Raw genomic sequence first — 57,671 nt, forward strand, 5'->3', positions numbered from 1 at the left:
GGAATTTCTTTCATGTTAACAGTAATTTTGGCCGGAGCTGGAGTTATAACTAACCCAATGGTAGTACATGAAAAGGGCGGAATTGGCGAAGTTATCCGATGGGGAATGGGATATAGTACAGGGAATGTATTCCACATATCTTACTTTATATTAACTGCATTCCTATGCTATTGTTGGGGAAGAAATTATAGGTGGAAGAAGATGCTGGCACTTATGACTGGTAATATACTTGTTTTCCTGTTTTCCCTCAGTTATACAGGTGTAGTAGTAACTACTTTCTATCTCCTGCTTAATTTATATGCAGTAAAGCGTCAACGCTTGAATAAAGTCGAAAAGATAATCTGCCAGCTTGTCCTACCTTTTAGCGTGTTATTTTCTCTTTTAGCTCCTTTGATATTACAATATCCACTGATGCAGAAATTAGATCATATGTTACAAGCGCGATTATCCTTTTCCGGTTATTATCTGTTGAATCAGCCGATTACGATGTTTGGGGCAAGAATGCGAGATATCCCGGGGTTCTGGGTTATTATGGATAATGGATACGTTTATTTCTTAATGACTTTTGGTATAGTAGCTTTTATTTTATTTTATGTGGGATATGCTATTATAGTAGCACGGATGACAAGGAAGCAGAAAGAAAGGCTTCCGGCATTGGCTATGATATTTTCCTTTTTATTGTATGGGATTATGGAGCAGTTTATCTCCAATGCGTTTATGAATATTTCCCTTATTTTCTTAGGGGAAGTTCTATTCGGTGAGGAGGCAGGGGAAGAGGTGTCTTCACCTATTGCAGAAAAATGGAGATATGCACTTAACGAAGTTATAAAGAATAGAAAATATATTTTGGCAGGAAGCATTAGTTTCGGTGCTATAGGGGTAGTTGCTTATCTTTCGCTTGGTGTTTCTCCGCTATATGTAGATGTTCCGATAGGGGCATTGAACTATGTGGATGCACAAAGTGTTATTGTGAATGTGAGAAATGAAGAGGGAACGAAAGATGCCCTGAACGAGGAAATGAATCGTTATCGGGAGTTGATAGAAGAAGATATCATTCTCAAGAATGCATTAGATGAGGCTGGATTATCCGATAAACTGACAGAAAATGAGATAAGATTTGCGTTGGAGTTCTCTCTTCCGCAGTCCATTCATAGAAGCGGTGATTACCATTCCTTCCGCATTCGATTGTTGGAGCTGTATTATGATGTGACGGAAGAAGAATATCGGGAAGTACTCCAATATCTCATGGCAGAGGCTAGCGAGCGCCTTGATGTTATCGATATTGACAATGAAGTATCCGGCAGTGTTTATTCGGAAAGAATAGGGAAAAGTTTCGGTGAAGACCGAATTGAGCATATTGATATTGAGAAAAACTATCTCGTGGAAAAAAGCGGTAGCATTGTACGGATTGAATATTTCAGGAATAGTATCTTGAGTGCGCTGGGGGGAGCTCTTGCCGGTGGTATATTGATTGTAATAGTAGATCTGATTCGCTATAATATAGGAAAACAAAGGAAGATAGAACGGTGAGGAAAGTAAATATATGAGAATAGCAATTGATTTGACTTCTCTGGCGGACAATTTTTCGGGGATAGAGCGTTATGCGATGAGTATCACACAGGAATTAATTGATCTGGACAGCGAGCAAAAACATACTTATATCTTGTTATTTAAAAATAAAGTCCATGAAGATTTCAGGAGATATGCAGACAAAAAAAATGTTGTCTGTAAGGTGTATAAAGGGCAGAATAAACTGGTATTCCAACAGATTATTTTGCCATTCCATCTCTATGGAATCAAGGCAGACCGCTATCTCTTTCTGGCCTTTCAAAGCCCGGTTCTCTTCTGGAAAAGAGGAATATACAATACGATACACGATCTTACCAGTTGGGACTGCCCTGAGACGATGAAGAAGAAGATGGAATTATATTTTAAGCTGACCATTCGCAGTGCACTGCTTGTCAGTGAAGGAATTATTGTGAATTCGAAGTTCACGCGGGACAGAATTATGGACAAGTTCCGTTATAATAAAAATAAAATTACACTTGCCTATTGTGGAATCTCGGATGTGTTTATGGATTATGTGGCAGACCAGCCACAAGCTGCGGCACAGGGAGAAGAAAAGAAAGAAGAAACGATAGACCGGTTGGAGAAAATAAGAAACCGTTCTCTAGATATCCGCCGTAAATATCATCTTCCTGAGCAGTATCTTCTCTGCCTTGCGACTTTGGAGCCTCGCAAGAATCTTCCCTTTCTTGTGGAAGCTTATGTGGAGTTGCTAGAGGAAGGAAGTGTAGATATTCCTCTTGTCCTAGCAGGAAGAAAAGGATGGAAGATGGACGAATTCCTCGATAGAATTGAGGAAGACTATAGAAGGAATATAGTGGTGACAGGATTTATCGACGATGAAGACCTGCCATATGTATACCATATGGCGGACTGTTTTATATTTCCATCTATCTACGAAGGCTTCGGTATGCCTCCCTTAGAGGCCATGACAGTAGGAACTATGGTGATTTCCTCCGATGCGGCATCCTTGCCGGAGGTTCTTGGAATGGCAGCATCTTATTTTCGTTCCGGTGATAAAGAAGAACTGAAAGAAAAAATGCGCCAGGGAATTCATCAGGAATGTGATGCAGTGACGATAAAGGAGATTAAGAAAAGGGTGGAAATGTTCCAATGGAGAAGATCTGCTGAGAAGGTTTATAGAAGAATGAGATTGTAAGGCCTCTTCTTTTTTAAGAAACTTTTGATGACTTAGCCAACGAAGTGCACATTGACGCCGAAAGATTGTAATTAACGGGAAAGTCCGTTATAATGTAAAAATAGTAAGCCTGTATAGCAGAGGATTGTTGTAAATGAAAATGAAACAAGCAGTTAGAAGAATACTTCCGGATGCCGCCGCTTTAAAGCTGAAAAAGGCGATAGGTATGAGGAATAGTCAGAAAATGTTAGAAAGAAAGAAGCAGGTACAGCCTTACCGGCAGGGATATTATCAACAAGGCATCAACCTGATTGGAGATGTTCAGGCAGAGACAGGACTTGGACAGAGTATGAGAATTTTGGCTGGAATGATAGAAAAGAGTGAGATCCCTTTTGAGATCAAACAGACTAACCTGCACGGGAATCTGGAGCATAATGATAATGCATGGGCACACAAACTTGTGGAAAACGTGAAGTATGATGTGAATATAATCCATTGGATTCCCGAGACATGGGCAGCAGACTATAACGAAGCAGATAATAGCCTCTTTGATTATCGTTATAATATTGCTTATTGGCTGTGGGAATTGGAGGATTTTCCGGACAGGTGGCTTCCTGGTATCCAAACAGTGGACGAGATATGGACACCTTCCGAATTCATAAGTAATAGCATAAGAAAAAAGACGGATAAACCGGTAATCACAATTCCCTATGCGATTGAAGTGAAAAAAGAAGGCTATCTGGACAGAAAATATTTTTCTTTACCGGAGGATAAGCTACTCTTTTTGACTATGTATGATTTTATTAGCATCAGTGAAAGGAAGAATCCTGAAGCAGTAATTGATGCGTATATGAAAGCATTTCCAGTGGGGGATTTCCACGTGGAAAATGACACGGTAGGAATTGTAATCAAGGTGAATCATGCGGAAGAGAAAAAATTAGTAGAGTTAAAAGATAAACTGAAGAATTATAAAAATGTTTATTTTATTACTAAGAATCTTACAAGGCTTGAGGTGGATTCCTTGCTTAATATGTGTGATATTCTCGTTTCCTTGCATCGATCAGAAGGATTCGGTCTTCCCTTGGCAGAGGCTATGGCACTTGGAAAACCCGTTATTGCAACCAATTGGTCAGCTTCCATAGAGTTCATGAATGAGGAAAATGCTTGCCTTGTGGACTACAAACTAATAAAGTTGAAGAAAACCATTGGTCCGTACGAAAAGGGAAATTATTGGGCGGATGCGGATACATCACACGCAGCCTACTATATGAAAAAATTATGGGAAGACAAAGAATATCGGGAGTTAATAGGGAAGGATGCTGAAAACCATGTGAAGGAACATCTGACCTATACATGTTCAGCGGATAGGATGAAAAATAGATTGAAGGAAATATATGAAGCGAATAGCATTTGTTAATCAAAGATATGGTAAAGAGGTAAATGGCGGTTCCGAATATTATACGATGCTTATGGCTCAGAAGCTGAAAGAATATTATGAAGTAGAGGTACTGACATCGAAAGCCCTCACTTATGAAAAGTGGGAAGACTATTACAAAGAGGATGTAGAAGACATTGATGGAGTAAGGGTAAGGAGGTTTTCTGTAAAAAGGAAGCGCAGCCGCGGCAGCCAAAGACTTCTTAAGATTCTTATTACTCGGTTTGGCGTAAATACCCGCAGAATGACGGAGACATGGAATAAAGTATTGGGGCCATATGTTCCCGATCTGGTGAAATATATACGGGAAAATAAGGACGAATATGATGCCTTTATATTTGTTACCTATATGTATTATCCCACAGTGTTCGGTATGCGTGAAGCGGCGGAGAAAGCTATATTTGTGCCTACAGCTCATGATGAGTACTGCATTTATTTCAAATTATATGAGAAAGTATTCCGACTTCCCAGAAAAATAGTATTTCTGACACCGGAAGAAAGAGATTTTGTGCATCGCTTATTTCATAATGAGGAAATTGACAGTGAAGTGATCAGTGTTGGTATAGATTTGCCGGCCAATGTTGATGCAGAGAGTTTTCGGAAAAAATATGGAATTGAAGGGGAATATATGCTCTACGCAGGAAGGGTGGATGCAGAGAAAGGCTGCGATGAGATGTTTGCCTATTTTCAAAGATTCAGTGAGAATAGCAAAGATTTACAACTTGTGGTGATAGGGAAAGCTTATATGGATATTCCTGAGCAAGATAATATTCAGTACCTTGGATTTGTTCCTGAGGAAGATAAATATAACGCGATAAAGGGGGCCAAGATTCTTTGGCTACCGTCTCAGTTTGAGAGCTTGTCCATTGCGGTTCTTGAGGCCATGGCCTTGGGAGTGCCGGTAGTAGTAAATGGGAAATGTGAGGTGCTGCGGGGGCATTGCGAGAGAAGCGATGCGGGAATGTGGTATAATAATTATAATGAAATGGAACAAATTGTTTCTCACATAAAAAACAGCGAAAATGTTGAAATGAGAATTAAGGCAAGAAAATATATTGGTAATTGTTTTCAGTGGAATAAAATTATCAAAAAGTGGAAAATGATTATTGAGGATTAAAAAGTATGAGAAGTGTGACTATCGTAGTACCAATATATAATGATTGGAATTCTTTATCGGTCTGTATTGAATCACTTAAGTTGTATGTAAACACATGTCATACAATTCTATTAATAAATGATATTGGCCCAGAGGCAGACGGTATTGAAAGAAGAATACTAAATATTATACGAGATGATAAAAGGTTTAAATATGTAAGAAATCCTCAAAACATTGGGTTCGTGAAAACTTGTAATAGAGCTGTTTTTGAATTGGATAAAAGTGATAATGACATTATGTTGCTTAACTCAGATACACGAGTGACATCAGATTTTTTGGAAGAAATGCAAAATGTATTATATGATGATGCATGGAACGGAGTAGTTTGTCCAAGGAGTAATAATGCTACTTTTTTATCAGTTCCGGTAAATAAGATGAAAAATGAATATTCGGCAGATGAAAGTTATGCTATCTACCAAAAAATTAAAGAGTATTTACCTCTAATGTACGACCTTGTAACTGGAGTGGGATTTGCTTTTTTAATTAAACGGGAATTGATTAAAAAGTATGGGCTATTTGATGAAGTTTTTAGTCCTGGTTATAATGAAGAAAATGATTTTTGCATGAGAGTAAGAAAATATGGATATAAAATAATTGCTGCAAATAAAGCATATATTTTTCACGATGAATCAAAATCATTTGGAAGTAAAAAAAAAGAATTAGAGTTAAAAAATAGTGCCGTTTTACTTAAAAGATACCCGGAGTATTGGGAGTTGACGGAGCGATTTCTTAAATATAGTTATTGTGCGGTTGACTATTTTGCAAATGCCATAGTCAAAGACGCTGATGATATGATAAGAATTATTATAGACCTGAGGAATATAAGTGTAAATACAAATAAGGAATTCAAGAATTGCTTTCTTTTTTTGAAAAAGGTATTTGAGATAAAAGGAATGAAGAAGAATCAGGAAATATATATTTTAGCCTCTGCTGGCAATTTGAGAAAAATTAAAAGATATTTTAATGAGAAGATCGAAAGTTTTAGGATATTTAAAGAAAATCAACTTCCGACAGGATTGTACGATGCGGCTATTGTATATGGAAAACTTGAAACAGAGAGGCAAAAAGTATTTCTTAATAATAGAGCATTAAGAATCTTTGAGATTTGCTATGATAATAACAATGAGTTCTTGGAAGAAATAAGTCTAAAAATAAATGAGAAAATAAATATTAGTCAACTGGAAAGACGATTCGTGGAAATTAAAACTATTGAAAAATTAATTGATATGAAAAGTTCAGAGAAGTTTTCTTATTATAATTTATTATTTAATATAAAAAAAACTATATTCATATACTGTAATTTTATTTTTGTATTAAAATTGAGGGTTAAATCGCTGGCTGATAAAGTTATTCGTAATAAATGATGGATTAATAGAGGAAAAAATGATGAAGGCTGTGACAATAATAATACCAGTTTATAAGGACTGGGAAACTTTGGAGATATGTTTAAATTCTCTTATAAAATATATTCCTGATGGAAATAAAATATTAATTATTAATGACATGGGTCCGCAATGGAGACAAATGGAAAATAATATTAAAGATTTGATTGAAGGACACCCAATGTTTATTTATGAAAGAAATCCTAATAATGTTGGCTTTATAAAGACCTGCAACAGAGGAGTTTTTGAATCTGATAATTCTGATAATGATATTTTGCTGCTGAACTCGGATACTTGTGTTACCGAAGGATTTCTTGAAGAGATGTTGTATGTGTTGTATTCTAATGAACGCCATGGGGCGGTATGTCCGCGAAGCAATAATGCAACGCTATTGACTGTTCCTATCAACAACAATTTAAAGCGAAAAGTAACATTTGAGGAGAGCTATAAAATATATCAAGCAATAAAGGATAAACTACCGCGGCAAGCTGTTATACCTACTGGTGTAGGTTTTGCGATTTTAATAAAAAGAGAAATAATTAGGAAATTCGGGTTATTTGATGAAATATATGGGGCGGGATATCAGGAAGAAAACGATTTTTGTCAAAGGATTAATAGATATGGATATAATACATTGATGTCAAATTACTCTTTTGTATATCATTTTGAAGGAAGGAGCTTTGGCGAAAAAAACAAACAATTACTTGAAGAAAAAAATTCTAATATTTTATTGGACAGATATCCTTATTATGAAAAAATAATAAAAGATTATTTCAATAATCAAGTAGATGTTATCGATTATTTTTCAGACATGATTAGTGAATGTATTTATAGAAAAAAAAGAATATTAATAAGTCTATATGAGCTGCCTTCTATTTATAATGGTTCAACTGAATATAATTTAGCTTTTATAGAAGAATTCTACAAAAAATATAAAGAAAAGTATGAAATTTTTATTTTAGTTAATCGACGTGCAGATAATTTTTTTAAAATTTCCGATATATATCCTAACGTTTTATTTCCGGATACAATAAAAGAAACTTTTCATCTGGCATTTGTTCCGTCACAGATATATCACATAGAACACCTTCTCATACTAAATAAGACTAGTTTGAAGTTTATTTTTTGTATGCAAGATATTATTAGTATAAGAACTAATCATTTATTAATTTTAGATTACGAAAGACAAGAAGTTTTTCGCAAAGCTATCAGATATTGTGATGGTATGACTTCAATTAGTGAGTTTTCGTTAAAAGATACTACTGATTATTATTTCAAAGAATTTGAACAACGAAATATTGAAACAAAAATAATTTATCATGGAGTAAATAATAAAAAGCCAGTAAATAAAGAAGATTTTTCTATACCATTTGAAGAATATTTTATCGTCTTCGGTAACTTTTATGAACATAAATGGTTAAAAGAGACGTTACCTTTTTTAATAGAATCTGTTTATAACTATGTTATAATAGGAATGAACGAGACGGGATTCGAAGCTAAAAATATATATGGACTGAAAAGTGGAGAAATAGAAGATGAACACATGAATTATTTGACAGAACGATCAATTGGGATATTGTTTCCGAGTATATATGAAGGTTTTGGACTTCCAATTGTTAATGCTATACAATTTAGAAAAAAGATAATTTTACAAAGAAATGAGTTAAATATAGAGTTGAAAAATTATTTTAAGTATTATGAAAGTAACTTTTTTTTGTATGATTATGGTGAAGAACTAGAAAATATATTTAAATTGATTTTATCAAATCAAAAATGCCATATTGATGTAGACTTATATTTTGATAGAACCTGGCAGGATGTTACAGAAGAGACAGAAAATTTTATAAATAAGGTATTGGAAGAGCCGTTAGATTATAACAAACTGTATAGTAGGTGGGATGATTTAAAAGGAAATGAAAAAATAAATGATTATCAAAATACTCCTATTTATAAAGTGAGTTCCGAATGGTTAATTAAATGTATAAAATATAAGACTAAAATGAAAATAAAAGAGAAGTTTCCCAAACTGTTAAAATATATAAAAAGAAGGAGTTCTCAATGAAGTATGATTTTAAGTTAGACATGATATACAATAATTCGTTGTCAATAATAGCAAAACAAATTCGCAAAGGGTCTTGCGTATTGGAATTTGGTCCTGCAAATGGAAGACTGACGAAATACATGAAAGAAGAATTGGAATGTGAAATTTATTTAGTAGAAATAGATGAGACAGCCGGAAGACAAGCTTTAATGTATGCAGAAGACTTGCTTACAGGCGATATCGAAGACTACGAATGGGTAGAGCGTTATAGAGAAATAAAGTTTGATTACATTATATTAGCAGATGTGTTGGAACATTTGCATGATCCTGGACTTTTGCTGCATAAAGCTAAATTATTGCTGAGCGAGACCGGGTCCATTTTGATTTCTGTACCTAACATAGCACATAATTCTGTTGCGATAAATTTGATTAATAATAAATTTATGTATACCGATACTGGGCTTTTAGATAATACGCATATTCATTTCTTTACAAAGGATAGTTTAGAGAGTATCCTATTGGAAGCAGGATTATTTCCTATTAAAAAATTTGGTACATATAATGAAGTAGGAGATAATGAGATTGAAAATACCTATCATTCTGTTTTGGGAGTTCCGGCATCATTTTGGAAAATGCGTCCGTACGGGTCTGTTTATCAATATGTTTACGAGGTTAAAACTGGAAAAGAGTATTTAGATATACAGACTGATAGAATAGTAAAATATTATCCATCCTTTTTTGTGACATTTAAATACGATTTAGGGGATAATTATCAAAATGAATTGCAGGATAAATTTCCCATATGGGGGTTGGGAACAGATTTTATTTGGGAAATAAACGTTCCGCCAATGGCAAAGAGCATATGTGTAGATATTGGGGACGGTAAATGTGTCATAGAAAATGTAAAGGCTGAGATAAAGAATGAATCAGGAAAAATGGACATTCTATATGAACATTCTAATTTAGATGCTTTAGAGGCAGGGCAATACTTTTTCTTTTGCGATAATCCTCAATTATATTATAAAGTAAACCAGCTTGATAGGTGTCAGACTTTCACTTTTGGAATGAGTATGGTTTCTGTTGATACCAGGGAGATAAACTTAATGTATAATACCCTGATTAAAGTAAAGGCGGAGTATCAAAATAGATAAAGGAGAAATGATATTTCATGATAGAGGAAGTTTTGGGTATAGATTGTGTTAGCAAAGTATATAGGCTATATGAAAAGCCTACTGACAGAATAAAAGAAACCTTTCTAAAAAATAAAAAATACCACAATGAGTTTTACGCCTTAAAGGATATAAACATAAATATAAATAAAGGAGAAACGGTTGGAATAATTGGGAGAAATGGTTCCGGAAAGTCTACTTTATTAAAGATAATTACTGGTGTACTTAATCCAACAGAAGGAGAAGTGCGTCATGAGGGAAGAATATCGGCTTTATTAGAGTTGGGTACTGGATTTAACATGGAGTATACAGGTATTCAAAATATTTATTTTAATGGAACACTTATGGGACTGACCAAAAAAGATGTTGATAGGAAGATAAATGATATTATTGAATTTGCGGACATAGGGGATTATATTAATCAACCGGTAAAGACATATTCAAGCGGTATGTTTGTGAGGTTGGCATTTGCAGTTGCCATTAGCGTAGAACCAGAAATATTAATTGTAGATGAAGCATTAGCTGTGGGAGATACAAGGTTCCAGGTAAAATGCATGAATAAGTTTACGGAGTTTATGGAACAAGGCAGGACAATACTGTTTGTCAGTCATGATTTGAATTCAGTAAAAAGGTTTTGTAAAAGAACGATTTGGATAAATAACGGAACAGTAATCATGGATGGAGACACAGATGAAGTAACAGATAGCTATAATGATTTTTTGGGCAGTGATTTGTCATATGAAATGTATTCAAAAGAAAAGAAAAAGTTTATTACCCCTCAGCAAGAAGATTCTGAATATGATTTACAAGGAGTTGATATTGCTAAGATTACAGATGTAAAGCTTTATAACGAAAAGAGGAAGGAAACAGAATGCGTTAATTTTGGGGAAGACGTGTTTTTACGCATAAAGTATTTAGTTAAAGATACAACGATAAACGATCCAGTCTTAGGTGTTGCAATAAGGACTATAAATAACGAATATATTTGCGGTTTAAATACTTTGCTTGATGGTATTCATATACCATGGAAAAAAGGCATTAATGAAGTTGTCTTAAAATATAATACTTTGAACATAACTGGTGGACATTATTATTTTGATGTAGCTTTATTTGATAGTACAGCAATAGTTCAATTTGATTATCAAACACAATACCTTAATTTTTTTGTTAATATGAATTATATTGCAGAAGGTAAAGTGGTTTTAAAACATGTATGGGAAATTTGAGGAATGACTTATGAAGGTTAAAAGATTGATATTATCTTTTGTAATAGGAATACTTTTTGCATTTATTTTAATATATTCTTTTGAATTGAATATCAATAAATATTGCATAGAATATACAATAGAGTATCTTCAGCATGGAAATAATCAGATATTTTATAGTGATAAACCTGAACACTTTAATGAAGAAAACGCATTTTTATATGATATCAGTGCAAAAAAGCCTATAACTATTACAGAGGAAATTAATAACAATAATACTTTTTTGAGAATTGATCTTGGGTATAATGACAATACTGTTCAAATCTCGGACTTGAACATTAGCAGATATAATATTAAAGAAAATATTACGAATAAAAGTATTATACAAGAAAATGGTATACAAGGGATTAAATATGACGAAGGAATATACAGTATTGCCGTTGAAGGAACTGATCCATATATTATTTTAGATTTGAGTCATTTGATAGATAAGACAGATGATAATATACGGCAGCTCCAAATCATTAAAAATGCAGCATCTTGGATTGCTGCTTTATTCTTAATGATAATTGTTTATATCAAATATAAATTTTTTTGGCGAACTTTTTGTTGGATATTGGATATAATAAGGGAATGGAGATTAATATTAAATCTGGCAGGTAATGACTTTAAAATGAAATATGCTGCCTCATATTTTGGGGCTGTATGGGCATTTATACAGCCGATGATCACAGTTATAATATATGTTATTATATTTGGTGTGGGCTTTAGGTCTTTGCCGGTTGAAGGGGTATCATATGCCTTATGGCTTACGGTGGGAATAATACCATGGTTTTTTTTCTCGGAAGCGTTATCAAGTGCGACAAATTCATTGGTAGAATATAATTATTTAGTAAAGAAAGTTGTATTTAAAATAGAAGTATTACCAATAGTTAAGATTGTTTCTTCTATAATTGTTCATATGTTTTTCTTGATAATTGCAATTATTATGCAGTTGATTTATGGGATACCGTTGACCATATATTTATGCCAGTTTATATATTATACATTTTGCGTTATAATACTTGCATGGGGGATTGCAAATATAACTTCTGCAATAACAGTTTTTTTCAAGGATATGAATTATATAATTAATATAATATTACAGCTTGGCATGTGGGCAACGCCTATAATGTATAATATTACAATATTTGGTAAGACCGGAGAGAAAATCTTAAAGCTAAATCCAATGTGTTATATAGTAGAAGGATATAGAGATGCCTTCTTTCAGCACATATGGTTTTGGGAAAAACCACAGATGATGTTATATTTTTGGTCTGTAACTGGTATTATTTTATTGCTTGGAATAATTGTTTTTAGTAGTTTAAAGAAACATTTTGCCGATGTTTTATAATTATTTTATATAAATACAGAAAAAGATTATTATGCATGTTATATGTTATGTAGGAATATACTTGCAATTTTAAGGAAAGGAAAAGCATAATGTATTTGGCTTATTATACATTATGTAAGAATGGAAAATGAGAGTATTAGTTACAGGAGCAGGGGGATACATAGGGCGCCATGTCGTTAAAAAGTTATTAGATGAAGGGCATATAGTAATTGCTTCTGACTTCGATAAAAAGGGAATTGATAGCAGAGCAGAATTGTCCGATGTTCCTATATTTAGTGGCGATAAAGATATTTATAAACAGTTGGGTGAGCCAGATGCTTGTATACATATGGCATGGAAGGATGGATTTATTCATAATTCGGATGCACATATGCAAGAAGTATCCAATCACTATTTGTTTTTGCTCAATATGATTAAAGGTGGTTTGAAAAGAGTCAGCGTTATGGGGACAATGCATGAAATCGGCTATTGGGAGGGCTCTGTCGATGAGAATACACCTTGTAATCCATTATCAAAATATGGAATTGCTAAAAATGCATTGCGGCAAGCGTTACTAATACTTGCTCAAGAATATCATGTTAATTTATATTGGCTGAGGGCATATTATATTCTTGGAGATGAATCTAAAAGTAGTTCCATTTTTTCTAAAATATTGCAGGCAGAGGAAGATGGGAAGGAATTATTCCCTTTTACGTCAGGAAAAAATCAATATGATTTCATCCAGGTTAAAAAATTGGCGGAGCAAATAGTAATGGCCAGTGTCCAAGATGAAGTGAAAGGAATTATTAATGTGTGTACAGGTCAACCTAAATCATTGGGACAACAGGTAGAAGAATTCATAGCAGAGCATAATTTGAATATTAGGCTTGATTATGGTGCTTTTCCCGATAGAAAATATGATTCTCCCGGTGTATGGGGAGATCCTACGAAAATTAATCTAATTATGGAGAAAGTAAGTAAATAAGGAATACTTTAATGGAAAAAAAGAAAGTTAGTGTCATACTTACCAGTTATAATAAAGAAAAATATATAAATCAGGCAATTGAAAGTGTATTGACACAATCATATCAGGATTTTGAATTAATTATTGTAGATGATGGGTCAACAGATAATTCGCGCCAAATTATAGAGGCGCTGTCAGCGGATGATCAAAGAATAAAAACATTTTATTTTGAAAAAAATAAAGGAATACCATCAGCACATAATTTTGCTATTTCTCAGGCACAAGGCGAGTACTGTGCCGTGATAGATTGTGATGATTTTTGGGAAAAAGACAAATTACAAAAGCAAGTGGAATTTTTGGAAAAAAATAAAGAATACGGGGCTTGTTTTACTTGGATTAGTGTTGTAGATGAAAATGAGCTGCCAGTTCCATCTGAATTATGTGAGAATAGAGATATAATGTGGAATTCCCAAAATCATACACAAGGAGAGTGGTTGAAGCTTTTTTTTACAGAAGGATGTAAACTTGGAAACCCTTCTATGATGATAAAGACTTCAGTTTTTGAAAATATAGGCTATTATTCTTATGGTTTAAAACAGCTTCAGGATTATGAGCTGTTTATTAGAATTCTTAAATATTGTAATGTTTATGTTATTAATGAACGTTTAGTAAATTATCGTTGGTTTTGTGGAGCGGAAAAAAATACAAGTAACGCAAATTTAGAAAATACTAATCGGACTAATTTTGAATACTATTTAGTATGTAAAAAATTCTTTGATAACATGTCGAATGAAATTTTTATGGATGGATTTTCAAAGTTTATTAATAACGAAGACTATAATCGGGAAGAAGTAATTGAGTATAAAAAAATCATTTTATACTTAAATTATTTTTTGTTATCAGAAGCTGGAAAAGTTGTGGCGTATGAAAAGATTTATGATTATATGAATAATAAGATTTGTCAAGTGTCAATTGATGAGTATTTAGGTATGACTTCTTCGCAATTTGCACAAGGGTTATCAGCACCTTTGATAATGGATGCTAATAGATATATGCCGATAGAACAGGATAAATACATTAAAGAAATGAAAGAAAAGCTTAAAAAAGAGCAAGGGGAATTAAATAGAACATTAATTTATTTGCAGGAGCTGACCAAGAGCAATAAAGATATCGAGGTGGTTAAGGAAGAACAGGAAAGGTATATAAAGGAATTAGAGAATAATTTGAAAAAAGCAAGTCAAGAAATAGAAAAAAAGAAAAACTATATAGAAATATTGGAAAACAATTCGAAAAAAACAAGTGAACAAATAGAGAAATATAAAAACTATATAGAAAAGTTAGAAAGTAGTATAAAAGAAATAAATCAAGAAATTAAGAACCAAAAAAGTTATATAGAAGAATTGGAAGAAAGTTTAAAGCGAGTTAGTAAGGAAGTTGAAAATCAAAGAAATTATATAGAGGAATTAGAAAATAAAAATATAGAAATAAATAAATTATATGAAATGAGCCGTGATTATTCAAAACAACTTGAGGCTCGCATACAAGAAAAGGAAAAAGGACAAAATCATGAACGGTAAAAGATGGTTGATATATTATGTGACTACTACAAATCAGCAACTTGAAAAATACTCTTCTTATTTTATAAAGTGTATGAAGGAGTATATAGATGATGTACTAATAATATCCAAGTATAATAAGGATATTGAGGCGGCTATAGTTGACAGTTCTATTAGTAATGCATGGGATGCGTATAAAAGGGGATTTGAAGTTCTAGGATGGGATAATTTGAACAATGTAGATTTCGTCTTATGCGCTACCGATAATATAATGGGGCCTGTTTGTAACATAAATAATATGATGGATGCTATGAGCAAAAAAAAGCTGGGATGTTGGAGTTTATCAAAGCAAAATCCGACACCAATGAACTATCTGGACTATTCAGGAGAAAACCTTCAAGAAGAGTATTTATGTGCAGATTTCATCGTATTTGAAAAGAAAATATTACAAAACAAATGCCTTTCAACCATTTTTGATAAACTGGAGTTAGTTAAGGATGAAAATCATTCATGGATTGATAATAAGGCGTTGGTATTTTCTAAAGAATTAAGAAAAAAACATATAGAATTAGGCGCTTTTATTGATTCTGACGATTTGACAAATCTATATTATAATCCATTATTATACAATCCAAAAGATATGATAAAATATAAATACTCTCCCTTTTTTCTTCAGGAAAGTTTTATTGGTTCTTATGAAGGAGCTGTTTCTAATTCGCTTGGAGATGGGGCAGGGGAGCTTTTGGATTACTTATCTCAATTCACGGATTATGATATAGATTTAATATGGGATTCTATTTTGAAATGTGGGAATCAGCAAGATATTCATCATAACTTACATCTAAATTATATTTTAAAGAAAAATGAGAGCAACATTAAAAAGACTGAAAGCATATTGGAAGAAAAAAAGGTTGCATTGATTATGCACCTTTATTTTATGGATCTGTTAGAGACATCATATCAATATGCACAGTCAATGCCTGATAAAACGGACTTATACATAACTACAAGTAGTGAATTAAAAAAAGAACAGATTTTATTGCAGTTTTCAAATAGTAAGTGGAACTATATAGAAGTAAGAGTAATTGAAAATAGAGGAAGAGATGTAAGTTCTTTATTAGTTGGGGTAAAGGATATAATAGACAAATATGATTATGCTTGTTTTGTTCATGATAAGAAAAGTGCGCAGCTTACCCCGGGATCTATTGGAAATGACTTTGGCATTCAATGCTTTGAAAATACGATAGGATCAAAGGATTTTGTAAATAATATTATATGTACTTTATATGATAATCCAAGGCTTGGAATGTTGTCTCCAGTTTATCCTTTACATGGAAATTACTTTGCAGTGTATGGACATGCTGATTGGGGAAATAATTACGATATAACAAGGAATTTGGCGGATAAATTAAAGCTGGCAATACCGATTAGTGCTGATAAAACACCCATTTGTCCATTAGGGACGATGTTTTGGTTTAAGGTGCCGGCACTTAAACGGCTATATGATGCAGATTGGGAATATAACGATTTTCCGGCGGAGCCTAATGGTGTTGATGGAACTTTGCTTCATGCGGTAGAGCGGATATATTCGTTGGTTGCTCAAGAAGAAGGATACTATCCGGCGATTGTTTTAAATGAAAAGTATTCTAATATTATGCTAACTAATTTGTTTACCTTTCTGCATGGGCTGAACTTAAGCATAGAGGATTATTTAGGATATTGCAGTTATAATCAGGCAATATATGTGATAGAAAAAATGAAGTATGATAACAGACAGTTACAAAATAGGATAACTGAATTGGAATCTTCAAATAGGCTGTTAATACTTGTCAGAGAATTAAAACAATTAGCCAAATCGCTTATGAAACACAAAAAATAGGGAGAATTTTATGGTATTTAATAATGAAAAAGCTAAAAGAGTAGCAATTTATGTTTTCCATGATAAAGACGGAATTGTAGATGAATATGCAATCGTTTTTTTGAAGGAATTGAAAAGATTTACTGAGCATTTATTAGTGGTAATAAATGGGGATGTTAATGATCAGGGAAAGCATAAATTTAAACAGGTTGCAGATGATCTTTTAATTCGTAAAAATGAAGGTTATGATATTACGGGATATTCAGCAGGTATAAAACATATTTCATGGGAAGTGCTAGACACATATGATGAATGTTTGTTAGTAAATTCAACTCTTTATGGTCCTATTTATCCATTTGATGAAATGTTTGCATCTATGAATAAACGAGATGTAGATTTTTGGGGAATAACCAAACATCATGAAGTTCCATATGATTGTTTTGGTACATGTAAATATGGATATATACCGGAACATATTCAGTCCAGTTTCCTTGTTATACGAAAGAGTATGGGGAATACTGGCTTATATAAGAAAGTGTGGGATGAGTTACCTGTAATAAATACATATGGAGAAGCAATCGGGCTTTTTGAAGTTATATTTACAAAGGAATTTAATGAAAAAGGTTTTAAATCAGATGTATATGTGGACACTTCAGATTTGGAAGGGTTCACAAGATACCCTTTAATGATGATGTCGAATGAATTGGTAATAAACAGGAAATGTCCAGTAATAAAGCAAAAGTCTTTCTCGCAAAATTATTATGATATGTTGACGGACACGGTAGGACAGGCTACGAGGGATACATATGATTATCTAAGAGAGCATACTGATTATGATGTAAACTTGATTTGGGACAATATTTTGCGGCTGAATAATATGGATGAAATTAAAACAATCATGCATTTAAACTATATTTTGCCTCAAAAGTATAAGATAGAGCCGTTGCAGAATAAAGCAGCAAAAGTAGCTTTAATGATGCATATATACTATGCTGATTTAATTGACTATTGTTTTTCCTATGTTCAATCTATGCCTAGTGGAACAGATATTTTTATTACCACGCCTTTAGAAGCTACTCAAAAGGCATTGAAAGAAAAGGTAAAAGATCTAAGTGATTATAATGTAAAAATAATTTTAATTGAAAATAGAGGAAGGGATGTATCTTCTTTACTTGTTGGCTGTGCGCCTTACTTATATAATTATGATTATATATGTTACGCGCATGATAAGAAGACAAAACAAATGGAGCCGTATTGTAATGGGGAATCTTTCTCTTATCAATGTTTTGAAAACATACTTGCAAGTAAGGAATTTGTATCGAATATAATAAAGACCTTTGATGATAATCCCCGATTAGGGTTATTAACACCGCCGGTACCGTCTCATGGGAATTTTTATCAGATGGTAGGATCTGAATGGGCCGCAAATTATGAAAACACGTTAGATTTAATGGAAAAGTTGGGTATAAGCTTAAATATAAAGCCTAACCGTGCCCCCATAGCACCGTTGGGAACAATGTTTTGGTTTAGGCCTCAGGCCCTTAAAACATTAATTGATTATGGCTGGAAATATAGTGATTTTCCACAAGAGCCGAACGGTAACGATGGGACTATTTTGCATGCGATTGAGAGAGGATATGGTTTTGTGACTCAGCATGAAGGTTATTATCCGGCCTGGTTAATGACCGATAAGTTTGCTAATATTGAGGTTACAAATTTGTATTTTATGCTTAGAGAATTAAATTTAAAAATTTTTGAAAATTATTATACTTCAAATTTATTGGATGTAGTTTGGAATTTTGATGCGTTTGTGGCGCATAGAGATTTATTGGACCAAAGGGAGCGGGAAATAGCAAGATTAACTGAAGACTATTCTTTGAAAGTCTGGCTAAAGTTTAAAATAAAAAAGAATATTCCAGATAACATACTGGAAGTTTATAGAAAATGGAAAAGAAAAGCCAAAAAGTAAATTAATCGGGAGAGATTTAATGTATAATAAAAAAGAAAAGCTTTTTTATTTAGATTATATAAGTGCTATTGCAGTTATTATAATAGTGTGTTTTCATTTTAATTATCATTGTGAATATACTTTTAAAATAGGCGGATTTCATGCTTTCTTTTTTAAGTATGCAAATGGTACATGGGCAGAAATAGGTGTGATTTTATTTTTCATAATTAGTGGTGCAAAGCTAATGTATAATTATGGAAATGCAATCAATATTAAAAAGTTTTATATTAGCCGATTTAAAAGAGTATATCCATTATTTTGGTGTGTATATCTTATATTTACTTTTTGGAACTTGTTTTTAGGGCTTATGCCTGATCTACCTAAAATAAGATTGCTACTTTCTGTAGCAGGGATGGATGGCTATTTTTCTTATTTAGTGCCCAATTATTATATATGCGGAGAATGGTTTTTGGGTGCGATTATCATATTTTATATTCTTTTTCCCTTCATGAGAAAAGCAATGATTAAAGCACCTAAAACAGTAGGAATTGTCGCAACGGTAGTATACATTCTTGTAATTGCTTTTAATCCTTTCCAAGTTATAGTATCAAGAAATTTAGTAGTATGTATTTATTATACACTTTTAGGTATGTATTTTATTTTCTATATAAAAGACGTGAAGTGGTATCTTGTTTTGATTTCGGCAATAGGGGCAGGAATTTTCATTACAGTTCCGATTCCTATTGCAATGAATTCAATTGTATTGAATATGATCCTAGGTGGAATGATGTTTTTTGTACTGGTTTATACGTCAAAATTTATAAATGGTATTCTTAAAAGGCTATGTGAAATAATGGCAAAATATTCATATGCTATTTTTCTTGTTCATCATATTATAATTATTAAAATCCTGTCATATTTTTATGAAAAAAATTTTAATGTAATTGAAATAGCAATATTGCTTTTGGGAACTTTTGGAGTTATTTTTGTTATTGGATGGTTCTTGAGTTATATAATAGAAATTTTACTAAAGCATATAAAGAAATATAATTTTTCATTAAATCTCATATTGGAATTCATTAATAAACATATGCTTTTATGTACGATACTAATTGTAAGTGTTTTGGGAATGATTATATATAGCCCATATTTATTTGATGGAAATTTGTATATAACAGTATATGATGCTAAAAACCAATTTTGGCCTTATTTTTCTTATTTAGGAGAATATTTTAAAAATGAAGGTTGGCCAATGTGGTCATTTAATATTGGCTTAGGGTCGGTATTTTCAATTGCGGAGTATGGAGATTTATTTAAAATAATCCCAATATTACTTGGAAGAGATATAATGCCGTTTACATTTGCATGGCTTCAACTAATAAAGATAATATTAGCAGCATTATTTATGTACTTATTTTTAAATAAAATTAATTTGCATAAATATGCTTGTATGATAGGTAGCATAGGTTATAGCCTATGTGCCATAATGATCGTAAGAGGGAATTGGTATCATTATGCAAGTGAGTTAGTTTATGCGGCATTTTTGGTTTGGGCTTTGGAACGATACTTTAGAGAAAAAAAGAAATACTTACTCATAATTTCTTTGACGTTAATATTTACAATGAGAGGTATAACTTATATTTATCTATATAGTATTTTAATATTTATTTATACTGTATGCCGATATATATATAATAAAAGCAATGAAGAAAAGAATTTTATTAATTATATAATTGAGTGCCTGCCAATTTATTTTATAGCATTATTGATATCAGCAATAGTTTGGATTCCTAGTATTATACAAATGCTGAAATCAGCAAGATTTGCAGACTTAGATGAAACAACTAAAAAAATTAGTTTGATTGAAAATTTAGAAATTGTGTTATACGCATTTTTAAGAAGTTTTAAAACGGAATTGGCTGGTACGATAAACTATTATAGTGGTAAGTATTTAAACGCACCTTTATTTTATACAGGTATAATTAGCTTATTATTATTACCACAAACGGTGAAATTGGCTTGTAAAAGGCAAAAAAGGTTAATTATTCTACTATTAGGCTTTGTAGGAGTATATATTACAATTCCTACTGTTAGATATGTACTTAATGCATTTGTGGCGTGGGAACATATAAAGTTATCTTCTGTTTGGGTTGTAGTGGTAATAGTTACCTTATCCATGATGGGTCTGCAAAAAAGTATTATAGAGAATAATATTGATAAAAAGTTAATGCAAATAAGCTCATTAATATTTTCATTACTTCTATGGGGAATATTTATATTAGATAGAAAAAATACTTTGGGAATAAGATTCAATCAATTAATATTGGTTACCTTTATATTGATTCTCTATACTTATATAATAACGTGCAAACATTTAACAATAAAAGAAAGAATGCAGTTTGTTTTGCTCTTCATTTGCATTGAAACTACTGTGTTTGGGTATAGTACTGCAACCCATTTTTTAGGAAGTAATGAAATAGTCTCAGGAGATGAGATGAAGGTTGAACTTTATAAAAATACGCAAGTATTTGATAATATAAAAGAAAAAGATAGCAGTTTATTTTATCGGATTACAGCGAATGAATATTGGAATTATTGTAACCCAATGCTTGCAGATTATTTTGATAGTTCATTTTATGATCCCACGGTGTCTTCCTATTACTTTTTCTTGAAAAATATAAAGCCGGATTCAATTAAGGCTACAACTATTTCTGGAGGTATTAGAAATGATGTTGCATTGGAATCGCTAATTGGAAATAAATATGACATTAAGAAGATAGGAGAAAATTCACTATATGGATATAGCCATTTTAGTGAGAATCAAGACTACGTAGTATATCGCAATGAAAATTTGCTATCTATAGGCTTCCTATACAATAAAGTTATACCTAGCTCATTTTTTGATAATTTGCAGCCTAAACAGAAATCGTTGGCATTGTTATCCGGTATTGTTATAGATGATGATAAGGTGACAAAAAAATATAATTATTGTAATGAACAATTAGAGGAAGATTTCGATAAAATAGATAAGTACCCGATTGTCTTGAGGGACATAGACTATACATTGAATAATCTAAATATGGAGTATGAAAACGGAGATATTTCAAATACCTATAGTTTTCGTGGAGTTTTGGGGGAATCACAAGCATCAGTAGGCATTGTTCTAGGAAAAGAACTTGAAATAAACGATTATACAGTTAATTTCTCAATGTATTCAAGTGAAGATTCGTTAATGGAAGTAGTCAAGAGTGACGGGGCAGGAGGCTATGAAGTAAAAACCATTGACCTTGATAAAGGGGAAAATAAAATTAAGTTGCAGTATACTGAATCAAGAATAAACTTTATTATGCTTCGGATGGAGGCGGGGGATAATAAAGAATATACAATAAAGAATTTTAGAATTCGCTACGGTGATAAAACACAGCAAAATGAAGTATATAATTTAATATACCAAAAATATGTTGATGAACGAAAACAAAACCAATTTGAATTAGTGAAATTTTCACAGAATGCCTTTTCAGGTAGGGTAAATGCAGATAAAGAAGGGATGCTATTTTTTTCAGTACCATATCATGAAGGATGGAGCGCTAATATAGATGGTATTGAATCAGAAATACATGAAATTAGTTATGGATTTATGGGTATTGAAGTTGGACCTGGTATTCATGAAATACACTTTGAATTTAGAACTCCGGGGCTTATACTTGGAATCGTGGGAAGTGTTGTGGGAGTATTATGTTTTATAATGTTGATTATATTAGAAGAAATAAGATTAAAGAGGGGAATAATAAATACACAATAGATAATAGGACAGGCAATGATAGCTTATTTCTTACCATGGCGTTTGCATATACGATCGTATTTTATTCTGCACTAAGTATTTTTCAGATTTCAGGACGGTATGAGAGCAATGTATTAATAAAGGTTTCAGGTATACACCGGCATGTGTTATTCTGATGGATTGTTTTTCTTACCAGTAGATATGTTGTTGTCTGGAGTTAATACGATTCAGTAACATAAACATTATGATGATGGGAATTGGAGTACATCGATACCAATCTCGGAAGTGACAATAATTGAGTTGTTTCGGTCAATTTCCTAGTTGGGTTAGTATAAAGTAATCGGATAATATTTCCATAAAAAAGAGTTTGTTTTATTAATTTTATTATTTTTAGTATTAGAATATATTTATTGTTGAGATTAACAAGGAATATGCAATATAAAAATTTGTTGCTCATCAATATATTTTTATTTTAATGCGCTTTTATAAGAATAAAATATAGTTAGAAGAGTTTGTATATAAATCCGAAAAGATTCGAAAGTAGAAGTAATTAAGTGGATTTTTTGAGAAATATATGTAATAATAGAAAACGCATTATAAAAGGTAGAGTAGAAGATTACATGAAAAAGATATTTTGTGTTATTAAACAAAGAATACTAAACAAAGAATTTATAAACTATATTATATTTGGCCTAATGACAACCTTCGTAAATATTTTAATTTATGATTTAGGTTTAAAGCTAGGATTTGATTATAAGGTTTCAAATATTTTTGCATTAGTTGGAGCAAAAGTATTTGCATATATAACGAATAAAGTTTTTGTTTTTAATAACCATACAGATGGTGTTATAAATCTGTTAAAGGAGATGTTTCGATTTATATTTGCTAGAAGTTTTACAGGTATTGTGGATTATGTGGGGGTTATTTTTTTGGTAGAACTATGCAACATTAATAAGTCTTTGTCTAAATACATTTTGCAAGCAATCGTTATTATTCTGAACTATATCTTCAGTAAAAAATTAGTCTTTATAAAAAAAGAGGAAGTTAATGAGTAAAAATATATAATTATTAGTTGGGGATTATTTTTTAAGATATCAAGAATGAAATATTCATAAAAATTTGTTAAAATATACTACATAACTAGAATAAAGGTGATATAATAATATACAGAATCCAATTGTAAATATTTTAAGATTTAGTAAGACTCGTTTTATAAGAGGATAAAAAAATATTAGAATGGAGATTAAAGATATGCCATATTCCGTATCAATTGTAGTTCCAATATACAATGAAGAGGGAAACGTGCAAGCGCTTCATGAGGAAATAATGAAAGTTTGTGAAAAGGCTGCATATAAATATGAAATAATTTTTGTAAATGATGGATCTTCGGACAGAACAGATGAAATATGCAGAATTTTAAAACCATTAAAATATATAAAGTTGCGTAAAAATTTTGGACAGACTGCAGCTATGGATGTGGGGATTAAAGCTTCAAAATATGATTACATTGTTACATTGGATGGCGACAGACAGAATGATCCGGCTGATATTCCCCAAATGTTAGATTATTTGCTTGAAAACAAGTTAGATGTAGTATCGGGTTGGAGAAAAAATAGAAAAGATACGTGGATTAAGAAATTCACGTCTAGAGGGGCAAATTTCTTAAGGGGAATTTTGGTTAAGGATGGTATTCACGATAGTGGATGTTCGTTAAAAGTATATAAGAAGGAATGTTTTGCTGAGATGAATTTATATGGAGAACAACATAGATTTATCCCCGCGTTGTTAAGAATAAAAGGTTTTGAGGTTGGTGAGATAGTAGTTAATCATAGACCGAGAACTGCAGGTGTTACAAAGTATAATTGGAGAAGGACGATAAAAGGCTTCGTGGACATGGTGTCAGTTTGGTTCTGGAATAAATATGCGGTGCGCCCCTTGCATATGATGGGGGCAGCGGGTATGCTTAGTTTAGTAGCAGGAGCAATCTGCGGTCTCTGGTCGATTGTTATCTTTATTTTGGGTTATGAGATGTCGGATAATATTATTTTACCACTATTAACAATATTTTTTATTATAATTGGATTGTTGTTATTTATATTCGGCTTAATGAGTGAAATTTTAGTCAAGACATATTATGGAGTTCATATTGATAAACCTTATAGTGTCAAGGAGATTATTGAGAACGAATAAATACGATACCAGATTCCAATGATAAGATTTAAGGTGTTAAGACGATAAAATTACTCATAACGATTTACTATTAGAATTTTGAGTAAAATGAAAGGAACCTAATTAAAATGAAAAACGCATTAATAACCGGTATCACCGGACAAGATGGCTCTTATTTAGCCGAATTATTATTAGAAAAGGGATATAATGTATATGGGATTATGCGCCGTAAGTCGGTAGTGGATTATGGAAATGTAGAGCATATTAAGGACAAGCTTCATTTTATCTACGCAGATATGACGGATGTGGTATCGTTAATTAACGCGATGAAGATTTCACAAGCGGATGAAGTATATAATCTTGCGGCTCAGTCTTTCGTGGCTACATCATGGGAGCAGCCGTTGGCGACCGCAGACATAGATGCAGTAGGAGTTACGAATATGCTGGAAGCTATTCGTATAGTAAAGCCTTCCAGTAGATTTTATCAGGCATCCACTTCCGAGATGTTCGGATTGGTACAAGCAATTCCACAAAGTGAGACAACACCTTTTTATCCGAGGAGTCCATATGGCGTTGCAAAATTGTACGGACATTGGATTACTAAGAATTATAGGGAAAGCTATGATTTATATGCTTGCAGTGGTATTCTTTTCAATCATGAGAGTGAAAGAAGAGGAAAAGAATTTGTTACCCGTAAAATCACCGATGCGGTTGCAAGAATTAAGCAAGGGGTACAGGAATACTTAGAATTGGGAAATATGGATTCTAAGCGCGACTGGGGGCATTCCAAAGATTATGTGTATGCTATGTGGCTAATGCTTCAGCAAAATGAGGCGGATGATTATGTCATAGCGACGAATGAAACGAGAACAGTAAGAGAGTTTGTAGAAGTTGCATTCCGTAAGGTGGGAATGGAAATTGAATGGTCTGGGCAGGGCGTAGATGAGATTGGCAAGGACAAGGAGAGCGGAAAAACTGTTGTAAAGGTGAATAAGAACTTTTTCCGTCCGGCAGAAGTTGATATTTTATTAGGTAATCCTCAGAAGGCAGAAGAAGAGCTGGGATGGAAACGCCAGATTTCTTTTGATGAGCTTGTAGGACGCATGGTAAAAAACGATATGACATTAGTTGAAAAAGAGATTGCTTCGACAAAACAGTAAACGAATGAGACAAAATTGGAGAAGGGAATTCCAAAGGGGATTCCCTTTTATGGTATGAGAGATGAAAAAAGCATTGATTATAGGCGCAGCGGGATTTGTAGGCAGCTATCTTTCAAGGTATCTTTACGAAGAATGTGGAATGGAAGTATATGTTACTAAGCTTCCTTATCAGCGTATTGAAGAACAGAAAGTAAAAGAATATGATTTGAATATTTTAGAGGAAGATGAGATAGTTTCTCTATTATTCGAAGTGCGTCCGGACTATATTTTTCATTTGGCAGCGCAAAGTTCAGTAGGTACCGCATGGAAGGATCCGGGATTGACGATTGACATTAACATTAAAGGGAGCGTTAATGTGATGGATGCGGTGAGAGAGTTATATTATAAGCCGCGTATTCTGCTGATAGGTTCAGGTGAAGAATATGGACATATAAGGCCCGGGGAGATTCCGATCGATGAGGAAACGACAATTCGGCCCGGAAATATTTATGCGGCAACGAAAGCATGTCAGAATATGCTCGGAAGTATTTATGCGCAGGCATATGATATGGAAATTATGATGGTGCGTGCGTTTAATCATATTGGTCCGGCCCAGGCTCCTATTTTTGTTGTTTCTGACTTCTGTAAGCAAGTGGCCGAGATTGAAGAAGGAATGCGTGAGCCGGTGATATATGTAGGAAATCTTAGATCCATGAGGGACTTTACTGATGTGAGGGATGTTGTACGCGCTTATGCACTGTTGATGGAATGTGGAAAGTCGGGGGAGACATACAATGTCGGTAGTGGAAATGCGGTGACGATAAGGGAAGTTTTAGATCTTATCATATCATTATCCGATAAGAATATCGAGGTGAAAATAGATAACAATAAGATAAGACCGGTGGATGTTCCGATCATAGAAGCAGATATAACTAAGATAAATGAATTGACAGGATGGAAGCCGGAGATTCCGCTAAGGCAGACCATTAAGGAGACTTTAGATTATTGGAGAGAAAGGGTATAAGGAAGGTGTCTTATGAATACTGGAAGTACATTATTCACGACAAAAGGGGTGACAGATTCTAATCGAATCCTTCATACGCCGGGGGCATTTGCTAAAAAGAATCTTTTATATGTGCAAGAGGTTGGAAAGCTCAAAAGTCTTAAGCCTCATAAATCCCAAAGGGAAAATTTGGATTCTTATTTGTTCCTGAGTGTGCTCAGCGGTGATGGAGTAATAACCATTAATGGAATGGATTATGAAGTGAGAAAAGGGGATTGTGCTTTTATAAACTGTAAGATGAGTTATTCTCATGAAAGCAGTGAAAAGAATCCGTGGGAACTGATGTGGGTACATTTCAATGGTAATATAGTAGCTGAATATTTTAATTTATTCGTAGAACATAATAAGGGCTGCGGAATTTTTAGGCCATCGAGTTTGAAGGAAGTAACAGAAATCATAGATAATCTTATGAGCTGTCAAAAGGAAAAGGATTTCAAGTCGGAATTGCTGAGTGGAGAGTATCTACTTCAAGTAGTGAACTTCTGCCTTCTTTCGGTAATGCATCAGAAGGACGAGTATGAAACTTATAGGACTCTATGTAAGGAAATAAGAGAGTATATTAATGAAAATTATCAGAGGCAGACAATTATTCAAGCGTTAGAAGAAAAATATCAGATGAAAGCGGAGGAACTTGATTCTTATTTTCAAAAGATGTATGGTATCGCTTTAAGGGATTATATTATTAATCGTCGTTTTACCGCAGCGAAGGAGCTTTTGCGATTTACAATAAAACCAATAGAAGAAGTTATTGAGGAATCAGGGATTCAAAGTGAAGATTTGTTCTATCGCTTATTCCAGGATGGAGAGAGTATGACAGCAGAGGAATATCGAATGAAGTGGTCACAGTGGGTGAAGTGATGTTTTCGATATAATGTTTATATCCCATACAATCCAAAACCCCATCTTGTTGTGGGAACAAGATGGGGCGCGCACATTAGGTACAAGACCTAACATTTGGAGTCGTCACCCTAGGTGACTAAACATGCTTCATGTAGAAGTATAGCATGAATATTTTAGAAAATCAATAAAAGTTTATAGTTTTTTTAGTATTTTCATATATATTTTAGTTGTTTTAAATAAATTTGTCTTTACAAGAGGGATTTTACCATGAAATGTATTGTACTTGCCGGGGGACGCGGTGATCGTCTTTGGCCATTATCAAGAAAAAGCTATCCGAAGCAGTTTATTAAACTGCAAAAGACTCATTCTATGTTCCAGGAAACAATCGCCAGAAATCTTCCTTTTTGCGATGAATTTGTGATTGTAACGAATAAGGAGTATCAGTTCATTATAGATAATCAGCTAAGTGTATTTCACGGACTGACAGAAAGCTGTATTTTTGAGGAATTAGGGCGTAAAACGACAGCGGCCATCATTCTTGCCTGCCTGCAGTTTCCTATGTCTGAAACAGTTCTCGTAGTGCCTACTGATCAGTTAATAGAGGGTGAGGAATATAAGAATGCGGTACTTCGGGGGAAAGAACTGAGCAAAGAAGGATTTCTCGTAACTTTTGGAATGCAGATTCAGGAACCGGAAGAACGGTTTGGATATATTCGTTTTGATGGAGAGGATGTATTACAGTTTACTGAGAAACCCGATAGAGAAGAGGCATTTGCCTATCAGGAAAGTGGAGAATATCTTGTCAACAGCGGTACTTTTATGTTTAACGTAGGGAATATGCTGCAGGAGCTTAAGAAATATTCTCCCGAATTGGAACAGGCATGCCGCAGGGCATATAAGGCAAGGAAGCATATAAAGAGCCATGTTCTTTATACGGAGGAGATATTAAGAGGGATTCCGCCGGTAGCAATCGAGAAGTCGGTATTTGAACATACGAAGCAGGCGAAGGTAGTACATTGTTCCTTCAAGTGGAAAGATATTGGAAGCCTGGAAGACTTGAAAGCGACGGAGCTTGAGACAGCGGATGCCAGCAAACAGGTGGACTACCACTGTGAGAACACAGAGATTATCAATCAATGTCATCGCAGTACAGTAGTGGCAAATGGATTGAAGGACATACTTATCGTTAATACACCCGATGCGGTGTATGTCGGTGAAAAAGGGAAGTCTGACGAGCTAAAGGATATTATCCGTGAATCGCCGCAGATTAAAGAGTTTGTCAATCGTGGAAGAATTGTATACCGCGCATGGGGAACTTATGAGCTTCTTGTAGATGAGATGAATTACCGGGTGAAGAAGATTATTATTTATCCGGGGAAAACCATATATGCCCATAGCCATAAGTTAAGAAGCGAACATTGGTCCATCGTATCCGGAACCGCGAAGATTGAGTTAGATGGTGTAAGCGGTACTTATGAAATGAACGATGTCATTGCTGTCGGTCGGAATACAGTACATCAGGTATCCAATATAGGAATTGTACCGCTTATTATTATAGAAGTATCCGTAGGAGAGAATGTATCGGAGGATGATATGATCTCTATTGAAAGTAAAGATCTTACGGAGACAGATCTTGGTTATCATTTAGAACCGTGTGTGAAGCTTCACCCTTCTTATAAGGATTATCTGTGGGGGGGCATCAGACTAAAAGAAATGTACCATAAAAACTGTGATTATGATATTGTTGCAGAAAGCTGGGAATTGTCGGCCCATCCGGACGGACAGAGCACGGTGGCGAGTGGCCGGCATAAGGGAATGTTATTTGCTGAATACTTGGAGAAGATCGGTAAGGAAAGTTTAGGATGGAAGTGTCAGTCCCTGCCTCGTTTTCCCATACTGATTAAATTTATAGATGCTGCTTTACCATTATCAGTACAGGTACATCCTGATGATGAATATGCGTTGGAAGTAGAAGATGAGTATGGTAAAAATGAAATGTGGTATGTAGTGGATGCACAACCCGATGCTTATATTTATTGTGGATTTGCCAGGGCAGCATCCAGAGAAGAAGTGAAGGAACGGATAGAAAATAATACGATAACAGAAATATTAAATAAGATACCGGTGAAAACAGGAGAAGTGTATTTCATTCCGGCCGGAACAGTACATGCAATTGGTGAGGGATTATTAGTCTGTGAGGTTCAGCAAAGTTCCTCCTGTACCTATCGTCTGTACGATTATGGACGCCGGGACAGGCTGGGGAATTACCGTGAACTTCATGTGGAGAAGGCGCTGAATGTGATTGATTATCAGCCATATATGCCTCAAAAGTTCGAATTTGGAGTGGATACACAGGAGGAATATGAATCTCACTTGCTTTGTAGCTGTAAGTATTTCGAATGTTACAAGTATTCGGTAGAAGGTTGCGTGGAGATACCTATGACGGAAGAATCCTTCCGTTCTGTTGTTTGCCTGAAAGGTAAGGGCAGCATTGAAATTATGGAACAGGATTACCCGGCTATGGAATTTTCGAAGGGAGAAAGTCTCTTTTTGCCCAAATCCGATAAAATCTGTAAGATAGAAGGTTCCTGTGAAGTTCTGCTGACAAAAATATAAAGCCCGTCGGTGCAAGGTACTCACAATATAAGTTGGAGACAAGCATGAAAAGAGAAGAAAATACGAATTTGCCGTTCGATAAAAAGATGATACGGTTTATGACGAGAGCCTTAATTATTTCTACGATTCTTATTATATTTGTGTCGGCTGTTTCGACTATCGTATCGCTGATTAATAAATCTACCCAGATGGCCATGAAAGAGGTAGATGCTATGACGGCCAATACGGAAAATAATTTTATGCAATACTATGATCTAATATGGTCAGTGAACTTAAATGATCATATACAGACATACTTAAAGGAAGAAGAAAACCAACAGGAAACAATTAAGAATGCATATAGTGTTCTCGATAGCATAAGCAATATGAACAGGAATGTTAACTTTATTTCTGTAATGAAAGAAGATGACGGTTTTTTAATAAAGGGAAATGCCATACCTAATTGGCTTCCTGACTATAAGAAGCAGATCTACGATGATTACAACAATAGTATTAATATGCGGAATAATGTAATGAGAATGGTCTGGTCGAAGTCTTATAGTATGAAGGATAGGTATTCGCTAAGTATTTATTATCCACTGTATTCCAACTCTGTGATAGATGAGCGGTTAGGAACTCTTTGCATCAACATCAATGACGCGAACTTACAGCAGCTTATGTCTGATAAGAACGTAGGCGGAGAATTCGCGGTAAATACCTTTTTTGTCCATAAAGATGGTCATATTATCATGCCCATGGATGAGAAAGGCAATGGAAAGCAGTTGGAAGGTTTGGACTTTCACAATAGCAAACAGGGAACAATATCGAGTAACACAGGAATTATCATATATAAGAAGCTAAGCGGTTGGGATTTCTATTATGTGACCCATATCGGCTGGTGGGAGCTTGCCAAAGATAGTGTTTGGACAGTTATGCTGTTATTGCTATTACTGGGAGGACTTATTGTTTTGTTTATCCGTATTGCGAGGCAAATGGTAGAAATGGCATATGAGCCATGGGGGAAGATTGTCACGGCCATGGAAAAGGTATCGGAAGGAGAGTTGGAGACAAGGGTCTCTATAGAAGATGATGCCCCGGATATGAAGGTGGTGGAGAAAGGCTTCAATAGTATGATGGATCAGATTATCAAACTGATGGAGCAGGTGAAGGCAGAAGAATATCAAATGAATCAAATGCGATTGAATGCCCTTCATTCTCAGATACAGCCGCACTTTCTGTATAATACATTAGACTGTATTCATTGGCAGGCGGTTGTAAGCGGAAATCGGGATATTTCCAATATGGTAAAAGCACTTGCCACTTATTATCGGACATGCTTGAGCAAAGGGAAAGATATTATTACGCTGCAGCAGGAGCTGGATTATGTCAAGAATTATTTATATATACAGAGGATGAGGTATGGTGAGATCTTAAATTATGAAATTATAGCGGAGCCGGGGTTGGAAAAAGTAGCAATTCCGAAGTTGACTTTGCAGCCGTTAGTGGAAAATGCTATTTATCATGGTATAAAGTCCACGGAAGGGCGGGAAGGACACATAATAATAAGGGTGTTGGATATATCTCCTGATATCGAAATCTATGTGGAAGATGATGGTGCCGGGATGTCGCAGGACAGAGTGGAAGAAATGAATCAGTCGATTGAGGTATTCGATGAAGAGTTTGGGTGGGGAGTCAGAAGCGTCAATCGCAGGCTCCAACTATTTTGTGGTGAAAAATATGGCTTAACTTATAAGAAGAATATTAAAGGGGGCGTTACCGTAAAAGTGCTGATTCCTAATACACATTATACAAGAGGAAAGGATTCACAGAATGATGAAAGCTTTGATAGTAGATGACGAGAAAATGATCAGAATGGGAATTCGTTCTGCGATTCCATGGAATGTGTTGGGAATTCAGGACGTATTCACGGCGGCATCCGGTAGAGAAGCGTTGGAAGTATTGGGACAGGAAAGTATAGATATTATGGTAACGGATATTCGGATGACCGAGATGACAGGAATCGAGCTTATCAGTGAAGTGAGAAAGGTCAAAGAGGATATCCGTATCATTGTATTGACTGGATATGATGATTTTGACTATGCGAGAGAATGTCTTAGAATGCGCGTACAGGATTTCCTGTTGAAGCCGGTAGATGAAGATGTACTGATAGATTCTATTAAGAAACAGGTACAAACGGTGAAAAGCAGAATAAAGTTGGAAGAGGAACAGGTTCATATCAACAGAATCTCAGGAACATCCGAACAAATGTGTCTCGAATCGTGGATGAGAGATCTTATTGTGAATAAAGGGACGAAAGAGATTGCAGATGAAATATGTAAGAAATATCATTATGCAAAGGATACGAAGCTGCGCATCGCTATATTGATACCTTCTGTTTATGCGGGAGGGATAAGGGAAGGGGAAAGTGAATCCTTATCTTTACTTACGATTAAGAATCTTTTGATCGGATATTTGGATGCAGGAAAACAGGGAATTACCTTTGAGGATAATAACGGCCGTATCTTACTTGTTCTCTTTGAAGGTGAGAAAAGCGATGAGTTAGAGAACTGTGTGGATAACTTTACAAAGCTCATTCACGAAGAAGTCAATGTTCGCATTCGGGTAGTTATGGGAAGCGTAGTGGAAGGCTTTGAGAATGCGGCGATTTCTTATAACGATGCTCTTTATTTGTGGAATCAGGAAAAAGACGGCTATAAGACATTGATTGAATACAAAGGAAAGAAAGGGCAGCTGGATATGTTCCGCGAAGTTTATGCGGAACTAAAGAATAATCTAAATGAAAATATGGGAAATGCGGAGAAGGTGGTTAGGATATTCGATTCCTTTTGTGCTGCGACCAATTCTTATAATATAACAGACCAGTATGTGAGAAGATGTTGTTTTGAAATAGCATCATCCGTTTATTTCAACTATGTGGTGGAATCGGGCGAAAATGCGGATAGTAAGCTGAATGCATTATTAGGGGCATTACTCAGTGCCAATCGGAATGAGAATTATGAAATTACAAAAGCATTTTTGGAAAATATTCTGAAAATAGAAGAGCATGATGCTCATGAACTAGTGGTCTCGGCTAAAAGATATATCAATGAGCATTTAACGGAAGATATTTCAGTGGCAGGAATCAGCGAATATTTTTATTTGAGTCCTAATTATTTTTCCAGATTGTTTAAGCGAGTGTGCAATGAAGGCTGCAACGAATATATTGTTCGCAAACGGATTGAAAGGGCAAAGTATATCTTGGCAGCAACGAATATAAAGATAGGAAAGATTGCGCAAGATGTAGGATATAGGGATACTAATTATTTTTCACTAGCGTTTAAAAAACAGACGGGGATGTCCCCTTTGCAATATAGGGAAAGTATCCGTAAAGTAGATAGTAATTTATAGAAAAAAGACATTTTATTACATAGGAGCTATTCTGTCCAAATGCTATAATGGCAAAGAAGGAATTTCTATTTTAGGAATTCCCGGGCAGAATAGCTTTTATTTTATATCAGATGAAAGCTCGTTATTTAACCGCGAGAGTGGGCGAAATACACTTTGGTTATATTAGGGAGGCGGTAATGAATAAGCACCAAATGAAAGCGATGAAAACAGAAGTCTTTGCTAAATGCATGAAAGTATTTACAACGCTTATGCTTACAGCTTTGCTTACAGGCTGCTCAGGAGACCAATATGCAGTACAAAAACAGCAGACTGAGACGGTACAACATGTGGAACAAGAGCTGCCCAACTTTATTGCGGAAGGGATTCGCAAGCTATCCATCGTGGAGAATCAAGCAGAAGTTTTGGATATTGCATATGAACCAAGAGAGTATGAAAGTACCTATGAGTATTGGAAGATATCGGTTCCCTATGGAGAAGAAGCAATTGTCGATACGGAGGCGTTGCTCGCATTATTCTATAAAATAGAAGGCCTGGAGTTAGAAGCGGTAAGTGAGTACCCAGAGGATATTATAAACGAGCTTAAGGCTGGGAAATTAAAAATTACATGGGAGTATTGCAGCGGTGGCAGGGACGATGAGAATGCTTATATGGCTAATGCGGATAGTACAGCTACCCTGTTATTATGTGAAGCTGAGGATGATTATTACGCAGCTTATCAAGATGCCCCACAGATTATCTATAAAGTTCCTAGGAAAGAAATCGATGAAATTATAGGCGCAGATACCTTTGGCTTGATTCTAAAAATTAGTGCAGTTGCCAATATCGACACGGTAGATACGGTTATCATCAATATGGATAGCGGGGAATATCGGTGGAATCCGAAGGAAGAAACATACCGTTCCTTATATACTGATCTGCTTAGTATATTGCTGAAAGCGGAAATCGAAGAAGGGGAACGAAGTAAAGTGGATCAGGAGAAAGATGCTTTGCTAAGCCTTCAGTTCGTGAGAAATATAGCTGACATGCCGGATCTTGTGGTGGAATATCGGGAATATGATTCTGAGTATGCTGTTTTGTCGGTAAACGGAATCGAGAATTTCTTAGTGAATAGAGCAGATATAGAAGCTTTGAAAGAAAAAATCAGGAGTGTATCATAAAAAGGAGAAGGAGCGATGAATAAGGTAATGAAGGCAGCAGTTATGACTGACATTAGAAAAGTAGAGATACAGGAGAAAGAAATCCCTACTCCAAAAGCGGATGAAGTGTTGGTGAAAATCGAGTATGTGGGTATTTGTGGTTCTGATCTACATTATTATGAAGCGGGAAGAATCGGTGACTTTATTGTTCAGACTCCATTTATTCTCGGGCATGAGGCGGCGGGAATTGTTGCGCAAATCGGGGAAAAGGTAAAGCATCTAAAGGTAGGCGATAGAGTTGCTCTTGAACCGGGTAAGACTTGCGGACAATGTGCAGCATGCAAATCGGGAAAATATAATTTATGTAACAATGTTATTTTCTTCGCTACTCCTCCGGTAGATGGAGTATTTCAGGAATATGTAGCTCATGAAGCGAATCTTTGTTTCAAGCTTCCGGAGCATGTAACTTCCATGGAAGGAGCTCTAATCGAACCGCTCGCTGTTGGACTTCATGCGGCGAATCAAGGAGAAGCGGGCCTTGGTATGACAGCGGTAGTAACAGGTGCAGGATGTATCGGTTTGGTAAGTTTGCTCGCATTGAAAGCCAAAGGAGTATCGAAAGTAATCGTTGTGGATGTAGTGAAGAAGAGATTGGATAAAGCTCTAGAATTAGGGGCAGATGCCGTCATCGATGGCGGGACGCAGGATACTGTTCAGGAAATTCTACGGCTTACAGGTGGAAAAGGCCAGGATATCGGAATTGAGACTGCAGGTTCTCAGATAACAGCAGGGCAGTTGATTAAGTCGGCGAAGAAAGGCTCCAATCTTGTATTGGTAGGATATAGCGCAAATGGAGAGATGACACTTCCCGTAGGTACCGTACTTGATAAAGAGCTGAACATCAAATCAGTGTTCCGTTATCGCAACATTTATCCGATGGCAATTGAAGCGGTTGCAGGCGGTAAGATTAATATTAAGGATATTGTTACTCATACATTTCTCCTGGATGATATTCAGGATGCCCTGAATTCTTGTGTAGAAAATAAAGCGGATATTGTAAAAGGTGTTATAAAAGTATCGTAGAAATATTGTAAAGATGTCATAAAAAGAATCGGTACCCTGATGTGTTAGATACAGAAAAAAGTCTGTGTCACATAATCGGGGTACCGTTCTTTGATTATTTATAATAGTGAAACCAATCGAAATCTGCAAAGTTCTCTGAATCCTGCCTGTTGGAACTCGCATACATACCTATATATGCACCCGTGAAGCCTTCATTAGTGTTGGAGCTTAAAAGAGAAGCGGGAAGGTTGTTCATAAATAGCAAGTTTTGATTCTCATCCAATCCATAATAGAAATGATAAGCTGACGTGCTGCAATGCACGGTTAAATATAGCTTCTCATTGGAAGAAAGAGGGATTTCTTTGATAATGGTACGGTTTCCTGCTTCTGTTTTCGACAATCGTAAAATAGGACTACCATCCTTTTGTGTTTTGGTAAATATATAGTTATATCTGTCATCCTGTAAAGCTACAATTCCTGCCTCCTCATCCTTATTGCAGGGAGTGAATTCGAAGGCTGTTTTAACCGTACAGCTAGGGTCTTGCTGCCTCCTGGCTATGAGTGCCGGGGATGAGATCTCTTCTATCACTTCCGGGGATAAAGATAGCCGTAGATATCCGGGTCTATCTGCCAAAGAATAAAAGGTTTTCGTAGGCTGATGAATCATATTCCATAGCAAAGATAAGGTGGGGGATTCGAAGTTATCGCATGGATCCGGGGGAAGCATAGGATAATCTTCAAGGTTCGGCCTGCGTTCGGTTATGTTTACCAGTCCATTATGATTATCGACCAATGGCCATCCATCCTCTGCCCAGGTAATAGGAATAAGGAACGTCTCACGGCCGGTATTGTAATGGAAGCCCTCATAAGGACGTACAGCCAGTAGAACCATCCACCATTCATCATTTTGTGTCCGGATAATATCAGCATGTCCTGTTACGGAGATATCCGACAGAAGAGGCAAGTGTCTGTGACTTACGATAGGATTCCTTGGGCAGATTTCATATTCTCCTTGAATCTGGGTGGATCTGGCCATCATAACGCTATGATTTGTGAAGGTTCCACCTTCTGCTGTAATTAAATAGTACATACCGTTTATTTTATATAAATGAGGAGCTTCTATCCATTTACTTCTTGAAATATTACCGTCCCAGATATTCTTCCTCTCTCCGATGAATTGCAAGGTATCAGGATCGAGCTGCTGCAAATAAATTCCGTGATGTCCTTCGTAAAGTTTATCGTCGCTAATGTAATTACCTGTATACCATAAGGTATTATCGTCATCGAAGAAGAGACTCGGATCAATGCCATCGGCTCCTTCAATAAATACCGGATTACTCCATGGGCCTCTTGGATCCCTGGCAGTTATAATAAAGTTATCTCTGTATACCTCCCTTCCACCGGAAACAAAGGTGTTAATAATATAAAAAATACCTTCGTGATATCGGATGGTCGGCGCCCAAAGGCCAAGTGACATTTCACAATTCTTATAATCCAGTTGATCGGCACGGTGGATTCCATGTCCTATCTGCTCCCAATGGACTAAATCTTTGCTATGGAAAATGGGGAGTCCCGGGAAATAGGCAAAGGATGAAGTTACCATATAATAGTCTTCGCCCACCCTGCAAATGGAAGGATCAGGATAAAAACCGCTTAATATGGGGTTTTGAAAAACCTGTGTCATAAAAAAGATACCTCCTTAGTTTTAATATAAGATTTGTATAAGTAATTGTAAAATCCCATGAGTTTCGCAAATACTAATATGGAATCTATATATTAAGTATAGGAGATAGTGTAAAAAAGAAAATAGAATAAATTGTCCGTCTTCTTTGTTTTTCTGTGTTTCCCTATAGGAAACAAGTAAGAAAATTATAGAATCAAGACATTTTATTAAATATAAAATTGCTGATAAAAGTGATAGGATACATATATAAAGCTGATGGAACAAGAATTATAGTAACTTCGGAGCAGCAAGTTAAGCTCCGGTCAAATGTATGAAGGAGCATTCCTGTTAAGTAACAAATGACAGGTTTGCAAAAAATGAGTGCCACCCATAGAATAATGATTGTTAACTGGCCGGTTGACAAAATCATCGTTCGAAGGAGACACCCACAAATGAATTGTAAACAAAATCAAAAAATCAATCAAGTAAAAGAATCAACTTTGGTAGTTGGAATCGATATCGGAAGTACAACACAGTACGCCAGAGCTTTTGACTGGCGAGGCATCGAATTAGGGAAGGTCTTTAAATTTAGCAACAGCAGAGAAGGTTTTGACAGCTTCAAAAACTGGATGCAGTGGATACAGGACAAGAACAAAAAGTCAGATGTTATCGTAGGTATCGAACCAACAGGTCACTACTGGTTTGACCTTGGCGCTTATCTTGAAGATGAAGGCATCCTCCTGGTTATGGTCAACCCTTATGCGGTAAAGCAGACCAAGGAACTGGATGACAACAGCCAAAGTAAGAATGACAGCAAGGATCCCAAGGTAATCGCAAAACTCGTTATAGAAGGAAGATATTGTGCACCATATACACCGGATGGGGTGTATGCAGATCTAAGAATTATGGCAGCGAATCGGAAGAGGCTTATCAGGGAACTTACCCAGATCAAGAACAGATTTGCCAGATGGTTTGCCATATACTTTCCTGAATATAAAGATGTATTCGGGGATTATGAATCACAAAGCAGTATGCTGCTTCTAAAGAAAGCATGTACACCTGAAGCAATCGTGGGACTCGGAGCCGAGAATATAAATCAAATCTGGCGTGATGCAAAACTGCGGCTTCGTCGGGATGAAAAGGGCAACGACCCTGTGCGAGACAGCAAAGCGTAGCATTGGCCTAAAGAAAGGCTCTTCGGCAGCTGAGTATGAAATGAAACTACTGCTCGAGGATCATGATTACAAAATGGCACAGCTTGAATCTGTTATGGAAGAAATAGAAGGCTTGTGTAAAAAGATACCCGAAAGCGAGCAGATGCTTGCCATCAAAGGTATCGGACTGATTACGGTTGCCGGATTTCTGGCTGAGATCGGTGATGCGAGGCGTTTCGAATCACCAAGGCAGATACAAAAGCTGGCAGGACTCTCGTTAAGGGAAAATAGTTCAGGAAAGCATAAAGGACAGACGACCATAAGCAAACGAGGTCGAAGTAAGCTGCGAGCTGTACTGTTCAATGCTGCGATTCCACTGATAGCTACGAACCCGGAGTTCAATGCCCTGCATGAGTATTATACGACCAGAGCAAATAATCCACTGAAAAAGAAGCAATCCGTGATAGCCATCAGCTGTAAGCTGATACGAATCTTTTATACTATTTTGACCAAAGGTGTATCGTATGATGCACAAAAGATGATGTCTGACATACACAGACAGCCAGCGATAGCATAAGAGGAAAACTGTAGAATTCAGGAAGACGTCCACCCTAAGGTGCTGAATGGAACAGAAAAAGAAACAAAACATAGAGAGCCGAAGTCAGATTTTTCACCATCAGAGCAGAGACTCAGCGAAGGAGCATCATGACGCCCCTTTATGGATAAGCAGAACGAAGGAATTCAGGACCCTGAGGTATAGGTGATCCCGTATGACATGGGAGGTTGGGCTGCCGTAAGGATTTGGGGATAAGGAAAGGCCGATCATAACAAAATAAGACGACGTCTTATTAAGTGAACCCCAAATATCCATATATCCATGATTTAAGGCCATGGGGAATGACATTGACGAAGAATGCGGTTCTATAAAAAAATGAAAAAGTAAGAAAAAGCGAGTTAACAAGAGAAAAATTAAGATAATTATGGGAGGATGGTTAATGAAAAAGAGAGCAAAGAGAATTGCCGCATTACTTATGGTCGCAGCAATGGTGATTCCAATGACCACAGGATGTGGAGCGAAAGATACGTCAAATACAAGTGCTGACAATGGTACTGCTCAGACGGAAACACCTGCGAAGGAAGCGCCTGCTAAAGAGGCATCCGGAGATGGAGAAGAAATCGTATTTTGGAATATCGGCACGGAAGAAGTGGATAAGGCAGTTTATGATAAGGCTATTGAAGTTTATCATCAGACGACAGAGTCCGGATATACGGTTACCAGCGTACCGGTACAGAATGATACATATAAAGAAAAGCTGATTATAGCTATGAGTTCAGGTGAATGCCCGGATATGTACATAAGCTGGTCCGGCGGTCCGATGAACGAATATATTGAGTCAGGATATGCACAGCCTATTACTGAGTTGTTTAACAATAGTGATCTTCCTAACAGACTTATGGATGCAGCAATTGCACAGGCAACGTATAAGGACGATATTTATGCTGTTCCGTTTATGAACGTTTCCTTGTCCGGAATTTACTATAATAAAGATTTATTTGCCAAATATAATCTGGAAGTACCTACTACGGTAGCGGAATTGGAAGCAGTTTGCGATACTTTTGTAGCAAATGGAATTACTCCTTTTGCTCTTGCGAATTCAGCGAAATGGACGGGTTCCATGTACTTTATGAACTTGGCAGCGAGAAAAGGCGGATTGGAACCATTTAAAGATGCGGTAGCAGGAAGCGGCACCTTTGAAGATGAAAGCTTTATTTATGCAGGAGAGAAGATAGCAAGCTGGACGGAAAAAGGTTATTTTCCTCAGGGCGTTAACTCCTTAAGCGAGGATGACGGCCAGGCGAGGCAGTTATTATATCAGGAAACAGCGGCAATGGACCTTATCGGTTCTTGGTATACAGGCTTGATTCAGCAGGATAGCAAAGAGTTCTATGAGAAGATGGGCTGGTTCCCCTTCCCTAAGGTAGATGGATCATCCGCAGATTCTTCCATAATGATCGGAACGATCGGAGATAACTTTATATCCTTCAACTGTGAGGGCGAGAAGCTCGCAGCAGCGTTCGAATGTGCATCTAAGTTCTCAGAGGAAGAAGTAGTAGACTTTATGGTAGAAAGTGGTAAGGTTCCTCCAATTAAAGGTGTGGAAGCGAAGATTACAGATCCTATCAATAAACTCATTATTGAGGCGGCAAATAATGCATCATCCACACAATTGTGGTATGACCAATATCTTCCTCCGGCAGTGGCGCAGGTACACTTAGATACATGTCAGGAAATCTTTGGTTTGACAATGACACCCGAGGATGCAGCAGCACAATTCCAGAAGGCTATGAAAGAATATTTAGAAGAAGTGGCAGAATAAAAGGTATTCCCGGGTAATGCCCGGGAACCTTTTTCTTAAGTAGCAGGATTTGTTCTTTTTTATTGGAACAAGGAGGTATAAAAATGGAAAAAAAGGCTATCTCTTTAGCAGAAAAGAGAAAACGAGACGTTCATAAAGCAGCATTTATATTTTTGCTGCCAGTCACATTATTAATGATAATTTATATTTTTTACCCGATTATAGATACATTTATTACGAGCTTGTATAAATGGAACGGAATTTCCAGCCAAAAGACGATGACTGGACTTAGAAACTGGGAGAAACTTATAACAGATAAAGCTTTTTGGATAGCCTTTAAAAACAATATTCTGGTCATGATTCTGTCTATCTGCGTCCAGATACCGATTGGCTTAGCGCTTGCAACATTCATTGACTTCGGCGGAAAGAAAATGACCATATTTAAAGTGTTATGGTTTATTCCTCTTCTTATGTCATCGGTTGCCATCGGATTCTTGTTTACCTATGCCCTGGCTACAAATGGAGGTATTTTTAGTGCTATTTCCAACTTATTGGGCGGAGGGAATATCGATTTATTGGGCAATCCTAAGACGGCTCTTTATACGGTAATCGGTGTTATTGCCTGGCAGTTCACCCCCTTTTACATGGTATATTGTATGGCGGCCTATACGAATATTTCTGTTGATGTCTATGAGGCGGCTGTTATCGACGGAGCCAATAGGGGACAATATTTTCGAAAAATTGCCTTACCGCTGTTAGCCCCTTCTTTGAAAAGTGCGGCTATCTTATCGATGGTAGGTTCATTAAAATACTTCGATCTTGTTTATGTTATGACCGGAGGCGGTCCGGGCACATCGACGGAATTGATGGCGACCTATATGTATAAACAATCCTTCGTGAAGTTCAATATGGGGTATGGTTCCGCAGTGGCAGCCGGTATGTTCATACTGATATCCATTGTTTCCTTATTAACAATGAGGCTATTGAACGGAAGAAAGGAGGCAGCATAAGATGAACAATACTGTAGAGAGAAGCAAAACAAAAAGTAGGATTAGTTGGATTATTGCGTGGGCTTTGGGGATTTTCTGGACGATTGTATCATTGCTGCCCTTTGTATTTATGGTACTGAATTCGTTCAAAGAGAAGTTCGAAATGTTAACTAAGGGTGTTTTCTCATTGCCTGACAACTTATACATAGAAAACTATAAAGCGGTACTTCAGGGAAGCTTTTTCAGATTCTTTTTTAACAGCGTAATTGTACTTACAGTATCTCTTATATTGCTGTTATTTATTTCTGCGTGTGCGTCCTATCCGCTTTCCCGCTTCAAATTCAGGATGGCGGGAGGAATTTATGCACTGATCGTGGCATGCATGTCGATTCCTATCCACATTACATTGATTCCCGTATTTAAGATGTCCAAGAATATGGGGGTGTATGATTCCATCTGGGCATTAATTGGTCCTTATGTTGCGACAGCAATTCCGATTTCCGTTTTTATTCTAACGAGTTTCATGAAGCAGATACCGGATGAAATAGAGGAGTCAGCGCAGATTGACGGCTGTAATAGATATCGTATGTTTTTTAACATAATACTTCCGCTGGCGAAACCGGGACTGGCAACGCTTGCCATTTATAACGGTGTGAATATGTGGAATGAGTTCAGCTTTGCATATACATTAACACAATCTTCCGCTAATAGAACGTTGCCGTTAGCTGTATGGGAGTTCCAGGGGCAGTATTCCATGAACACTCCGATGATTATGTCCGTACTTACCCTGACGGTAATACCGATGATCTTATTATTTATCTTCGCACAGGATAAATTGGTAAAGGGAATGACGGCAGGAGCAGTAAAAGGATAAGTATTAGTATGTAAAGTTAAAAATAACTATTAAAATCGAATAAAGCAGAATCCGCGGGTAAGCAAAGCAATCTTTGCTTTTGTAACTGTGAGAGTACTGAACAGTTACGATGGGTTGAGGAATAGATAAGGAGAGATGAGACTATGAGAAGAGAAATTCATGTATCAAAAAAGGGATCAGATAACTTTGCAGGAACACAGGAACAACCATTTCTAACCATTTCTATGGCTGCTCTTGTTGCAAGAGCTGGTGATACGGTTATTGTGCATGAAGGTGAATATAGGGAGTGGGTGAAGCCGCTGCATGGAGGAACAAGTAATATTGATAGAATTACCTATCAGGCGGCAGAGGGGGAAGAGGTAGTTATCAAAGGTTCCGAAAGAATAAATGATTGGCAGCAGGTGGAAGGAAACGTATGGAAAGTTATCATATCGAATAAGATATTCGGTAACTATAATCCTTATAAGGAGGTTGTGTTTGGCGATTGGTTCGAGCAGCCCCTTCATATGCCTATCCATTGCGGAGAAGTATATTTGAATGGAAAATCATTTTATGAAGCCAAAAGTCTCAATGAGGTGAAGGACCCTATTATGCGTCTGGATGGAGATAATCCGCCGTGGACCAAGCATAGAGAGCCTTTGCTTCACCCGGAGGATTCAGTTTATCAATGGTATTGCGAGGTGGAAGAAGAGAATACTATCATTTATGCCAATTTCCAAGGTGCGAATCCCAACGATGAACTGGTGGAAATCAATGTTAGAAAATGCTGTTTCTACCCCGAATTGACCGGAAGGGATTATATTACGGTACGTGGATTCGAAATGGCTCAGGCAGCAACGCCTTGGACACCCCCTACTGCAGATCAGCCGGGACTTCTTGGAGCAAATTGGAGCAAAGGATGGATTATTGAGAATAATATAATCCATGATTCGAAGTGCAGCGGAATCAGTATAGGAAAAGAAGCATCCACGGGACATAACGCATGTACGTATACCCATAGAAAACCCGGATATCAGAATCAGATGGAAGCTGTTTTTAAGGCTTTGCAGATTGGCTGGAGTAAAGAGAAGATAGGATCTCATATTATTAGAAACAATACGATATATGATTGTGGACAAAACGGAATTGTGGGCCATTTGGGCTGTGTATTCAGTGAGATTTGTAACAATCATATTTATAATATTGCAATAAAGCATGAATATTTCGGATATGAAATTGCAGGTATCAAACTGCATGCATGTATTGACGTACAGATTCATCACAATAATATCCACCATACGACATTGGGTATATGGCTGGACTGGCAGGTACAGGGAACGAGAATAAGCAAGAACCTTTTCTATGCCAATGACAGGGATCTTATGATTGAAGTAACACATGGTCCTCATTTGGTAGATAATAATATTCTGGCTTCGGAATATAACTTCGATAACATCGCACAGGGAGGCGCCTTCGTAAATAATCTTTGCTGTGGTTCCATGCGCCGTGAACCGGTACTGAACAGAGCGACTCCGTATCATTTCCCGCATACGACACAGCCGGCAGGAACAACCTTTGTATATGGTGGAGATGATAGATGGTATCAAAATATCTTTGTCGGAGGAGTACAGACCTATACGGAGCAATCCATATGCGGTACTTCCGACTATGACGGAAGCCCGGAATCCCTAGAAGAATATGTGGAAAAAGTGATTGGAATCGGAAACGGTGACTTAGAGATCTTCGAGCAGGTGAAGCAACCGGTATATATTAACAATAACGCTTACTTCAAGGGATCGACGGCCTATAAGGAAGAAAAGGATAATATCATCAGCGATTATGATCCTCAGGTTAAGATTGTAGAGGAGGATGGAAAGGTATTTCTGGAAATGGTAGTGAGTAAAGCGCTTCTTGACCAAAAAGGAGTGATTCTTGAGACGAAGGATTTGGGTATGCCGCGTATTGTAGAAGAAGCCTTTGAGAATCCGGATGGAAGTGAAATTATATTCGATACGGATTACAATGATAAGGAAAGAAAACAAAATGCGGTAATCGGACCCTTGAGCGATCTGAAAGAGGGATGGAATCGAATTCAAGTATGGGGGTAAGCGATGGATAAGTATATAAAAGGTGTGAATCTGGGAAACTGGCTTGTGCTGGAAAAGTGGATGAGCCCTGCCTTATTCGAAGGAACTACTGCAGATGATGAATACTATCTTCCCAGACAATTGGAGAAAGAAGAGTATGAAGCGCGCATTCGGATACATCGCAGTGAATATATTACCGAACGTGATTTCGTTTATATCAAATCCGTGGGATTGAATGCGGTTCGTATTCCCGTACCATATTTCATATTCGGGGACTGCCCCCCTTTCATCGGATGTATCGAAGAATTGGATAAAGCGTTTGCCTGGGCAGAGAAGTATGGACTACTTATTTTAATTGATTTACATACGGTACCGGGAAGCCAGAATGGGTTTGATAACGGAGGAATATCAGGAGTCTGCAAATGGTCACAGGAGCCTGAAAGCATAGAATTTTCCATCACTGTGCTCGAGCGGTTGGCAGAAAGATATAGCGGTCATCCCGCTCTTTGGGGAATCCAGATATTGAACGAGCCGATTACCGAGAAGATGTGGAAGGTTATGGATGTGCCTGACCGTTACAAGCCGGCAGATGAAGAAATGGCGAAAGGAAGTGCTCCCAATACACTTGCTTTTATAAAAGATTTTTATACACAAGCCTATCGAAGGATAAGAAGATTCCTCCAGGAAGAAAAGGTAATTGTAATACATGATGCCTTTGAAATAAAAGAGTGGAAAGACTTCATGAGAGAAGAAGAGTTTAAAAATGTAGTTTTGGACACCCATTTATATTTAATGTTGGCTGAGATGGATGGCTGCGAACAGACGGCGGAAGGATACGAGAAGTATATAGAAGAAAACTTCGCCGCGGATATCGAAGAAATGAGCGAATATTTCCCTGTTATCTGTGGAGAGTGGTCTCTATTCAATTCGGCCGGCTGTGGTATGGATACGCGGGGCGGACACAATCCCTTAGGCGTGAAGGTTGGCAGGAAAGAGAGTCTGTCAGCAGAAGATAAGAAAGAACTATACGCTAAGGTCGCAATGGCTCATTTAAATGCTTTTGCAAAAGGAAGTGGATACTTCTACTGGAATTATAAATTGCTTCTGGATACGGCAAATGATACCGAGTGGATAGGCTGGGATGCATGGGACTATGGAAGATGTGCGGCTCATGAATGGATAAAGACGTAATATAATACGGAGTGCTTTTTATTATTATATATAATAAAAAGCACTCCGTAATTAATTATTCAAATCCATCAAACTCATCATTATCGAAATTATCTCGATTCAAGCCTTCTTTCTTTTCTTGGTTCTTTAATTTTGTTATAGATATTACTTTTCCGGTCTTCTTCGTGTTTATCTCCGGTTCCCTATAATCATCGACGAAATCATCATCCAGGGCGCTGTATTCGCTATCTTCGTAAGATGATTCTTCATGAGAAGATTTTTTCCGAGAAGAAGTAGTAGAGAGCGGTACCTGTTTAGCCTTACTGCGTTCAGGCGTTGTATCGGCTGAATAATTGTCACCTGAGTCTTCGTCCTCTTCCGCATCATCCGCTTCTTTCTTCGTTAGAAGGAAGAATACGGCAGCACCAACTGCGGCACATATAAGAAGAATCAGAATCACAATCACAATAATTCTCGGATTAAGGTCGTTGTTGCCAGTCTTGACCGCAGATGAGAGTACCTCGATATCCGCAGCATCTTCATCTATAGTTTCATCAGTAGTAGAAGCTTCACTGATAACAGCTAACTCTGCCATTGAGGAGTCACTAATAATAACCGCATAGTCAGAAGCGTGAGTGAAAGTAAAGATAATATCTCCGGCTTCGGTAACCTCGGCCTCATCGACAAACTCCAATTGTTCAGACTCTGGATTGTAATAGAATAGGTTGGCAATCCGTCCGGCATTATCTTTTGCTGTATTAATGGTAAGTATGGGAGAAAAATCAAAACTTCCATTGTGGGCGAGTGTAAGCTCAATTACAGTAACATTCTCGTTTTCACCCTTGGCAGCAGTTAGAATAGCAGAAGGAATGTTGCCGGTATTCATCGCTACTCCCATATCGATACCATTGGCTTCATCCGCCACAATATTACGGCCGTTAATGACCCAGCTAATACTATTGCCCATACTGAGCACAACGTCAACATCTTTTCCGCGGATGGAAGAAAGGGATTCCTCATACAAAACGGTATTTTTCTTCATATCGATCGTTGCGCGCCCTTCTGCAGCCTTCTTATTCTCGGAAGAGGAAGGAGACAAACTTCCGGAAGTGTTGTTTTTGGAACCTGTATCCTCGTTAGAACTTTCAGGAGAAGTATTCCCGGAGTTATTCGCATTCGAACCGGAATTAGCATTTTCATTTGTATCCGAGTCTGGACTCGTATCGGTATTTGTGTTCGTGTTTGTATTCGGGGTCGTGTTCGTATTCGAATTAGCGCCCGTGTTAGTATTTGTGTTGGAATTCGTACTTGTATTAGGGGGAGTATCTGTATTCGGCCCCGTATTAGTATTTGAATTCGTATCAGTATTCGAGTCTGTGTTAGTGCCCGAATTGTTATTTGTTCCGGAACCTGTATTATTGTTCGGGGTATCCGAGCCTCCACCGGAGGAATTATTGCCGTCAGGAACACTTGGCTTAGGGGTAGATGGTTGATCAGACGGCAGTTTTGGAATGACCTCTGTATAGGTATCACCAGACCGGGAACAAGTATAGGTGCGGATTCCTTCTTCGGTTGTCGTTGCCTCCTTTGTTACCTTAGCCGTATAGTTGTGACCGAGCGCGGGGATTTCTTCGGTATATGTATCGCCGCATCGGGAGCAGGTATAAGTCCTGATGCCCTTTTCCGTACAGGTTGCCTCTTTTGTTATTTTAGAGGTATAACTATGCCCCAGGGCAGGAACGGTTCTTGTCTCCTTGAAGCCGCAGATATGGCAGGAACGGGTGTCTATACCGGTCTCTGTACAGGTTGCTTCCTTGGTATGCTCCCATTCACCGAAGTCGTGATTCGTACATTCGGTAGTAGGAACTGCATTTACGGTAATCGCAATTGCAATGCCCGTCACTGTATTATAGTTAGCAGGGTCCGGATTGTAAGAGGCCTTATGAGAAACGGAGCCTTCTTTGCTAAGAACGGTGGTTGGTGACTCCCATGCGAATCCGGCAGGCAGCTTAATGGAAGCCAGAGTATTGCCAGATACTGTTTGTAATCCCGTAGGTACTGTATAAGATGGAGTACCCTTAGTGACGGTAAGGGGCAATGTTTTCTTTATTGTATTATATTTCCCTGTATCAGTAGGAGTGAAGGTTGCAGCATAACCGGAATTCTTAACGGTGGGTACCGTATCCGGCGCATCGAAGCTCCATCCGGTAGAAAGTGAGATGCTGCTTAATTTCTGATTCGGATCGTAAGTTATGCCTTTTAAGGTCGGTACTGTATAAACAGGGTCTATTTTCTGAACGGTTACCTTGCAGGAAGCGATGGAACCGCCGGAAACAGTTGCCGTAATCGTCGTAGTTCCCGGATAGACTGCAGTAACAACTCCATTTGCATTTATTGTGGCAATGGACTCATTTTCGCTCTTAAACGTAACGGAAGAAGCACTTACCTGTGTATTATCGATAAAAGCAGTTAAAGTGTGAGTCTTATCTGCAGCCAGCGTAATGGAAGACTCGCTTAAGGTGACTTCCTTTACCGTGGTAGGCTTAATGCATGCATTGGAAGGCATGCCCTGATATACCGGTATGCGGAAGACGAAAGGCCTATTCAAAGAACCGGCGTTCATATAAGCTTTTCTCACATTTTGTGCTTCTGAAGAAGGCGCGGCGATATTCTGCATATATTGATGGTTATGAGTATCCGTTTTCGTAACATTGAACTTCTGAAGGTATAAGGTATCCTGCCCTATTTGTATGTAGTTTTTGGAGATAATATTTGAGCCGCCTCTTAAGGAGAGATATCGGCTTGTCCAGCCATATTCCTGCGCCTTTTTCAGACCATTTACAATGACCTCCGCATCTCCTTTTCCGGTAGCACCGATATTAAAGTAGTTGTAAAGTCCGGTGTAGCCGGAATAGGTACCGGATATTAAGGCGGATTTCCCTTCTTTGCCCTGTTCTTGCAATACTCTGGAAGAGAGGTGGAAGGGGCTGACTCCATACTCTCCGGCAATAGAAATAAATGCTTTGGAATAGGGTTGATTGTCTCCGGAAATGGTGCCGGACATAAAGGAACCATCCAAGATACCCTGAACAGCAGTTTCTGTATGATAGGTGGGATTATAGTTTAACTGCTCGAACTGGAAAATATGGTTATCCGTCAGAAAGTTCCTGGGATCCATATAATAGGCGAGAATACCATCGGTAGGGTAAGCCCAGTTGTTATCATAACTTCCGTTTTTCCAGGCAGAGTTTACCGAGGCATGAATCAGGCTTCGATTTTTTTTATTTTGTTCGGCAACAATATTACTCCAGTTCAATTCTGTATTCATTTTTACAAAAATCCACTGTGGATGCGCATTTTTTAAGGCGATGAGAGCGGACTGATAGGATTCGGGAAATTGAGCGATATCAGCGGGAACGCTGCTCACGGCGGAGAAGCTTTGAATACCGAAGGCTCTTGCAGTTACAGGAGCCGTGGTAATGTGTTCACTTTCGAAGGAGAGCAGGCCTTCATCGGAGTAAGCCAGATAGCTGCGTTCCACATAGCCATTATAGGTAGTGCCCTGAATATTGAAGGATACTCGATACCATATATTTTTATGGCTGTCTTCTCCTATCCCGATAATTTGTACGGATTGACCGCTGTTAACGGATATAACAGTATCAGAATGGCTGAAGGCTTCCTTTTTAATTTCATAGGAATCTACAAGGTAGACGAGAGCGAGAATATCCTTATCTTTTACAATAGTATCCAAGTCGGACTGAGCACTTGTAAGATCAGAAAGATAAGTCGAAGATTTCTCCGTATTGACATTTACTGTAATATGGGGAATGTCCTTAGCGGGGTCCAGCGAAGGCGATAATGTATATAAAGTTTCATCCCAGACTGGTACGAAGTCGTAGGACTCCGAATCCGTAGAGTTATAATCCTGATCACATTTCCATGTGACAGGAATCTCGGTATGTTCCTCAGAGGAATCGAGATACGCCGTCAGATTCTGAGGAAAGGCGGCAAGGAGTTCCGATAAATCCGGTCTGTTATCGAAGCTATGGGCAGAATGCTCTGAGGAAAGTTCATCAAATGAGGTGATAAGAGGAATTTCTACAGAGGATGCCGTATCGATTTCGGCAGCATGAACAAACTGTGAATTCCCAAGTAAAGAAATTAGTGTTATGATAAGTATGGAATGTTGCAGTTTTTTTCGCATGAATTTCATCGTGTTTTCTCCTATGAATGTACTAAATATGTATAGTTCAGCTTTCGGCTGAGTTATAACATATATGCACACAAAATGCAGTAAAACTGCATTTTGGCGCTTGCAGCACTCGCAAAATTGCATACAGACGCAATTTTGACTTCGCGGTACCTAAGGCCGAATAATAACCTAAATATACTATATTATACCAAAATATTTATGTCAACCGAACGAAGGGGTAATTTCAGGCACTAAAAATTAATATTTTATTATTATTTGAAAAAAGAACATAATAATGGTAAAGTATTATATTATGACTTTTAAAGAGGTTTCTTCCTATGAGTGAGAAGCGAATAAAATTTTTAAACACACATATAGATAATCTGACGATGGAAGAAGCCGTAAGAGAAGCGAAGCGGCTTATTCTGGAGAAGAAAAATAGTTATGTCGTCACTCCGAATGTGGATCATATTGTGAAAATAGAACATGACGGATTATTCCGTGATATTTATGAAGAGGCCGACCTGGTATTGACAGACGGAAAGCCTCTTATTTGGATGTCACGGTGGATGGGAACCCCTATTAAAGAGAAAATTTCGGGTTCCGATTATTTCCCGGAAGTTTGCAGGATGGCAGCCAAGGAAGGTTTTTCCATTTTTTTACTCGGTGCAGCTGAGGGGGTGGCCAAGAAGGCGGCAGTCAACCTGATGAGAAAATATAAGAATCTTAAAATTGCAGGTGTTTATTCTCCCAGCTATGCCTTTGAGAACGATGCGAAAGAGATTGCACATATTATTGAAAAAATTAATGAATCGAAAGCAGATATTCTCTGCATCGGACTTGGAACGCCTAAGCAGGAGAAGTTTTATCATCAATATAAAGAACAACTGCAAGTCCCCCTTACTCTTCATATCGGTGCGACCATTGATTTCGAAGCAGGGGTGGTAAAGCGTGCTCCTAAGTGGATTAGCTACGTTGGTTTAGAATGGTTTTACCGGCTGTTAAAGGAGCCTCGCAGGCTCTATCGCCGATACCTGTTGGAGGATGTGGAAATCTTCCCTATTTTCCTAAAATACAGGAATTATGGAAGCGGAAGCACCATACGAACGGATGAGCCGGAGACATGTAGTATTCTGGGAGTGGATATTGCGGTTACTAATATGCGATCTGTTGTCGGCTATCTGACGGAGAATCTGGAACAGCTAAGAGGGAAATATGTATGTGTGTCCAATGTACATACGACGGTACTTTCCTATAATGATGAGTCTTATTTGAAGATTCAGAATGAATCTGCCCTTGCGATTCCGGATGGGAAGCCTCTATCCCTCATATGCAAGGTACGCGGTTATAAGAATGCCCAGCGTGTGGCAGGACCGGATTTAATGCCGGAAATATTGCGGTTATCTGAGGAGAAAGGATATCGCCATTATTTCTATGGAAGCACGGAAGAGACGTTAAGAACTTTGGAGTCCAATCTGAAGAAACGTTATCCTCGTTTGAATATTGTAGGCACATATTCGCCCCCTTTCCGGAACTTGTCGCCGGAAGAGGATGAGGGAATTGTGGAGAAGATAAAAGAAATGAAGCCTGATTTCGTATGGGTAGGCCTGGGAGCACCGAAGCAGGAACGTTGGATGTATGCACATCGGGGAAAAATCGATGCTGTGATGCTGGGTGTTGGAGCCGCCTTTGATTTTCATGCAGGGACGACGAAGCGAGCACCCAAATGGGTGCAGGAGTTCTATCTGGAATGGCTTTATCGCCTGATTCAAGATCCCAGGCGTTTATTCAAGCGGTATGTTCGTTCGAATATACAGTTTATCTGGTTGATTCTTACAGGACATTGATGCGATATGGAGGAGAGTTTGGAAATGAATAAAAGGGTATTGATAACCGGAATTACTGGTATGGTGGGACAACATTTTGCGGAAAGCTTTCGGGCGGATGGTTATGAGGTATGGGGGATTGCCAGATTCTCCGCCTCCAGCAGAAATGAGGCTATACAGGATTCTTCCGTGATCCGCTGTGATATTTTAGAAAGAGATGCATTGATGCGTCATATCAGGCGTCTGGAGCCGGATATTATCATTCATATGGCAGCACAGGCTTTTAATGGAGCTTCCTGGGATGCAGAATATACCACACATATGACGAACTATCAGGGGACTTTGAATGTTCTTTATTGTGCGAGAGAACTGATGGAGAAGAAGGACGTAAAGGTACTTCTTGCCTGTTCCAGTGCGGAGTACGGAGATATTACGGAGTCGGACTGCCCTCTCGTGGAGGAACGTCTGCTGAAGCCTCATACGCCCTATGGAGTGTCCAAAGCAGGTACTGAGATGTTGGGATATCAATATTTTGCTAACTATGGATTGAAAGTATATTTGCCAAGAATGTTCATTCATGTGGGAACGGGACATCCTCCGGCAACGGCAATTCAGAATTTTGCAAGGCAGCTTGCCCTAATTAAGACAGGAAAGATGGAGCCGGAAATTCATGTGGGTAATTTGGAGAGTGCCAGAGATTTTATTGATGTCAGAGATGGTGTGGCTGCTATGCGTCTGCTTTTGGATAAAGGTACACCAGGGGAGCCCATTAACATATGTACAGGCAAGGCTTATAAGATATCCGATATTTTGAATATGCTAGTAGAAATATCGGAAACGAAGGTTAAGGTAGTTACTGATGAAGGGCTGATGCGAGCGGCGGACGAGCCTTTACTTCTTGGAGATAATACAAGAATCAGCGGATTAGGATTTGTACCTTCTTACGGAATTATGGATACGTTAACCGACGTATTTCATGATTGGATGGGAAGAATATAGAATATACAAGGAATGGATAATATGGAGCTTGTGATGGAGGAAAGATTCAAAGATTTATCGGTAATACTTCCGGCAATGGATGAAACGTATTCGTTGCTACAGACTGTGGATACGATTATGGAGACGTGTCGGAGTGAAGACCTTGCGGAAATTATTATTGTAGTATGTGATAGAAGTACGGATGATTGTATCCGGACAGCAGAAGAGATTAAACAAAAATATGGCGGCCAGATTCCGGTAACCGTACATCATCAGAAGAAGCCATTTGTAGGCGGGGCAGTACAGGAGGGAATTGAAATAGCCAGTGGTTCTCATGTAGTGCTGATGTCTTCCGACTTGGAGACAGACCCGAATCTGATATGTGAGTTTATACGATTGGAAAAGAAGAACCCTGATAAAATCATAACGGCAACAAGATGGAAAAAGGGGGGCGGATTTGACGGATACAATAAGGTGAAGTTGGTAGCGAACGCTATTTTCCAGCGAATGATAGCTCTTTTATTTTTTGTGAGTCTTACTGATATTACATACGCCTATCGTATCTTTCCGAGGAGCCTCATGTTATCGATTTCATGGGAAGAGTTAAAGCATCCTTTTTTCTTGGAGACAGCGTTAAAGCCTATTAGGCTTGGTGTAAAGTTCATTGAAATTCCTGTGAAGTGGACGGCCAGGACGGAAGGCGTATCACAGAATTCCTTCTGGGCTAATTTTAAATATTTTAAGACGGCATGGCATGTGCGTTTTATGAAGAAAAAGAATATCTTGAAAAAGAAAGTATAGGAATAGAATTATGAATTCACCAGAAAAAAATAAAGTGTATTTGATTACCGGCGCAGCAGGTTTCATCGGTTTCCATTTATCCAAAAGTCTGCTTGAAAAGGGCGAAAGAGTAATCGGCATCGATAATATGAATGATTATTATGAAGTTTCCTTAAAGGAAGCACGTCTTTCTATTTTGGAGAAATATGAACGCTATTCGTTTGAAAGATGCGATTTAGCGGATAAAGAAAAGGTTTTTTCCATATTTGAAGAAGAAAGGCCGGATGTTGTAGTTAATTTGGCAGCTCAGGCAGGAGTCAGATATAGCATTGATAATCCTGATGCCTATATTCAATCGAATATTGTAGGTTTTTTTCATATATTGGAGGCTTGCCGTAATTATCCGGTAGAGCATCTGGTTTTTGCCTCTTCCAGTTCAGTATATGGAAGTAATAAGAAGATTCCTTTTTCTACGGAAGATAAGGTGGATCATCCGGTAAGTTTATATGCTGCAACGAAGAAGTCCAATGAATTGATGGCTTATTCATACAGCAAGCTATACGGTATTCCGGTGACAGGACTTCGCTTCTTTACAGTGTACGGCCCTTATGGCAGGCCGGATATGGCTTGTTATAAGTTTGCAAAGAAGATGGTGAAGGGGGAGACGATTCAGATCTATAACAATGGAGATATGTATAGAGATTTTACCTATATCGATGATATCGTGGAAGGAATAGAACGATTATTATGCAGCCCCCAGGTAGAGGATGAACAGGGAGCTCGTTATAAGGTTTATAACATTGGGAATAACAACCCTGAAAAGTTAATGGACTTCATTGCTGTTCTGGAAAAAAAGCTGGGAATAGAAGCGAAGAAAGAATATCTTCCGATGCAGCCGGGTGATGTATATCGTACCTATGCGGATATTACGGATTTGGAAAGAGACTTTGACTTTAAGCCGGGTACCTCTATGGAAGAGGGTATCGGGCGATTTGCAGAATGGTTTAAGGAGTACTATAATCTATGAAAAAGTTATTTCATGAAGCGCTGCATTTTGGCATAATAGGTGTAATCAATACGCTGCTCGGTTTCGTTCTCATTATGCTTTTTTATAATGTAATGCATTTGAATTATTGGGTCGCAAGTGCGACCTCCTATGTGATAGGAAGTATTTTTTCTTATTTCGCCAATAAGAAGCTGACGTTCCAAGTAGAGGAGAAGAGTGCTGCTTATGTAATAAAGTTTTCGTTGAATATTGCAGTCTGCTATCTTCTCGCTTATGGGATAGCAAGGCCTCTTGTAAGGAGTGTACTAAGCGATTATTCACAGGTGATCGTAGAAAATATAGCGATTGTTATAGGAATGGGAATGTTTATTGTTTTCAACTTTTTAGGTCAGAAGTTCTTTGTCTTCAGGAAGAAGGCAGCGATCGAAAATGAAGATATATAGGAGAGACTAAGAAGAATGGGAAAAGTAAAGTATTTGATATTAGGTGCAGGACCCGCAGGGCTTACCTTCGCGAATCGTTTACAGCAAAAGGGTGAGACCTCTTTTCTCGTATTGGAAAAGGAAGAGAAGGCCGGAGGGTTATGCCGGAGTGAAGAAGTGGATGGCTCTCCTCTCGATATTGGAGGCGGACATTTTCTCGATGTGAGAAGGCCGGAGGTTGTTGAATTCTTATTCGGCTTCATGCCGGAGGAGGAATGGGATAGTTACGAGAGGGATTCCAGAATTTCCTTCGATGGAGGTTATATCCACCATCCTTTTGAAGCTAATATATGGGAGATGCGCCCTGAGAAGCAACAAGAATATTTGAGCTCCATTGAACAGGCCGGCTGCAACCAGGGAGAGGCGAAACCGAAAGAGTTCGTTGATTGGATTTCCTGGAAACTAGGTAAAAAAATAGCAGAAGACTATATGCTTCCCTATAACGAGAAAATGTTCGGGAAGGACTTGAATGCGTTAGGAACCTATTGGCTGGAGAAGCTGCCCAACGTATCCTATGAAGAAACGAAGCTAAGTTGTGAGAAGAGACAAGCCTATGGCAGTCAACCAGGGCATGCACAGTTCTATTATCCTAAGAAGTACGGATATGGCGAATTGTGGCTTCGGATGCGAAGAGCCCTTGGGGACAAGCTCATAACGAAAGCAGCGGTAAGTGCCTTGGATATGGAAAAAAAGCTAGTGACTTGTACGGACGGGAAGCGCTACGAAGCGGAGATGATCATTACGACTATCCCGTGGATGGAATTCAACTATATAGAAGGGCTGCCGGAGGCGATGAAAACGGATATCGGCAGGTTGAAATACAGCTCTATACAGATAGAATATGTGCCGGAACAATTGGATACACAAGCTCATTGGATTTATTATCCGCAGAGACAAATCCCTTATCATAGAATATTGGTGCGTCATAATTTCTGTCCGGGTTCCAAGGGATATTGGACGGAGACGAATAAGGATAGAGTGAAGGAATCAGGGAGCGGTTTTCGATATATGAACGAGTATGCTTATCCTTTAAATACAATTGAGAAACCTGAGATCATGGAAGGTCTTCTAAGGTTTTCTAAAGGAATGAAGGTCTATGCTCTTGGCAGATGGGGCGAGCATGAACATTATAATTCCGATGCGGTGGCGGAACTGGCTATGGAGCTGGCGGATGAGCTGATGGAAAGGGACGGAAAAATAGAATGAACAAGATAACATTGGATGTAAAAAATGAGAAATTCCGCCGCATAGTGTTTATCGGTATGGTGATAATTTCTTTTTTCATGATTCTAATCTACAATGTGTTCACACCAGCTATGACCGATGATTTATCTTATGGCAAAATTGTGGCAGGAGCTAATTCCTTTTTGGACTTGATCCGGCAGGAAAGGCATCAATACGCCACATGGACGGGAAGAAGTGTCAGTCATATGATTCTGAGAAGCTTTCTTATGGGCGATAAATGGCTGTTTAATATATGCAACAGTTTGGTGTTTACCGCTCTCACCCTTTTTATGTATTACAATATCGAAAATAAGAAGAAATACGATATTTTTATCTACCTGTTGATTAATCTATTCCTTTGGACCTTTTCCGTATCCTTTGCCCAGACCGTGTTATGGGAAACGGGAGCCTGTAATTACTTGTGGGGAAGTACAATTATCATGGGCTATATTTCCGCCTTCCGCTACTGTCTGAAAAGGAATTACAGGGGAAATCGGCAGGTAGCGCCTGCCATTGGCCTATTTCTATTGGGGATTCTTGCCGGATGGTGTAATGAGAATACATCCGGAGGCGGAATTTTACTGATCCTTATATGGATGGGATTCTATGCATGGGAGCATAAAAAGATACGCTTATGGATGGTGAGCGGGATAGCAGGCAATGCCATCGGCTTCCTTTTCATGACCTTGGCTCCGGGCAATGCCAATAGGAAGCAGTTTATGGAGGAAGAACATACGGGAATTGTGGCTATGGTATCCAGATGGCTGAAATGCAACCTCGCTATTAGGAATCACTTTTTTATTCTTCTTGCCATCTGTATTGTAGTATTTGTAATTGTAAGGCTTCAGCAGGCACAGTGGAAGAAGAGTAGGAATATGCTCATATATCTTTTTATATTCATAGCGACCTGTTATGCCCTAGTAT

At 37.4% G+C, this 57,671-nt stretch carries 38 protein-coding genes and 1 pseudogene (2 of these 39 running past the window's edge); 37 read left to right on the forward strand and 2 right to left on the reverse strand.

Features of this window, described 5'->3' with window-relative positions; all coding sequences use genetic code 11:
* The 24 genes from RBB56_RS12570 to RBB56_RS12685 all read left to right on the forward strand — a co-directional run.
* Positions 1-1,530: the 3' portion of an O-antigen ligase family protein gene (locus tag RBB56_RS12570; RefSeq protein WP_306719304.1), read on the forward strand. 318 nt of this gene lie to the left of the window's left edge; the window shows 1,530 of its 1,848 coding nt (coding positions 319-1,848); the start codon falls outside the window, past its left edge; its stop codon occupies positions 1,528-1,530.
* Positions 1,531-1,543: 13 nt separating this feature from the next.
* On the forward strand, positions 1,544-2,725 hold the full coding sequence (locus RBB56_RS12575) for a glycosyltransferase family 4 protein (protein ID WP_306719305.1): 1,182 nt from the start codon (positions 1,544-1,546) through the stop codon (positions 2,723-2,725).
* 133 nt (positions 2,726-2,858) lie between these two features.
* Positions 2,859-4,121 (forward strand): glycosyltransferase family 4 protein, encoded by a 1,263-nt coding sequence (locus tag RBB56_RS12580; RefSeq protein ID WP_306719306.1) that lies wholly within the window; start codon positions 2,859-2,861, stop codon positions 4,119-4,121.
* Positions 4,099-5,256 (forward strand): glycosyltransferase family 4 protein, encoded by a 1,158-nt coding sequence (locus tag RBB56_RS12585; RefSeq protein ID WP_306719307.1) that lies wholly within the window; start codon positions 4,099-4,101, stop codon positions 5,254-5,256. The genes RBB56_RS12580 and RBB56_RS12585 overlap by 23 nt, the downstream gene beginning before the upstream one ends.
* 14 nt (positions 5,257-5,270) lie before the next feature.
* Positions 5,271-6,659, forward strand: a complete 1,389-nt coding sequence (locus RBB56_RS12590) for a glycosyltransferase family 2 protein (protein WP_306719308.1) — start codon at positions 5,271-5,273, stop codon at positions 6,657-6,659.
* Between the two features lie 19 nt (positions 6,660-6,678).
* Positions 6,679-8,739 carry a glycosyltransferase gene (locus tag RBB56_RS12595; protein ID WP_306719309.1) on the forward strand — a complete coding sequence of 687 codons (2,061 nt, stop codon included), beginning with the start codon at positions 6,679-6,681 and terminating at the stop codon, positions 8,737-8,739.
* Positions 8,736-9,869, forward strand: a complete 1,134-nt coding sequence (locus RBB56_RS12600; RefSeq protein ID WP_306719310.1) for a class I SAM-dependent methyltransferase — start codon at positions 8,736-8,738, stop codon at positions 9,867-9,869. Before RBB56_RS12595 ends, RBB56_RS12600 begins: the two co-directional genes overlap by 4 nt.
* Positions 9,870-9,886: 17 nt before the next feature.
* On the forward strand, positions 9,887-11,113 hold the full coding sequence (locus tag RBB56_RS12605) for an ABC transporter ATP-binding protein (RefSeq protein ID WP_306719311.1): 1,227 nt from the start codon (positions 9,887-9,889) through the stop codon (positions 11,111-11,113).
* 10 nt (positions 11,114-11,123) lie between these two features.
* Positions 11,124-12,485 (forward strand): ABC transporter permease, encoded by a 1,362-nt coding sequence (locus RBB56_RS12610; RefSeq protein WP_306719312.1) that lies wholly within the window; start codon positions 11,124-11,126, stop codon positions 12,483-12,485.
* A 127-nt stretch (positions 12,486-12,612) separates the two neighbouring features.
* Entirely contained in the window at positions 12,613-13,449 is an 837-nt protein-coding gene (locus tag RBB56_RS12615) for an NAD-dependent epimerase/dehydratase family protein (RefSeq protein ID WP_306719313.1), read from the forward strand.
* A gap of 11 nt (positions 13,450-13,460) precedes the next feature.
* Positions 13,461-15,005: a glycosyltransferase family 2 protein gene (locus RBB56_RS12620; RefSeq protein WP_306719314.1), complete on the forward strand. Its 1,545-nt coding sequence runs from the start codon at positions 13,461-13,463 to the stop codon at positions 15,003-15,005.
* Positions 14,995-16,863 carry a rhamnan synthesis F family protein gene (locus RBB56_RS12625; RefSeq protein WP_306719315.1) on the forward strand — a complete coding sequence of 623 codons (1,869 nt, stop codon included), beginning with the start codon at positions 14,995-14,997 and terminating at the stop codon, positions 16,861-16,863. Before RBB56_RS12620 ends, RBB56_RS12625 begins: the two co-directional genes overlap by 11 nt.
* A 10-nt stretch (positions 16,864-16,873) precedes the next feature.
* On the forward strand, positions 16,874-18,811 hold the full coding sequence (locus RBB56_RS12630) for a rhamnan synthesis F family protein (protein WP_306719316.1): 1,938 nt from the start codon (positions 16,874-16,876) through the stop codon (positions 18,809-18,811).
* A gap of 19 nt (positions 18,812-18,830) precedes the next feature.
* The gene (locus RBB56_RS12635; RefSeq protein ID WP_306719317.1) at positions 18,831-22,592 is read left to right on the forward strand and encodes a YfhO family protein; all 3,762 of its coding nucleotides are present in this window, start codon (positions 18,831-18,833) and stop codon (positions 22,590-22,592) included.
* Between the two features lie 533 nt (positions 22,593-23,125).
* Complete coding sequence (locus RBB56_RS12640; protein ID WP_306719318.1) at positions 23,126-23,626, forward strand: GtrA family protein; 501 nt, start codon at positions 23,126-23,128, stop codon at positions 23,624-23,626.
* A gap of 181 nt (positions 23,627-23,807) precedes the next feature.
* Complete coding sequence (locus tag RBB56_RS12645; protein ID WP_306719319.1) at positions 23,808-24,761, forward strand: glycosyltransferase family 2 protein; 954 nt, start codon at positions 23,808-23,810, stop codon at positions 24,759-24,761.
* A gap of 107 nt (positions 24,762-24,868) precedes the next feature.
* Positions 24,869-25,900: a GDP-mannose 4,6-dehydratase gene (gene gmd, locus RBB56_RS12650; protein WP_306719320.1), complete on the forward strand. Its 1,032-nt coding sequence runs from the start codon at positions 24,869-24,871 to the stop codon at positions 25,898-25,900.
* A 61-nt stretch (positions 25,901-25,961) separates the two neighbouring features.
* Positions 25,962-26,903, forward strand: a complete 942-nt coding sequence (locus RBB56_RS12655; RefSeq protein ID WP_306719322.1) for a GDP-mannose 4,6-dehydratase — start codon at positions 25,962-25,964, stop codon at positions 26,901-26,903.
* Between the two features lie 12 nt (positions 26,904-26,915).
* Positions 26,916-27,800, forward strand: a complete 885-nt coding sequence (locus RBB56_RS12660; RefSeq protein WP_306719323.1) for an AraC family ligand binding domain-containing protein — start codon at positions 26,916-26,918, stop codon at positions 27,798-27,800.
* Between the two features lie 249 nt (positions 27,801-28,049).
* The gene (locus tag RBB56_RS12665) at positions 28,050-30,398 is read left to right on the forward strand and encodes a type I phosphomannose isomerase catalytic subunit (protein WP_306719324.1); all 2,349 of its coding nucleotides are present in this window, start codon (positions 28,050-28,052) and stop codon (positions 30,396-30,398) included.
* Positions 30,399-30,442: 44 nt separating this feature from the next.
* A complete protein-coding gene (locus RBB56_RS12670) occupies positions 30,443-32,233 on the forward strand; it encodes a sensor histidine kinase (RefSeq protein WP_306719325.1) in 1,791 nt (596 codons plus the stop codon).
* Positions 32,208-33,785 carry a response regulator transcription factor gene (locus tag RBB56_RS12675; RefSeq protein ID WP_306719327.1) on the forward strand — a complete coding sequence of 526 codons (1,578 nt, stop codon included), beginning with the start codon at positions 32,208-32,210 and terminating at the stop codon, positions 33,783-33,785. Before RBB56_RS12670 ends, RBB56_RS12675 begins: the two co-directional genes overlap by 26 nt.
* A gap of 176 nt (positions 33,786-33,961) precedes the next feature.
* A complete protein-coding gene (locus RBB56_RS12680; protein ID WP_306719328.1) occupies positions 33,962-34,942 on the forward strand; it encodes a hypothetical protein in 981 nt (326 codons plus the stop codon).
* A gap of 15 nt (positions 34,943-34,957) precedes the next feature.
* Entirely contained in the window at positions 34,958-36,004 is a 1,047-nt protein-coding gene (locus RBB56_RS12685; protein WP_306719330.1) for an NAD(P)-dependent alcohol dehydrogenase, read from the forward strand.
* Between the two features lie 94 nt (positions 36,005-36,098).
* Here RBB56_RS12685 and RBB56_RS12690 read toward each other — a convergent pair whose 3' ends face one another.
* The gene (locus tag RBB56_RS12690; protein ID WP_306719331.1) at positions 36,099-37,667 is read right to left on the reverse strand and encodes a glycoside hydrolase family 43 protein; all 1,569 of its coding nucleotides are present in this window, start codon (positions 37,665-37,667) and stop codon (positions 36,099-36,101) included.
* Positions 37,668-38,098: 431 nt separating this feature from the next.
* Between RBB56_RS12690 and RBB56_RS12695 the strand changes: the two are divergent.
* The 6 genes and pseudogenes from RBB56_RS12695 (at position 38,099) to RBB56_RS12720 (ending at position 46,277) form a co-directional block, all read left to right on the forward strand.
* Positions 38,099-39,377: pseudogene (locus tag RBB56_RS12695) on the forward strand (IS110 family transposase).
* Between the two features lie 418 nt (positions 39,378-39,795).
* Positions 39,796-41,178 (forward strand): extracellular solute-binding protein, encoded by a 1,383-nt coding sequence (locus RBB56_RS12700; protein ID WP_306719333.1) that lies wholly within the window; start codon positions 39,796-39,798, stop codon positions 41,176-41,178.
* An 83-nt stretch (positions 41,179-41,261) separates the two neighbouring features.
* On the forward strand, positions 41,262-42,167 hold the full coding sequence (locus RBB56_RS12705) for a carbohydrate ABC transporter permease (RefSeq protein WP_306719334.1): 906 nt from the start codon (positions 41,262-41,264) through the stop codon (positions 42,165-42,167).
* A 1-nt stretch (position 42,168) separates the two neighbouring features.
* Positions 42,169-43,020, forward strand: a complete 852-nt coding sequence (locus tag RBB56_RS12710; RefSeq protein ID WP_306719335.1) for a carbohydrate ABC transporter permease — start codon at positions 42,169-42,171, stop codon at positions 43,018-43,020.
* Positions 43,021-43,163: 143 nt separating this feature from the next.
* Positions 43,164-45,107, forward strand: coding sequence for a right-handed parallel beta-helix repeat-containing protein (locus tag RBB56_RS12715; protein ID WP_306719336.1), 1,944 nt, complete (start codon positions 43,164-43,166; stop codon positions 45,105-45,107).
* Positions 45,108-45,110: 3 nt separating this feature from the next.
* Positions 45,111-46,277: a glycoside hydrolase family 5 protein gene (locus RBB56_RS12720; protein ID WP_306719338.1), complete on the forward strand. Its 1,167-nt coding sequence runs from the start codon at positions 45,111-45,113 to the stop codon at positions 46,275-46,277.
* Between the two features lie 55 nt (positions 46,278-46,332).
* On the opposite strand, the gene RBB56_RS12725 is transcribed toward RBB56_RS12720, so the two are convergent.
* On the reverse strand, positions 46,333-50,472 hold the full coding sequence (locus tag RBB56_RS12725; RefSeq protein WP_306719340.1) for an Ig-like domain-containing protein: 4,140 nt from the start codon (positions 50,470-50,472) through the stop codon (positions 46,333-46,335).
* A 317-nt stretch (positions 50,473-50,789) separates the two neighbouring features.
* On the opposite strand from RBB56_RS12725, the gene RBB56_RS12730 reads away from it, so the two are divergent.
* The 7 genes in view from RBB56_RS12730 to RBB56_RS12760 are tightly spaced (at most 24 nt apart) and all read left to right on the forward strand, a layout consistent with a single transcriptional unit that may run on beyond the window.
* Positions 50,790-52,298, forward strand: a complete 1,509-nt coding sequence (locus RBB56_RS12730; protein ID WP_306719341.1) for a WecB/TagA/CpsF family glycosyltransferase — start codon at positions 50,790-50,792, stop codon at positions 52,296-52,298.
* A gap of 24 nt (positions 52,299-52,322) precedes the next feature.
* Entirely contained in the window at positions 52,323-53,276 is a 954-nt protein-coding gene (locus RBB56_RS12735; protein ID WP_306719342.1) for a GDP-mannose 4,6-dehydratase, read from the forward strand.
* A 12-nt stretch (positions 53,277-53,288) separates the two neighbouring features.
* A complete protein-coding gene (locus RBB56_RS12740) occupies positions 53,289-54,056 on the forward strand; it encodes a glycosyltransferase family 2 protein (protein WP_306719343.1) in 768 nt (255 codons plus the stop codon).
* A gap of 10 nt (positions 54,057-54,066) precedes the next feature.
* The gene (locus RBB56_RS12745) at positions 54,067-55,062 is read left to right on the forward strand and encodes an NAD-dependent epimerase (RefSeq protein WP_306719344.1); all 996 of its coding nucleotides are present in this window, start codon (positions 54,067-54,069) and stop codon (positions 55,060-55,062) included.
* Positions 55,059-55,484, forward strand: a complete 426-nt coding sequence (locus RBB56_RS12750; RefSeq protein ID WP_306719345.1) for a GtrA family protein — start codon at positions 55,059-55,061, stop codon at positions 55,482-55,484. Before RBB56_RS12745 ends, RBB56_RS12750 begins: the two co-directional genes overlap by 4 nt.
* Positions 55,485-55,499: 15 nt before the next feature.
* Complete coding sequence (locus RBB56_RS12755) at positions 55,500-56,729, forward strand: protoporphyrinogen/coproporphyrinogen oxidase (RefSeq protein WP_306719347.1); 1,230 nt, start codon at positions 55,500-55,502, stop codon at positions 56,727-56,729.
* Positions 56,726-57,671, forward strand: the 5' portion of a protein-coding gene (locus RBB56_RS12760; RefSeq protein ID WP_306719348.1) for a DUF3329 domain-containing protein. Its footprint extends 434 nt past the window's final position; the window shows 946 of its 1,380 coding nt (coding positions 1-946); its start codon is at positions 56,726-56,728; its stop codon lies off the right edge, out of view. The genes RBB56_RS12755 and RBB56_RS12760 overlap by 4 nt, the downstream gene beginning before the upstream one ends.

This window comes from Kineothrix sp. MB12-C1, from assembly GCF_030863805.1.
GTDB lineage: Bacteria > Bacillota > Clostridia > Lachnospirales > Lachnospiraceae > Kineothrix.

Coding starts and splice junctions, on each gene's coding strand:
- RBB56_RS12750 (WP_306719345.1), top strand. CDS start 55,059: ATGAAAAAGTTATTTCATGAAGCGCTGCATTTTGGCATAATAGGTGTA.
- RBB56_RS12685 (WP_306719330.1), top strand. CDS start 34,958: ATGAATAAGGTAATGAAGGCAGCAGTTATGACTGACATTAGAAAAGTA.
- RBB56_RS12730 (WP_306719341.1), top strand. CDS start 50,790: ATGAGTGAGAAGCGAATAAAATTTTTAAACACACATATAGATAATCTG.
- gmd (WP_306719320.1), top strand. CDS start 24,869: ATGAAAAACGCATTAATAACCGGTATCACCGGACAAGATGGCTCTTAT.
- RBB56_RS12700 (WP_306719333.1), top strand. CDS start 39,796: ATGAAAAAGAGAGCAAAGAGAATTGCCGCATTACTTATGGTCGCAGCA.
- RBB56_RS12645 (WP_306719319.1), top strand. CDS start 23,808: ATGGAGATTAAAGATATGCCATATTCCGTATCAATTGTAGTTCCAATA.
- RBB56_RS12690 (WP_306719331.1), bottom strand. CDS start 37,667: ATGACACAGGTTTTTCAAAACCCCATATTAAGCGGTTTTTATCCTGAT.
- RBB56_RS12605 (WP_306719311.1), top strand. CDS start 9,887: ATGATAGAGGAAGTTTTGGGTATAGATTGTGTTAGCAAAGTATATAGG.
- RBB56_RS12670 (WP_306719325.1), top strand. CDS start 30,443: ATGAAAAGAGAAGAAAATACGAATTTGCCGTTCGATAAAAAGATGATA.
- RBB56_RS12735 (WP_306719342.1), top strand. CDS start 52,323: ATGAATAAAAGGGTATTGATAACCGGAATTACTGGTATGGTGGGACAA.
- RBB56_RS12595 (WP_306719309.1), top strand. CDS start 6,679: ATGATGAAGGCTGTGACAATAATAATACCAGTTTATAAGGACTGGGAA.
- RBB56_RS12660 (WP_306719323.1), top strand. CDS start 26,916: ATGAATACTGGAAGTACATTATTCACGACAAAAGGGGTGACAGATTCT.
- RBB56_RS12600 (WP_306719310.1), top strand. CDS start 8,736: ATGAAGTATGATTTTAAGTTAGACATGATATACAATAATTCGTTGTCA.
- RBB56_RS12755 (WP_306719347.1), top strand. CDS start 55,500: ATGGGAAAAGTAAAGTATTTGATATTAGGTGCAGGACCCGCAGGGCTT.
- RBB56_RS12575 (WP_306719305.1), top strand. CDS start 1,544: ATGAGAATAGCAATTGATTTGACTTCTCTGGCGGACAATTTTTCGGGG.
- RBB56_RS12675 (WP_306719327.1), top strand. CDS start 32,208: ATGATGAAAGCTTTGATAGTAGATGACGAGAAAATGATCAGAATGGGA.
- RBB56_RS12740 (WP_306719343.1), top strand. CDS start 53,289: ATGGATAATATGGAGCTTGTGATGGAGGAAAGATTCAAAGATTTATCG.
- RBB56_RS12580 (WP_306719306.1), top strand. CDS start 2,859: ATGAAAATGAAACAAGCAGTTAGAAGAATACTTCCGGATGCCGCCGCT.
- RBB56_RS12630 (WP_306719316.1), top strand. CDS start 16,874: ATGGTATTTAATAATGAAAAAGCTAAAAGAGTAGCAATTTATGTTTTC.
- RBB56_RS12745 (WP_306719344.1), top strand. CDS start 54,067: ATGAATTCACCAGAAAAAAATAAAGTGTATTTGATTACCGGCGCAGCA.
- RBB56_RS12655 (WP_306719322.1), top strand. CDS start 25,962: ATGAAAAAAGCATTGATTATAGGCGCAGCGGGATTTGTAGGCAGCTAT.
- RBB56_RS12720 (WP_306719338.1), top strand. CDS start 45,111: ATGGATAAGTATATAAAAGGTGTGAATCTGGGAAACTGGCTTGTGCTG.
- RBB56_RS12710 (WP_306719335.1), top strand. CDS start 42,169: ATGAACAATACTGTAGAGAGAAGCAAAACAAAAAGTAGGATTAGTTGG.
- RBB56_RS12625 (WP_306719315.1), top strand. CDS start 14,995: ATGAACGGTAAAAGATGGTTGATATATTATGTGACTACTACAAATCAG.
- RBB56_RS12585 (WP_306719307.1), top strand. CDS start 4,099: ATGAAGCGAATAGCATTTGTTAATCAAAGATATGGTAAAGAGGTAAAT.
- RBB56_RS12635 (WP_306719317.1), top strand. CDS start 18,831: ATGTATAATAAAAAAGAAAAGCTTTTTTATTTAGATTATATAAGTGCT.
- RBB56_RS12725 (WP_306719340.1), bottom strand. CDS start 50,472: ATGAAATTCATGCGAAAAAAACTGCAACATTCCATACTTATCATAACA.
- RBB56_RS12680 (WP_306719328.1), top strand. CDS start 33,962: ATGAATAAGCACCAAATGAAAGCGATGAAAACAGAAGTCTTTGCTAAA.
- RBB56_RS12620 (WP_306719314.1), top strand. CDS start 13,461: ATGGAAAAAAAGAAAGTTAGTGTCATACTTACCAGTTATAATAAAGAA.
- RBB56_RS12665 (WP_306719324.1), top strand. CDS start 28,050: ATGAAATGTATTGTACTTGCCGGGGGACGCGGTGATCGTCTTTGGCCA.
- RBB56_RS12615 (WP_306719313.1), top strand. CDS start 12,613: ATGAGAGTATTAGTTACAGGAGCAGGGGGATACATAGGGCGCCATGTC.
- RBB56_RS12610 (WP_306719312.1), top strand. CDS start 11,124: ATGAAGGTTAAAAGATTGATATTATCTTTTGTAATAGGAATACTTTTT.
- RBB56_RS12715 (WP_306719336.1), top strand. CDS start 43,164: ATGAGAAGAGAAATTCATGTATCAAAAAAGGGATCAGATAACTTTGCA.
- RBB56_RS12705 (WP_306719334.1), top strand. CDS start 41,262: ATGGAAAAAAAGGCTATCTCTTTAGCAGAAAAGAGAAAACGAGACGTT.